Origin of the sequence: Hymenobacter sp. B81, assembly GCF_044628455.1 — a bacterium.
Lineage (GTDB): Bacteria > Bacteroidota > Bacteroidia > Cytophagales > Hymenobacteraceae > Solirubrum.
The window spans coordinates 1,162,481-1,219,028 of sequence record NZ_JBIYZW010000002.1 but is presented as its reverse complement, the minus strand read 5'-3'; the positions used below and the strand labels follow the sequence as shown (position 1 = coordinate 1,219,028).

Here is a 56,548-nt window from a genome sequence, read left to right as displayed (position 1 = left end):
AATGCTGATGCCGTCGTAGGTGCTGGTGCCGCGCCCGATTTCGTCCATCAGCACCAGGCTGCGGTCAGAGAGGTTGTTCAGAATGGAGGCCGTTTCGGTCATCTCCACCATAAAGGTGCTTTCACCCTTCGACAGATTATCAGAAGCGCCCACGCGGGTGAAGACTTTGTCGATGACGCCTACGTGCGCCGCCGCAGCGGGCACGTAGGAACCGATCTGGGCCAGCAGCACGATGAGGGCCGTCTGGCGCAGCAAAGCCGACTTACCAGCCATGTTGGGGCCGGTAATGACGATGATCTGCTGCTCGTCGCGGTCCAGGCAAATGTCGTTGGGAATGTACTGCTCGCCGGGCGGCAGCTGCCGCTCAATCACCGGGTGGCGGCCCTGCTTGATGTCCAGCGTGGCGGAGTCATCTACCGCGGGGCGCACGTAGCGGTGCTGGCGGGCGGTGGCGGCGAAAGAGCCCAGGCAGTCGAGCACGGCCACGGTGCGGGCGTTCTGCTGCACCTGCGCCAGGTACTCGTTGGCCGTCAGCACCAGCTCGTCGTAGAGGCGCTGCTCGATGACGAACAACCGCTCCTCGGCGTGCAGGATTTTCTCCTCGTACACCTTCAGCTCCTCGGTGATGTAGCGCTCGGCATTCACCAGCGTCTGCTTGCGAATCCACTCGGTGGGCACCTTGTCCTTGTGGGCGTTGGTGACTTCGAGGTAGTAGCCGAACACCTTGTTGTAGGCCACTTTCAGCGACGAAATACCGGTGTTGCGCTGCTCGCGCTGCTGCAGCTGCAAGAGGTAGTCCTTGCCCGAGTAGGCAATGGCGCGCAGCTCGTCCAGCTCTTTATCAACGCCGTCCATGATGACGTTGCCCTGGTTGGTGAGCACGCCGGCGTCGGGCTTGATCTTGGCCTGAATCTCGCGGCGCAGCCCGTCGCAGGGGTTGATCTGGTCGGCCAGCTTCTGCAGGGCGCGCACCCCGCTGGCTTGCAGCAGCTCGCGCACGGGGCCCAGGGCTTCGAGGGCGCGGCTGAGCTGCAGCAGCTCGCGCGGGTTCACGCGGCGCACGGCTACCTTGGAAATCAGGCGCTCCAGGTCGTTGATCTGCCGGAGCTGGTCGCGCAGGGCCTCCAGCAGTTCGGGCTGCTCGTGCAGGGCCTGCACGGTATCGAGCCGGCGCTGAATCTGGGCGACTTCTTTCAGCGGCAGCACCACCCACTTGCGTAGCAGGCGCGCGCCCATGGGCGTCAGCGTCTGGTCGAGCACGTCGATGAGCGGCACGCCGCCGGCGTGCTGGGCCTGCAGTAGCTCCAGGTTGCGCACTGTGAAGCGGTCCAGCCACACGTACTTGTCTTCCTCCAGGCGGCCGATGGCGCCGATGTGGTTTATGTCGTCGTGCTTGGTTTCGGCCAGGTAGTGCATGATGCAGCCCGCGGCCACAATGCCTTCGTTCAGCGCCTCGATGCCGAAGCCCTTGAGCGAGGTGGTTTTGAAGTGCCGGGTGAGCGACTCGTGGGCGTAGTCGAAGCCGAACACCCACTCATCCAGCGCGTAGGTGCAGAAATCGGGGCCGAAGTGGCTCTCGAAGTCGCGGCGGCTGGTTTTGCAGTGCAGCACCTCGGCGGGCGCGAAGTTCTGCAGCAGCTTGCCCAGGTAGCCCGCGTCGCCCTGGGCCACCAGAAACTCGCCGGTGCTGATGTCGAGGAAGGCAATGCCGGCCTGCTGCTTGCCGAAGTGCACGGCGGCCAGGTAGTTGTTCGCGCGGCGCTCCAGCACGTTGTCGTGCAAGCTCACGCCGGGGGTTACCAGCTCGGTAATGCCGCGCTTCACCAAGCCTTTGGCCTGCTTGGGGTCTTCGAGCTGGTCGCAGATGGCCACGCGCTGCCCGGCGCGCACCAGCTTGGGCAGGTAAGTGTCGAGCGAGTGGTGCGGGAAGCCTGCCAGGGCCACTTCCGAAGCCGTGCCCGCGCCGCGTTTGGTTTCCACGATGCCCAGAATGCGGGCGGCCGTGACGGCATCTTCGCCGAAGGTTTCGTAGAAGTCGCCCACCCGGAACAAGAGCAGGGCGCCGGGGTGCTGCTGCTTGAGCTGGTAGTACTGCTTCATCAGCGGCGTGTCGGCCACGGGGGCGGGGCCGAGGGTGCCGTGGGTGCGGATGGGTTTCTTCGGGGCGGTAGTCGTCTTCACCAGCGGGGAGCTTGCAGGAAACAGGAGCACGTAGCCGCCTAAGCGGGCGAAAAAGCCCCGGCGGCTCGGCTTTCGAATAGCTTGGGTTTAGCTTGCGCCTTTGTTGCAACAACGCCGGCCAACGGTATCGTTCGGCACCAGCTGCCCGCGCTCAGGGGCGGACCTCCATTATGCGGAAACTAACCATTCAGGAACTGAACCGGCACTCGGTCGAGGACTTCAAAAATACGGAGAAATTCCCCTTGTGCGTGGTGCTCGACAACGTGCGCAGCCTGCACAACGTGGGCGCGGCCTTTCGCACCTGCGACGCGTTTGCCGTGCAGAAGCTCTGGCTCGGCGGCATTACCGGGCGCCCGCCTCACCGCGAAATCACCAAAACGGCGCTGGGTTCGGATGAGTCGGTGCCCTGGGAGCACGCCCCCAGCGTGCCCGCGCTGGTGCAGCAGCTCAAGCAACAAGGCTGGCAGGTAGTGGCCGTGGAGCTGACCAACCAAAGCGTGCCGCTGCCCCAGTTTCAGCCCGCCCCCGACCGGCCCATGGCCCTGGTTTTTGGCAACGAGGTGTTCGGCGTCGACGACGCGGTGCTGGCCTTGTGCGACGCGGCCGTGGAAATTCCGCAGTTCGGCACCAAGCATTCCTTGAACGTGTCGGTAACGGTGGGCGTGGTGCTGTGGGACGTGCTAGGCAAGCTAGGCGTGCTGCCCGAGCCCCAGTAAGCAACTTACTACTAACCTACTACCGGCACCGCGCCCAACCCAAACGCTCGTTCGGAATTGCGGAGTGGCCTGTGTATCTTTAACGCCACGCAGTAAAATCGGCCCCGGCCGCAGCGCTTACTATTCCTCAACCATCGTACATGACGCACACTTTTACCCAGTACGGCCGCACGCTTACCCTCGCGGCGCTCCTGACCCTGCCCACGCTGGGCCTGGCCCAAACGGCTACCCCGTTGACCAAAGCTCTGGCCCACCTAGACGCCCAGCGGGCCAAGTCGGGCCTGAGCGCCACCGATTTGCTGAGCCCCGCCGTCACCTCGCAGTACACCGACGCCCACAACGGCGTCACCCACGTGTACCTGCGTCAGCGCGTGCTGGGCTTGGAGGTGTACGGGGCCGTAGCCGACGTTCACCTCGACCGCAACGGCCGCGTGGCCGCCGCCAATAACTCCTTCGTGAGCCACGCGGCTGCCGCGGCCCGCACGGCCTCACCCACGCTTAGCGCCGAGCAGGGCATTGCCGCCGCCGCCCGCGCCCTGAACGCCGCCCAGCCGGCGGGCCTGCAGCGCCTGGGCAGCGGCACGCCCGCCACCGGCCTGGAGTTCAACGACGGGGGCATTTCCTACACGCCTATCCGCGCCAAGCTCATGTACCTGCCCCAGCCCGACGGCAGCCTGGCGTTGGTGTGGGACGTGGAGCTGTCGCCCAAGGGCACTTCGCACTACTGGAGCGCCCGCGTGGATGCCCAGACCGGCGAGCTGCTCGACCGCCACGACTACACCGTGCACGAGCCGCACGTGTTTCCGCACACCGGGCAGCGCCTGGCGCAGGCCTTGGGCGCTACCACGGCCCTGGGCCAGCCGCCCACGCCGCAGCAGCGGCCCAACGTGCCGAACACCTACAACGTATTCCCGCTCACGATTGAAAGCCCCCTGCACGGTACCCAGGCGCTGGTAAGCAACCCGGCCAACGCCCTGGCCTCGCCCTTCGGCTGGCACGACACCGACGGCGTGGCCGGCCCCGAGTACACCACCACCCGCGGCAACAACGTGGTAGCCTACGAAGACCAGGCCGCTTCCAACAGCGCCGCGGCCGGCTTCAGTCCCAACGGCGGCGCTACCCTGGAGTTTACCGCGCCCTACGTGGCCACCGCCTCGCCGATTCAGAACCGCGACGCGGCCGTCACCAACCTGTTCTACTGGAACAACCTGATGCACGACGTGATGGAGCGTCACGGCTTCACCGAAGCGGCCCGGAACTTCCAGACCAAGAACTACAGCGGCACCGGCGCCGGCAACGACGAAGTGCAGGCCGAAGCCCTGGACGGCGGCGGCTTCGACAATGCTAACTTTGCCACCCCGGCCGACGGCAACAAGCCCCGCATGCAGATGTACCGCTGGCAGCAGCCCGGCGCCCGCCCCATCCGCCTGATTTCGCCCTCGACCACCACGTACAACGCCACCGACGTGCTGGGCAAGTTCGGCCCCGACCTGATGACCACCGGCCCCATCACCGATACCATGGTGGTGGCCAACGACGGCTCCAGCAACGGCGTCCGCGCCTGCGGCACCCTGGTCAATGCCGGCGACATCAGCGGCAACATCGTGCTCATCAAGCGCAACCGCAAGTGCTCCTACGCCTCGCAGGTGCTCAACGTGCAGGCCGCCGGCGCCCGCGCCGTCATCATTGCCGACTCGGTCGCCTCGGGCAGCCTGCCCCAGATCTTTACCTCGGTCAGCTCGGGCCAGATGGTGACCATCCCGATTCTGGGCGTCACCCAGGCTACCGGTGACCAGCTGCAGCAGCTGGCGCTGAGCAGCCCCGTAGTCATGACCCTGCAGCGCGACGCCCAGCGCGACGGCGACTTCGACAACGGCATCATCGCCCACGAGTACGGCCACGGCATCAGCAACCGCCTCACCGGCACCGGCTCGAACTGCCTGCGCAGCGCCGAGCAGATGGGGGAAGGCTGGAGCGACTTCTTCGGCCTGTGGATGACCACCAAGCGCCGCGACCAGGGCACCGACGTGCGCGCCATCGGCAACTACGCCTCGTTCCTGCCCACCACCGGCCCGGGCATCCGCTACCAGCCCTACTCCACCGACTTCAGCGTCAACAACTCGACCTACGCCATGGTGGGCAACGGCCCCTACACCGGGGCGCACGCCATCGGGGAAATCTGGGCCGCCACGCTCTGGGACCTGAACTGGGCGCTGATTGACCGCCACGGCTACAACTCGGACCTGTACGGCAGCACCGGCGGCAACAACATCTGCCTGAAGCTGGTGCTCGACGGCCTGAAGCTGCAGCGCTGCAACCCCGGCTTCATCGACGGCCGCGACGCCATTCTGCTGGCCGACTCGCTCAACAACGGAGCTGCCAACTCCGACCTGATCTGGAAGGCCTTCGCCCGCCGTGGCATGGGCTACGGCGCCGACCAGGGTTCGGTCAACAGCGTTACCGACCAAACCATCAGCTTCCAGCTGCCGGTTACGCTGAGCACCAAGACCCGTCTCTCGGCCGACGCGCTGGCCTTGTTCCCCAACCCGGCCCAGGACCGCGTAACCGTGCGCCTGGCTGCCGCCAGCAAGACGCCGGTGCAGGTAGAGCTGCTCAACAGCCTGGGCCAGGTGATGCTGCGCACCAGCGCCGCCGCCGCCGATCTGCAGCGCGACGGCGTGGAGCTGAGCACGGCCAACCTGCCCGCCGGCATCTACGTGGTACGCCTCACCGGCTCGACGGGCACGGCCAGTCAGAAGCTGGTAGTGCGCCACTAATTCCGGCTTTCTTCACCCTTGACTCGACAGCGTCCGGCCCCTGGTCGGGCGCTGTTGGTATTTACTGCGCGCCTGCTTCCATGTCGCTCGATTCTGCCACGGCCGCCCTGCTGGCCCTGCGCCCCACTGTAACAGCCGCTCCGCCCGCCGGGCCGGCCGATGCATTTCTGCACGGCACGCTGCGGCCGGTGCTCAAGCTGCTCAACCACCGCCTGCTGCTGCTCACGGCCGACTTCTGCCGCGACTACCGCCTGCCCTTAGCCAGCGCAGCCCCCGCCGACCGGCAGCGGCTGGTGCTGGAACTGCTGCAGCGCAACAGCCGTTGGCAGCAAACCGCGGTGGGCATGGTTACGGGCTTGCTGACCGACGCGGAGTACGACTACTTTCGGCAGCACCGCGCCGAAGCCAGCCGCCGCCTGCTGGAGCTGCTGCGCCAGCGCATTGTTAGCCAATTGCCCGAACTCGTTCGGCTGCTGCCCCCGCCCGACGCCGCGTGAAAACCCATTACCAAGTACTGGAGCTGCCCGAGCAGGCCTCGGCCGACGACATCCGTCGGGCCTACCTGCGCCTGGTGCGCCTCACCCACCCCGACCGCACGCCCGACCCGGCCGCTCACGCCCGCTACCTGCTCGTCAACGAAGCCTACGATACGCTGCGCGAGCCGGCCCGCCGCGCCCGCTACGACGCCCAGCTGCGGGCCGCGGCCGCGCCTCCCCCACCCGAGCGGCCGGTGCCGCCGTTTCCGGGCAATGCCTACCAAGTGCTGCGGGTACCCTACTCGGCCTCTGCCACGCACATCGAGCAGGCCTACCAGCGCCTGAGCCGGCAGCTGCGCCGCAACACCGTTGACCCGGCCCTGCGCCGCTACCTGGCCGAGGTGGAGCACGCCTATGCTACCCTGCGCAGTCCCCAGGCCCGGCAGCAGCACGACGCCCGGGTGCGCGGCCAACGCCCGGCGCGCCCGGCCCACCCCATGGCCGGATTGTACGCGCGCTATGCCCGGCCCGCCCGTATCGTTTGCTGGACGGCCTTGCTGTTTTTCGGGATTATTCTGGTGGACAAGTACTGGACTCAAAAGCTGCCGGACGAGCGGGTGCAGTCGGTATCGTTTCACTCCGGGCGCACTCGGCGCGGGGGGGAAAGCTATCATGTGGTGCAAACGCAACACACGATCTTCCGCAGCGAATACCCCTTTGAGGCAGGCGACCGGGTAGCCGTATGGCGGAGCACCATTTTTCACCAGGTACGCTCTTACCTACCCGGGGCGCAGCCGACCCGCCCGCCCTACCGGGTAGACTTATTTTATGGCGTGTTCTTCTTTTTCCCCCTGCTGATGGCCCTTGCAGCAACGATTGGAGTCTGGCCCACCGCGTCGCCCAAACGCAGGGTCGATAGCGCAGCGGCAGCGGTTCTGCTGTTACCCATCATCATTTACCTCATGAGGGCTATCTAAGCACAACGCCCGCTACTTTCAGGAGTAGCGGGCGTTGTGCTTAGATAGCTGAGCTTCTTTTTAGTCGAACTGCGAGTCGCGCAGCTGCACGGGCTTGGTTTGCTTGCGCAGGCGCATGTTCAGGATTTCGACCACCAGCGAGAAGAACATGGCGAAGTAGATGTAACCCTTCTGGATTTCCTGGTGGAAGGATTCCATCACCAGCATCACCCCGATCATGATCAGGAACGATAGCGCCAGCATCTTGATAGTGGGGTTGCGGTTGACGAAGTTGCTCACCACGCCGGCGAAGGCCAGCATCACGGCCATCGACAGAATTACGGCCAGAATCATGATCAGCACGTTGTCGACCAGCCCCACGGCGGTCAGGATGGAGTCGAAGCTGAACACGATGTCGATCAAGATGATCTGCATGATGATGCGCGACATGGTGCTGTACTGCGGCTGGCCGCTCTCGTGCTCTTCCTCGCCCTGCAGCTTGGTGTGAATCTCGGTGGTGCTCTTGGCAATCAGGAACAAGCCGCCGAAAAACAGGATGATGTCGCGGCCGGTCACGCCGAAATCGTGGTCGGCCCAGGGAATGTCGAGGGTAAAGAGCGGGTCTTTGAGCCCCACAATCCAGGAAATGCTCAGCAGCAGCCCGATGCGGAACAGCAGGGCCAGCATCAGCCCGATGGTGCGCCCCTGCTTTTGCTGCGCCGGCGGCAGGCGGTTGACGACAATGGAAATAAAGATGATGTTGTCGATGCCCAGCACGATTTCCATGAACGTGAGGGTCAGCAGGCTTATCCAGGTCTGCGGATCAGAGAAAACGGAGAGGTCGAACACGGCTTGGTGATGAGGTGACAGGTAACACGTAACAGGTTTAAGTGCAGAGGAACAGGCGCTTCGGGTTACCTGTCACCTCTTCACTGGCTACCTAGCTCTTCATATTCACGAACTGCAGGGGCTGGCCCAGGGTGGCGGCGTTGGCGCGCAACAGGGCAATGACGGCCTGCAGCTCGTCGATTTTTTTGGCCGTCACCCGCAGCTGGTCGCCCTGAATCTGGGCTTCCACCTTCAGCTTCGAGTCCTTGATCAGCTTCTGAATCTGGCGGCTCAAATCCTTCTCGATGCCGGCGCGCACCTTCAGGGTTTTCTTGATGAGCGCCCCCGAGGCTTTTTCCTCGGCCGAATAGTCGAGGCAGGTTGCGTCGAGGCCCTGCTTGATGACGCGGCCCATCAGAATATCCTCCATGGCCTTGATCTTCATGGAGTTTTCCGACGCCAGCTCAATGCTGTTGTCGGCTTTGTTCAGCTCGTAGCCGCCCTTGGTGTCGCGGAAGTCGTAGCGCGTCTGCAGCTCCTTCTTGGCCGTATTCACGGCGTTTTCCAGCGTTTGCGGGTCTACTTTGCTTACGATATCGAATGAGGCCATGCGTGGGGCAGTGAGGTGAAACCATGAGCAGCCCGTACCGGGGCCGCAACGGGCCGCCAAAGGTTGGCTAATTTGGCAAACTATCCAACGAAGCCGGCCCGCAAAAGGCTGCGGAGGCCGCCCGCTTTTCCGTCTTTTCCGCCGCTCATGCCCGTAGAAACCCCACTTGCCGCCGCCGATTGGGCGGCCTACTACCAGCTGCGCTACGCCGTGCTGCGCCAGCCCTGGCAGCAGCCCCCCGGCTCAGAGCGCGCCCCCGACGACGACGCGCCCACGACCACCCACGCCCTGTGGCGCGCCCCCGATGGCCGCGTGGGCGGCGTGGCCCGCCTCAGCCCCGGCGGCCCCGGGCAGGGCCAGGTGCGCTTCATGGCCGTGGCGCCGCCCTGGCAGGGCCACGGCGTGGGGCGGCAGCTGCTGGAGTTTCTGGAAGCCGAAGCGCGCCGGCAGGGCCTGCGCGAGCTGGTGCTGCACGCCCGCGCCGGGGCCGCGGGGTTCTACCAGCGGCTGGGCTACGCGGTGGTCGAGCCCTCGCACACGCTGTTCGGCGTTATTCCGCACGTTCTCATGCGCAAAGACCTGTAGCCGGGGCGGCCGGCAGTTGCGGAAAGAAACCTACCTTTTCGGCCCTTCTCAATTTCGTATGCCATGCCCGAACTGCCCGACGTAGCTTCGCTGATTGCCTTCTACAACCAGATCAACCACTACGGCCGCACCAACGGCATGGTGCTGCGGGTGCAGGCCCCCGGCCAGGTGAGCTATACCATGACGGTGCGCGACCAGCACCTCTCGTCGCCCGGCATCTGCCACGGCGGCGTGGTGGCCGGGCTGATGGACGCGGTGCTGGGCGCTGCGGCCCTCACCCAGGCCTTCGTGGAGCAGGAGCTGGTGTCGACGGTGGAATTCAAGCTGAACTTCCTGCAGCCGGTGCGCCTGCACGACGAGCTGCTGGCCACGGCCCGGGTGGAGCACCACGGCAAAAGCCTGGTGGTGGTCGATGGCACCATCGAGTGCCCGGCACGGGGCGTGACGGTGGCCCGCGGCCTGGGCACCTTCAACCGCTACCCGGCCAGCAAGCAGGAGTTTATTCAGGCTTTCACCGGCCAACTGGGGCTGGAGTCGGCTAGCTAGGGGTTCCAACGCAAAGCGGCCGGCCAGCAGCTCCGGGGTAAGGAGGCTGCCAGCCGGCCGCTTAAGGCCACCGGGCGAACTAATTTATACCTGTTCGGTTTCGGCCGATTCCGGCTCGGGCTCGTTGTCGTACTCTTCGCCTTCCGTCGGGGCTTCCACCTTGCGCACGTTGCGGGCGCAGTCTTCGTTGCGGTGGTTGCGGCCCACGGTGAACTCCACCCAGTCGCCTTCGTGCAGTTCGTTGAAGTCCTGTCCGTCGGCCATGTCGGCGTAGGAGAAGAACAGGTTGTTGGGCGGCATCACCACGAAGCCGTAGCCGTTCTTCAGGTTCTTGATGGTGCTCACGCCGATGGAGCCCTCGGGGCCGGCGGCGGTAGGCACGTAGGCCGGGCGCGGGGTAGCCACGTTGGGGTAGGTCGAGGGCTCGGGTGTGTTCACAAACAGCTCGTCGACCAGCGGCTCGTACTTGCTCACCGGGTTGTCGATGACCTCGTTCATGGCCACGGCGTAGTTTACCGTCTCGAGCAGCAGCTGCGAGGGGCGGGTTACGCGGTTTTCGCCTTTGAAGTCGGTGTACTTGAAGTCCCAGCTCAGCAGCATGGCGCGGGTGCCCACGGTGTTGAGCTTCTTGATCAGGGGCACGTAGTCCGAGTCGCCGGCGATGAGCACGACCACGTCCAGGTGCTTGGTGAGGGCCAGTTCCAGGGCTTCGAGGGCCAGCCACACGTCCACGCCCTTTTCCTGCAAACGACCGTCGCGGGTCTTCAGGGGCATGTAGTGGGTCTGAATCGACATGTTCATCAGGATGTCGTCCAGCAGGCGGTCGTGAAACAGACGGTCTTTTTCGCGGGCCTCCGTAGCCGAGAGGCGGCCGCGGAAGAAGTGAGGTTCGGTGATCTGGCACAGGCGCACGTCGGCGTCTTCATCCTCGGCCACCTGGTGGCGAATGAATTCGTGCAGACCTTCCAGGCTGATGCGAGCTTTACGCTCGTGCTGGAAGTAGTAGTAATCACTGATCTTCAGGAAATAATTGCCGTCGTAGAAGACGCCGATCCGGATCAGTGGGCTATTCATCGGGTTCATGCAACAGGGTGTGTGTAAGTGGTAAGAAAAGGGTGCGGCAAAGCAGCGTCGTAGCGCCGGTGGTGGCCAAAGGTACAAAGGGCATAGTGAATTTTACATACTTAAACAACTCAGAGAATCAAGGTTCAACGATAATTACACAACGGAATTATTCAATTCCAACGCAATCCAGAATTATTCCCAAAAACGCAACCAACCCGTCCAAGTCCCCCAGCTGCCAGTGCCGCAACATCGGCCACAAAGTAGTAATAAGGCACTTATAACTGCCGACGGGTTGCATGCGGTCGGGCGTACAATGTTACAAATACTTGCACATATAACTAGCACCGGCTCCCTTCGCGTTCCTGGTCCGGAACCGGCTTCGGCCAGTTGAGCTTGCAGCTCCACTCCTGCCGCGTTCCCAGCCGGGGTGCGGTTTGGCCGCGGCGGGCTGAGCCGGAACCTAACCCAGCAGCAGGGCCGCGCCGAAGCGCTGCCAGAGCAGCAAAGCCACCACCAGCCCGTAACCCACGCAGATGGCCACTTCCAGCAGGTTGCCCGAGCGCGAGCCGGTGCTGATGAGCGGCACCTTCACGGCTTTGTCGGACAGCGGCAGCAGGTAGCGGATGCCCGACTTGGTGAGCGTGTCGGCCAGCAGGTGCGAGAGGTAGCCCGCGCCGGCGTAGGCCGCCACGCCCTGCCAGCCCAGGTCTTTGTCGGCCAGGTAGCCGATGTAGGTCCACAGCGCCGCGGCCCAGATGGTGTGCGTCCAGCTGCGGTGGGCGGTAAACGGGGCCGTAGCCACGAAGGCGCCCAGCAAGCTCAGCCAGAGCATTTCCCAATATAGTCCGCCCAGCACCGCACCCGCGCCGGTGAAGAGCAGCGCCAGCTTGCGCGCCGACTGGTTTTGCATGGCCATGCCGATCAGAAACATCGACAGCGCCGCCGTGAGGGCTACGCGCTTGCTGGGCCCGGCCGCCAGGTTGAAGTGGGCGTACACGGCCAGCAGCACCGCCGCCGCCGCAAAGGCCCAGCGCACGTAGTTCTGCGCGAAACCCAGGCGCTTGCTCAGCCGCGAGCCGGGGTGGTCGAGGTCGGGCGCCAGGGACGAGAAGCCCGCCAGCGCAATGCCGGGCAACGAAAGCTTGAAGTCGGGCACCACGGCGGCTACGGCCGCGCCGGTGAGCAGGCCAATGGCCAGGTGAGAAGAACCGCGCACGGAATATTTAAGCTAAAAAACGCTCTAAGATACGCCGGCAGCGCCGGGCCGGCCGGCGGGGAAACTTTCGGCCCCCCGCCGGGGTATTGCCTGCAGTGCGCCCGACCGGAATTCTGTCCCGGCCGGGCTTCTACCTTTGCTGCCCCTCACAACTACCGCCCGTGCAAGCCTCCGAATTCCTGCGCCTCTATTCGCTCGATACCGATATCCAGACCCTGGCCCTGCGCCTGCAGGCCGCCCCGGGCGACGCGGGCCCGCGCCTGCACCTGCGCGGCCTGGTGGGCAGCCAGGACGCGGCCGTGGCCGCCGCCCTGCACCTCGACCGCCCCGACGAGCACCTCCTGTTCGTGCTTCACGACAAGGAAGAAGCCGCCTACTTCGCCTCCGACCTGCAGAACCTGGTGGGCGACCGGGAGGAGGTGCTCACCTTTCCCAGCTCCTACAAGCGCGCCTACTCCTTCGACGAAACCGAAAACGCCAACGTGCTCATGCGCGCCGAGGTGCTGAACCGGCTCAGCGGCAAGTCGGGCGAGAAGGGCAAGACGGCCGACGAGAAAACCCGGGCCAATGCCAAGAAAGACGGTGAGCCGGCGCCCAAGGGCACCCTCATCGTGACCTACCCCGAGGCGCTGAGCGAGAAAGTCATCAACCGCCAGAGCCTGGTGCAGAACACCTTCAGCTGCAAGGTGGGCGACCGGCTCGACGTGAACTTCCTGGGCGAGCTGCTGGCCGAGTACGACTTCGAGCGCACCGACTTCGTGTACGAGGCCGGCCAGTACGCCATTCGCGGCGGCATCGTCGACGTGTTCAGCTACGCCAACGAGCTGCCCTACCGCATCGAGCTGTTCGGCGACGAAATTGAGAGCATGCGCACCTTCCAGCCCGACTCGCAGCTGTCGGTGGAGAAAAAGCAGCAGATCAGCATCGTACCCAACGTGCAAACCAAGCTGCTGACCGAAAAGCGCGAGTCCTTCCTGGAGTTTGTGCCCGCCAACACGGCCGTGTGGGTGAAGGACGTGCGCCAGCTGCTCGACGTGGTGGGCGAGCAGTTCGACAAGGCCGAGCAAGGCTTTCAGGCCATGCTGCAGGAAGCCCACGGCCAGCAGATCAAGTCCCGGCCCGACGAGCTGTTTGAAACCACCAAGGCCCTGAAAAAGCACCTGGAGCGCTTTCCCGTGCTCGAGTTCGGCAAGCGTTTCTACTACAAGGAGGCCGAGCAGCTGCAATTCACGAGCAAGCCCCAGCCCTCGTTCAACAAAGACTTCTCGCGCCTGGTCAAGAACCTGCACGAAAACCAGAGCCGCGACCTGGTAAACATCATTGCCGCCGACTCGATGCGGCAGATCGACCGGCTGCGCACCATCTTCGACGAGCTCGACCACGACGTGCGCTTTCAGCACCTGGCCATCGGCCTGCGCGAGGGCTTCATCGACGAGCAGCGCAAAATCGTGGTGTACACCGACCACCAGCTGTTTGAGCGCTACTACCGCGCCCAGGAAAAGCGTAAATTCAGCAAGAAGAAGGCCCTCACCCTGAAGGAGCTGCGCACCCTGCAGCCCGGCGACTACGTGGTGCACCAGGACCACGGCATTGCCCGCTTCGCCGGCCTCACCCAGGTCGACGTCAACGGCCATTTGCAGGAAGCCATCCGCCTCGTGTACCGCGACGATGACGTGCTGACCGTGAGCATTCACGCCCTGCACAAGATTGCCAAGTACTCGGGGGCCGAGGGCACGCCGCCCACCATGAGCAAGCTGGGCTCCCCGGAGTGGGAAAACAAGAAGAAGGCGGTCAAGAAAAAGGTCAAGGACATTGCCGCCGACCTCATTCGCCTCTACGCCAAGCGCAAAACCGCCCCCGGTCACGCCTTCGCCCGGGACTCCTTCATGCAGGCCGAGCTGGAATCGAGCTTTATCTACGAGGACACGCCCGACCAGGCCAAGGCCACCGAGGACGTGAAAAACGACATGGAGCAGCCCCACCCCATGGACCGCCTCGTGTGCGGCGACGTGGGCTTCGGCAAGACGGAAGTGGCCATTCGGGCGGCCTTCAAGGCCGTGGCCGACGGCAAGCAGGTGGCCGTGCTGGTGCCCACCACCATCCTGGCCATGCAGCACTTCAAGACCTTCCGCGACCGACTGGGCGAGCTGCCCGTGACGGTGGACTACATCAACCGCTTCAAAACCACCAAGCAGGCCAAGGAAACCCTCACCAAGGTAGCCGAGGGCAAGACCGACATTCTCATCGGCACCCACCGGCTCACCAACAAGGACATCAAGTTCAAGAACCTGGGTTTGCTCATCATCGACGAGGAGCAGAAGTTCGGGGTGAAAACCAAGGACAAGCTCAAGGAGCTGAAGGTGAACGTGGACACGCTCACGCTCACGGCCACGCCCATTCCGCGCACCCTGCACTTCTCGCTCATGGGCGCCCGCGACCTGTCGGTGATTTCGACGCCGCCGCCCAACCGCCAGCCGGTGCAGACCGAGCTGGCCGTATTCGACGAGCACCTGGTGCGCGACGCCATTGCCCGCGAGCTGAAGCGCGGCGGGCAGGTGTTCTACGTGCACAACCGCGTGAAGGACCTCACCGAGCAGGCCGCCATGATTCAGCGCCTGGTGCCCGACGCGCGCATCACCTACATTCACGGGCAGCTGGAGGGCGACGTGCTCGAAAAGCGCATGATGCAGTTCGTGGAGCACGACTACGACGTGCTGGTGTCCACCAACCTCATCGAATCGGGCCTGGACATTCCCAATGCCAACACCATCATCATCAACCGCGCCCACATGCACGGCCTCAGCGACCTGCACCAGATGCGCGGGCGCGTGGGCCGCTCCAACAAGAAAGCCTACTGCTACCTGCTCACCCCGCCCGTAGCCGGCCTGCCCTCGGATGCCCGCAAGCGCCTGAGCACCCTGGAAGAGTTTTCCGACCTCGGCGCGGGCTTCAACGTGGCCATGCGCGACCTGGACATCCGCGGCGCCGGCAATTTGCTCGGCGGCGAGCAGTCGGGCTTCATCAACGACCTGGGCTACGAAACCTACCACCAGATCCTCGACGAAGCCGTGCAGGAGCTCAAGGAAACCGAGTTCCGCGACCTGTTCCTGGGCGACACCACCGGCCGCCTCAAGGACGCCGCCGACTTTGCCCGCCCCCGCGAGTGCAACGTCGAAACCGACCTGCAAATCCTCATTCCCGACTCCTACGTCTCGTCCGTCTCCGAGCGCCTGCAGCTCTACAGCAAGCTCGACCGCGCCCGGAAGCCCGAGGAGCTGCGCCGCCTCATCAGCAGCATGGTCGACCGCTTCGGCCCGCTGCCGGCCGAGGTCGAGCAGCTGGCCGACATCGTGCGCCTGCGCTGGCAGGCCTGCCGCGTGGGCTTCAGCAAAATCTCGCTCAAGAAAGATACCCTCAAGGGCTACCTCGACGCCGGCGAAGGCCACGAAGGCTACTTCCAGGGCGAGCAGTTCGGCCAGATCCTGAACTACGTGCAAACCCACCCCCGCTCGGCCCGCCTCAAGGAGCGCAAGGAGCAGCTCATCGTCACCATCGACGAAGTGCGCGGCGTGCAGCACGCCCGCCGCCTGCTCGCCGAGCTGGCCCTCGACGACGCCGACCCGGTACCCGCCAAAGCCAGCGTGACCGACGACGAGGGCGAGGGGTAGGTAGACAAGAACGTCATGCTGAGCGCAGTCGAAGCATCTTGCGTGCTGACGCCAGATAGTAGAGCTGTCACATAAGAAAGCGGCGTTTGCAGGTTGCAAACGCCACTTTTCTGCTCAATCGTCATATGACAGTCACATAAGCTTATCCTGATTGCAACCAGTTAACCAGCCGCTACCTTTGTGGTCCACTAACCCTATTTATGGAGCACATTATTCCCTTTCAAGCTTTTACGACAGCTCCCGAGTTGGCTTCTTTTCTGCTGGGTAACCGCTTGGTAAAAGTGCAGGCTGCCAAACCCGGTCTTTCCTCCCTACGAGTAGACTTGACCAATGAGCAAACGGTCAAGCCCCACCACGTTGTAACGCTGGCTTGTTTGCTGGAAGAATATAGGCTCGCTGGCATCCCGATTCACTTCGCAGGCAGCGGTTCGGTCGTTTATTCCTACCTGGAAAGCATCGGCTTCCTGAACCAATGGCCACAAACTCCCAGGCCGATTCCCAGCGCATTCAACGTCCCTGCCGATTCCACCTCGTTTGTATTCTGGAAGGTAGAGCCGGAAAGTATGGCCGCCTACGCTGAAAGTGCTTTCCGGCACTACAAAGCCAGCTTCTTCCAGGATAAGGACCTCGCGGTCCTCCCTACGTATCTGGCCGAAATCTTCAACAACGTTTTCGACCACGCTTTTGCCCAAGGCGCCACGGAGCGCATCGCCTACTGCATGGTGCAATACTACCCTTCCACTCGCCGACTATTCATTGCGGTAGCAGATTTTGGCATGGGTATTCCGAACTCCGTCAACCGCTATCTGGAGTCCCAGGGCCAGAATCAGCTAACACCCGTCGATGCGCTGCGGCAGGCGCTACAACTGCATTTCTCCGCCAAGTCACGCCCGCACAACCGGGGACGGGGGCTCGATACGCTCCGCACCGGATTGGCCGCGCTAGGTGGCACCCTCACCATTCAAACGTCCCAGGCCATCTACCACATCGACAGCGCCGGCAACCCGTACCCGAAGGCGCTGGCCGGCGAAAACTTCCCCGGAACAACGGTTGCTATCCGCCTGTTCTACGACAACCTCCCGCCCGAAGAAGCCGACGTGCTGGAAGATGAAGCGTCGCTTTTCTGAGTCAAAGTCCGTATACTGCTAAACCTACCAACCGACTTCCCGATGAATTCCACCGCCCTCCACGGCCCGGTATTGCATCTGTTCGATATCGTCCACGACACGCTGACCAATACCGAAGGCCTCAAGCTCTTCGTCGCGCTGCAGGACGCCCTGACCCGCCAAGACGGCCCGGTTTCGCTTTCCCTGTTGAACCTGACGGCCTTTTCCAGCTCCTTCCTGAACTCCTCCTTCGGCGCGCTGTACGAGCAGCACGGCCCCGGCGTAATGAAGCGCCTGCGCCTGATTAACTACAAGCCGGCCCAGCTCCAACAGCTGAAAGACTACCTGGCCGACGTAGCAAACCTGCACCGCACTGAATAATCAACGACACGCAAGCCCAAAACGAAACGGCCGCCTAAGTAAAGGGTGGCCGTTTCGTTTTGACAAGACCCAGTCCCCGACGTGCAACACGCCCGCGAGCTGATGAACGAGCTGGCCGGCCGTGGAATCCATGCCGCCGGTGGTGCCACGGCTGCCATGCCGAATGATAAGGACGGGTAAGCGGCGGTAGATTAGACGGACACAAGCGGACAGGGCAGACACGGTCGCTTTGTGAAGGGCACCCACCCAGAACGTCATGTCGCGCATCAAGCGAGGGGGGAACGAGGCATCCCGCGTGCTGACGCTTGAGAACAGCGCTATTCAGGAAGGGCTACCCTTTCGTCTGTCATCCTGAGGCGCAGCCGAAGGGTGACAGTTCCTACTCTCCTCCCTCACAACCAGCCCAGCTGACGTATGGCACCCCTCTCTTTGGGAGAGGGGCCGGGGGTGAGGTCCCCGCTTCCTCCTACCTTGCCGCCCCATCCGCCCCCGCATGAAACGACTCCTGCTCTGCCTGCTGCTGCTCAGCACCTCGCTCCACCTCCGGGCCCAATCGCCCAGCTCCGCCGCCCCCACCCCCAGCGCCCAGCTCCACGAATACTTCCAGGCCCTGGCCAACCTCCAGCAGTTCAACGGCAACGTGCTCGTCGCCAGCCAGGGCCAGGAGCTGCTGCGCGGCACCTACAACATCCCCGGCCAGAGCGACAGCCTGCGCGTGGGCCCCGACAGCCGCTTCATCATCGCCTCGGTGTCCAAGCTCTTCGTGCGCTACGGCGTGCTGCTGCTCGCCCAGCAGGGCCGCCTCAGCCTGCAAGACCCCGTCAGCAAGTTCATCCCCGACTTCCCCCGCGGCCGCGACATCACCGTCGCCCACCTGTTCCACCACCAGTCGGGCCTGCCCCGCGAGTTGACCAACCACAAGGACCTGGGGCAGGTCAGCCTCGCGCGCACCATCGAGCTGGCCCGGCACGAAACCCTGCTCTTCGAGCCCGGCGCCCGCACCCAGTACTCCAACGTGGGCTTCTTCCTGCTCCACCACATCGTCGACCGGGCCAGCCCCCGCGGCTACGCCCACTTCGTGCAGCACCAGATTCTGCGGCCCTTCGGCATGAAGCACACCGGCGAGTTCCGCGCCGCCCGCCGCGTGCCCCGCTTCGCCCACGGCTTCACCCCCGAGGCCAACCGCCGCATCCGCCCCGTCGACGCCCTGGCCATCAACCGCTTCGAAACCGGCAACTACTACGCCACCCTCGCCGACCTCGCCCGCTTCGCCGACGGCCTGTTCAGCGGCCGGGTGCTGGCCCCCGCGGCCGCCCAGCGCCTGCTCAATGCCGAGGGCGCCGTGGTGCAGGCCGGCGGCCGCCCCGGCTACCGCGCCTACTTCTACCTGCACCCCGCCCGTCGGCTCACCTTCCTGTTCGTGAGCAATTTCAGCGGCCTGCCCGTCGAAAAAATCATCCGCGACGTGCCCGCCATCGTCGCCGGCGAGCCGTACCAGGTGCCCGTGGCCGTCAACCGCCAGCCCGTCACCGTGCCCGACGCCCTGCTCCAGCGCTACGTGGGCCGCTTCCAGCTCCTGGCCGACCCCGCCCAGGTGTTCGAGGTGCGCGTCGACGGCGGCCAGCTGCTGCTGCTCGAAAAATCCGGCGAGCAAACCCGCTTCCGCCCCGACAGCGAAACCACCTTCTTCGACGACCCCCAGTCCGCCGAAGGCCTGCGCTTCGACCCCGACCCCGCCACCCAAACCTACCGCCTCGTCCTGCTCAGCGACGGCCTCACCCTGCCCACCCTGCGCCTGCCGTAGCTGTATCTCAGCAGTTCATCTCCCCATTTGCCGAAATATGGCGTGCATACACTTGCGCAAGCTACAGAATGAGTTACTCTAACACCCATGTCACCGATGAAAGATGTATCAGAGCTAGAGAAGTACTTTGGAACTCCTAATAAAAGGCCGGCAAGACAAAAGAAAGTTGCTCCATGAATCTAAATATGATGGAAGTAAGCAGAGAAATTCCTAACTAGCACTTTTCAGAAATACCACTTTAAGCTCGAAATTGACATGATTACTAACTTAACACTTGAAAACTTCAAGGGATTTGGAAAACTATCTGATTTGCAGATCAAGCCTATAACGATACTCTGTGGAACAAATAGCTGCGGGAAAAGCTCTATTCTACAAAGTTTATTGTTATTGAAGCAGACTGTAGAGAGCAAAAATCCTCATCAAAACGTCATCCTAAATGGGCGCTTCGTGCATTTAGGCAATTTTGATAATATAATACACAAAAAAGACATTGACAAACCCGTAAAAATATCATTCGCAATAAATATCAAAAAAGAAGAGATTAGAAAGGTTAATAGAGGACAAATGCCATTAACTTACACATTAAAACATTTATGCCCAGTAGGGAATTCTCGGGATAATGATTTCTATATTTCTATATCTTTCACACTTAAATCTGGGAAAAGCATAAGGAATACATCAACTATTAAATCAATTGATGTAGAATCGATGCAAATTAATGTATCTGCAAAGAACACCGATGGCGAAATAACTCAATCTTCAATTAAAATGACCAGGATAGAAGAAAACCAGTACACACTACTCTGGCAAAATATCCCAAGAAATTCTTATTCTTCCAGGTTAAAACAAGAAACGTCACATGGAGAATGCACAGCAAAGATTGCCTTTGCTAACCTTATCCCTGTGATGATTGACACAAATCGGCAAACCCCTGTTATTGAATTTGCATTTTACAGAATAAGAAATTTATTACAGGCAATTTTTTTTAACTACCAATACATCGGACCTCTTCGGGAGGAACCGTCAAGAAGATATATTTATGAAAATGAATACACCGAAGTAGGAATAAAAGGCGAGAATGCCGCATTTATTTATTTTGAAGAGCAAGACAAGCAGATAAGAAACCACTATTTTTTCGACCATAAAACAGAAAAATTCGCTATAAACGAAAAAGTATCATTAGGAAAAGCTGTCAGATCGTGGCTAGATTTAATGGGCATTAAAAGCTTCACCCCAGAAATCCAAGAGGGCATAATAGAGTTGAAGCTTAATTCTAGTTCATCTAGTAAAACCCAAGTTAACATCGCTGACGTTGGCTTTGGAGTTAGTCAGATATTCCCAATTATATTAGAAGGCATAAGGATGCCTAAAGGAGGGACGCTGCTTTTGGAACAGCCTGAGATTCATTTGCACCCGAAATTGCAAATGCAAATGGCAGACTATTTTATATCTCTTGCTTTATCAGGCAAGAGTGTAATTGCAGAAACACATAGTGACCATATAGTCAATAGGCTTGTCCGAAGGATAGTCGAGGACGAGGAATATTCTTTACTAAAACTCATCAAAATTTATTTTATAAAGCCTTCAAAAAGAGGGTCAACAGCTGAAGAAATTCAAATCGATGAAAGAAGAGGTGTTATTAATTGGCCAGAGGATTTCTTTGACCAAACAGCATCTGAACAGGAAAAAATAATCAGAGCGGGAATCAAAAAAATCAAAAAATCAAATTCACTTTGAGAGGTATATGAATACAATACTTGACCCAGACGCATTATATATAAGTAGTTCACAATGGGAATCAGAGGGTGATATAGCATTCGTAAACGATTTGAGCAGTCTTTTAACTTTTATAGACAGCAACAAATTCACAAAGATCATTTGGAACGATCAATTCCAGTTAAATTTATGGGATTCGCCTCAACTGCCCCCTTGGTCAATGACCAAATCGTATTTTAACAAGATAGTACCAATATTATATACATTAATAAATAATAACACAATTGAACACAACTTTATTTCCACTAATATTGAGCACACACTAGAGCCAGATTTAATTCACCATTATCCAGAATCCATATATACCTATTTTAAAGAAGCACTAAATAGCTTAAATGAATCCCAAAGCCGCTTCTTCTTATATCTAGGAAGAAACAACACCCATTTTCACACTAAACAAATAACAATTAATACAAGGCTCACGACCACAAATTTAAATTGTATAAATATTTGCAATATCACACAATGGTGTTATCAAGATCATGTGAAAGAACATTGTCGGAATGAACTTCGAAAGAAACGATGGAACCCATCTAAAAAACATTTCCCTAATATTGAACTATGCAATTCCATTGAACCATCAACTGATGATTACTTAAACGGAGTAAATAATCCATCTGAAAAAACAGCTCTAGTAATTGAGAGAGGATCAGTTGTCGCCGAATTAAACGGATATACGTACAACCATGCTCTTTCCCAAAAAAACTCAAATGCTTCTAAGATAAGAAAGATATACGAAGCAGGCTCTTCGACAAATCACACGTATTTATCTATAGATATTAAGACTGGTTCGTTTGAAATTTGTGATTATAATGGCAAGCACAAAGGGGAGTGGAATTTTAAGGGAGAGAAGATTGATAAGGCAGATAAAAGCGGTGGCCATGACATCGTGATATAAGGATCAGCAGCATCTGAGGGGAGTCTTACATAGCACCCCAACTACCCCTCAGCATGCTGTGCCACCTCCCCAAACCCCTAGCTTTACCCTATATCCTACCCCCACTTATCATGTCCCTCATCAACTGGCGCCTGTTAGCCCTGCACCTGCTGGCCGCATTCTTCCTCACCCTGGCCATCGACCAATTCATGCTGCTCCCCGCGGCCGACATGCTAGAGGTGGCCCTCCGCGTAGGCCCCAAGGCAGTCCTCCTGCCCGCCCATTGGCAAGACGAGTGGGGCCCGTTGATTACCTATCTGTGGTATGCAAATCATTTCCCGCCCCTCCTGGCCTGGCTTCTCGCCAGCCTGCTCTCCTGGCTCGTGGTGGCGCGCCTGGGCGAGCGGCGCGCCATTCCGGCGCTGGTGCTGGTGCTGCACCTGCTCATTACCCGGCTGGGTCTGTATGATTCGGACGCCGTTACCGCGCTGAACAAGCTCCCCCAGCACCTTGCAGCCCCGTTCTCCCTCGCCACCAAATTCTGGGTCGCCGGCCTGCTCTTCACCGCCGTCGCCCTGCTGCTGCTCGCCGCTCCCCTGCTGTTCCCCAAGCGCCAATCCGCTGCCCCCGCCGCGTAGCCGCCGCCCAATCTCCCCGTCCCGTCAGGCTCCCCCTCTCCCTATGGAGAGGGGGCCGGGGGGTGAGGTCCCGCCTGTTGCCACCCCAACCAAACGGCATGTCACCTCAACCAATCGCCTTGTCACCCCGACCAAAGCCCTTGTCACCCCTGCACGTACCCCTTGTCACCTCGACCAAACGCCATGTCACCCCGACCAAGGGGCATGTCACCCCTGCCAAACGTCATGTCACCCCGGTAAGTGGCCCATGTCACCCCCACCAAGCCCCTTGCCACTCACACCAAGCCCTATGCCACCCCTACCAAGGGCGTTGCCACCCCCGCTGAATTATTTTCTCACCCGCAAGTACCATCTATCCTTCATATTCCTATATTAACCTCAACCACTAACCCTTTTCAAACCCCATTCCTATGACCGATCGTCAACGGGCCCGGCTCAGCATGCTGCAAGCCACCCTCGCCGTGCTCCAGCAGCACGCCGCCCTCTATGCCACCAACCAGGCCCTCACCGCCGCCCGCACCCAGCTGGCCGACCTCGTGGCCGACCTCGCCCCCACCGCCCCCAACCAGCAGCAGGCCGGCAACCGCGCCCGCCCCGGCGCCGTCAAGCAAGCCACCAAGCAGCTCCTGGCCCAGCGCGCCGCCGAAGTCGCCGCCGCCCTGCTCGCCCACGCCGACGCCACCCAGGACATCAGCCTCCACACCGACGCCGACTACACCGAGCGCCAGCTCCGCCGCGCCCCCGACAACGACCTCGCCCGCATCGCCCACCACCTCCACACCCGCGCCACCGCCCTGCTCCCCGAGCTGCTGGCCCAGGGCGTCACCGCGCAGGAGCTCACCGAGCTCCAGGCCGCCCTCACCGCCTTCCAGCAGGAGCAGGCCACGCCCCGGGCCACCATCGCCGACGTCAAAGCCCACAACGCCGCCCTCGCCGCCGACCTGCGCGAAGCCTCCGCCCTGCTCCGCAACCGCCTCGACAAGTTCATGGTCCGCTACCAGCGCCCCGAGCCCCGCTTCCACACCGCCTACCTCTCCGCCCGCCAAACCATCAACACCGCCCAGCGCTACGAGCAGCCCGCCGACTCCGGCGGCCCCAAACCTGTCCCGGCCCCCGTCGCCTAAGTCCTTGCGTAGGAATGTAGACGTTAGTCATGCTGAGCGCAGCCGAAGCATCTCTACCGCTTCGTTGAGTCGTAAGGTAAGATGCTTCGCGAGGCGGACGCCAGATGAAGCATGACGCTCTACCCCTCTCGCCCACTTGTAATGCTCCCGCTTACCCCGTTTCAGCGCCCGGCTCCCCTGCGGAAGCCGGGCGCTTGTGCATGTACCCCGCCCCGTTTTTTCGCCCTCCCCGCTCCCCAAAGCCCACCTCTCACCACCTTCATCAATATACATACTAAAATATTTTGCCTTACCGATACAACTACTAATTTTGTTAGCACAAGCCGGCCGCTTGCCCATCCTTTTTTCCACCTCCAAACCCCCTCACCTACTATGAACCAGCCCACCATCGCCCCCTACCTCACCTTCGACGGCAACTGCCGCGAGGCCATGCAGTACTACCAGCAGTGCCTCGGCGGCGAGCTGCAGCTCATGCCCTTCGACGAAGCCCCCGAGGCCGACCAGTTGCCCGTGGCCGTGCAAGCCGGCATCATGCACGCCTGCCTCACCAAAGGCCCCCTCACCCTCATGGCCTCCGACGCCAACGGCCAGCCCGTCACCCCGGGCAGCACCATCACCCTGTCGCTGAACTGCACCAGCGCCGAGGAAATCAGCACCTGGTTTGCCCGCCTCGCCGAGGGCGGCCAGGTCACCATGCCCCTCGAAGAAACCTTCTGGGGCGCCACCTTCGGCATGCTCACCGACCGCTTCGGCATGCCCTGGATGCTCAACTTCGACCACCCCCCCGCCCAGCAGTAGCCGCCGGCCTACCGCCGCCCGGCGGCCCATGCTGAGCAGAGTAAAACAGCAGTAGTAAAACGTCATGCTGAGCAGGCACTAGAACAGTCCTGCCGAGCTGAGCAGAACGACCGTAATAAAACGCCATGCTGAGCCTGTCAAAGCATCTCTACCGCTTCGTCTGATACTATATCAACGAAGCGGTAGAGATGCTTCGACTTCGCTCAGCATGACGCTCTAATAGCCCTCACCGCTCGCCGGGCAGGCTGAGCGGCTAGTGCCCCCCCCGGCTGCTAGCCGCCCAGCCGGTACCCGTTTCCTGGGCCGCCCCCCGCTGCCCCGTCGCCGACAAGATCAGCGCTACGGTTTCGGCAGGCTGGTCCCACTGCGGAAAGTGGCCGCAGCGGTCAAACCAGTACAGCGCCGCGTCGGGAAAGGCCGCCACGGCGCGGCGGGCCTGCCGGGGAAAGCACACCCGGTCCTGCCGCCCCCAGCCAATCACCAGCGGGTGGCGAATGCTGCCGCGCGGCGCCCCCTCCTGCTGCTGGCCGTAGGCCAGGTGCCAGAGCAGCTCGTCGAAGTTGGCGGTACGAGCGTAAGTGCGCATCTCGTCGAGGGCCGCGTGGGCCGGCACCCGCCAGGGGCGCACCGAGTACTGCGGCAGCAGCAAGGTGCGGCCCAGCGCGCTGCCGGTGAGGGCGGGCATCAGGGGTTGCAGCGCCCGAATGAGGCGCACCGCGCCGGCGCCGCTGTAGTAGAAAAAAGGCTTTTCCCAGCCGGCCCAGAACCCGCCGGGGTCCAGGGCCACCACGGCCCCCAGCACCCCGCGCCGGGCCAGCTCCAGCGCCAGCCGCGCCCCCATCGACGAGCCCACGCAGTCGACGCCCACCAGCTGCTGGGCGTGCAGCCACGCGGTCAGCGCGTCGGCCAGGGTGTAAATGGAGTTTTCGCCCGCCAGCGGCGGCGTTTGCCCGTGGCCGGGCAGGTCCACGGCAATAACCTCGCGGTGGGCCGCCAACGCGGGCAGAATGGTTTGCCAGCCGCGCCAGCTGCTGCCGATGCCGTGGATAAGCAGCAGCGGCCGGCCGCTGCCGCGTCGGATGTGGTGAAGGTGCATAAGGGAAGCTGCAGAAAGGTGAAGCAGGGCCGGGCGCGGGCCCAGGTACCCCGGCAGGCGGCAACAGCCGCCGCCGGAATACTACGTGCTCCGCGCCCCAATCGCCAGGCCCACGCTTCGGTACTTCGCCACCAGGCTCTCCTGCAAGCCCTGGCGGCAGCCCCAAGCCTCAGCTGCGCAGCCGCAGAAACTCCCGCAGCGCGGCCTTGAACTGCTCTACTTCCTCCCGCGTGTTGTAGGGCGCCAGCCCGATGCGCACCCAGCCGCCCTGCGCGCCCACGCCCAGCTTGTCGGCCAGGGTGGTGGCGTAGAAGTGGCCGTCGGCAATGCACATGCGGTGGTGCTGGGCAAACCAGGCTGCCACCTCCCGCGAATTCTGGCCCGCAATGGTAAAGGCCAGCGTGGGCGTTTTGCGCGTGCCGGCGGGGGCCCGGTACAGGCGCACGCCGGGCAGCTCCCGCAGGAAATCCTCCAGGTCCTGGGCCAGCTCCTGCTCGTGGGCGTCGATGGCCAGCAGGGCGCTGCGCAGCCGCTCGCGCCGGGTGCCGCCCTGGCCCAGGCGCTGCAGAAACTCCACCGCCCCAATCAGCCCGGCAATGCCCTCGTGGTTTTGGGTGCCGGTTTCCAGCTTGTGGGGAAACTCGGCGGGCGCGGGCGCCAGCTTGTACACCGCCAGCTGCTCAAACAGCGCGGCCGCCACCACCGCAATGCCCAGGTGCGGCCCAAAAAACTTGTAGGCCGAGCACAGCAGCACGTCGCAGCCCAGCCGGGCGAAGTCCAGCGGCAGGTGCGGCACCGCGTGCACCGCATCCACCACCGTGAGGGCCCCCACCTCCCGCGCCCGCCGCATCACCTGCTCCACCGGCGTCACCGTGCCCGTCACGTTCGACGACAGCCCCACCGCCACCAGCCGGGTCCGCGGGGTAATCAGCTCATCCAGCCCGTCCAGCTCCAGCGTGTAGGTATCGGGGCTCACGGGAATAAAGCGCACGGTGGCGCCGCGGTCCTGGGCCAGGGTCAGCCAGGGGTCCACGTTGGCGCGGTGGTCCAGCTCGGTCACCACCACCTCGTCGCCCGGCCCCACGAAGCCGGCCAGCCCGCGGGCAATGGCAAAGGCCAGCGACGTCATGTTCTGCCCGAAGGCCACTTCGGCGGGCGCGCAGCCCAGCAGGTCGGCTACCGCCTGCCGGCCCTCGTCGAGCAGGGCATCGGTGCCCACGCTGGTAGGAAAGGTGCCGTGCAGGTTGGCCATGCCGCCGGTGATGTAGGCCGTAAGCCCGTCGAGGGCCTCGCGGGCCATCTGGGTGCCGCCGGGCCCGTCGAAGTACACGTAGGGTTGGCGGTCGGCCGTGGCCTGCAGGGCCGGAAAGTGGGCGCGGATGGCGGCGGGCGAAAGGGCAGTCATGCGGGAAGCGGAAACGGGCGGCCGGCCCAGTTGCCGGCTGCCGAATGAAGCCTCCAAGTAACGCAGGAGTGGGCATACCCGCTTCGGTTGCAGGCGGCGCCTGCGGCCGAAGCGGGTATGCCCGGCGCCGCCCGGGCCCAACCTCGACCTTATCCTTTTCGGGCCGCCATCCGTTGCCGGTAGCCGGGCGCCGCTGGTGCGCAGCCCGGCTACCGTCCACCTTCCTTACCGTTACCCAGCCATGTACCAACCCATTCCGCGCCGCCATCACGTGGTGGCCGACTACACCTTCGTTCCCGCCGCGGCCCTGGCGCCCACCGCCTTCAACTTCACCGACGAGAAAACCGCCACCACCCTCAGCTACGTGCTCGGCGGCGCGGGCCTGGCCAACAGCCTGCTCACCCGTGCCGAGTGGGGCGTGTTGCGCGTCATGCCCTACAAAGCCCACCTCGCCCTCGACGCCGTTACCAGCGTCACGGCCCTGGCGGCGCCCTGGGTTTTCGGCTTTGCCCGCCACCAGCGCGCCCGCAACGCCTTCCTGGTCATGGGTTTGTTCGGCCTGGTCGCCACCCTGCTTTCCCGCCCCGAAGAAATGCCCCGGCGCTAGGCGCTGCTAGCAAAGCAGTCCGAGGCTATTCAAGTCGTTAGGACGTATTTCAATCCGTCATGCTGAGCTTGTCGAAGCATCTCTCCCGCTTCTCTGTTCGGGAGAGATGCTTCGACAAGCTCAGCATGACGTTCTTTTTATGTGCTGCCGACCCAGCCTGGTTCGGCCTGCCGGGCAAAACAGCCCGCTCTGCGGAGCACGGCCTCTCACCCGGTATCATGCCGCAATAGCCTACGCCAGCGCAAAGTCTTCTTCCACCAGGCTGCGGTTGATGGCGGCGCCGGCCTTGCTGCCGCTGGCCGCCGCCGCCGTCAGCTGCCGCATCATGGTGGTGGCGTCGCCGGCGGCGTATACCCCCGGCACCGTGGTCAGCCCCAGCTCATCGACCTGGATGTAGCCCGCCTCGGTGTGCGCGCACCCCAGCTGGGCCGCCAGGTCGGAGTGCTGCCGGAAGGGCACCCGTGCAAACAGCGCCGTGAGCGGCAGCTCCCGCCCGTCGGCCAGCACCACGGCCTGCAGTTGCCCCTGCTGGTGGCGCAGCGCCGTGAGCGGCTGCTCCTCCACGCCGATGCCGCGGGCCGCCAGCGCGGCGGCCTGCCCGGCCGTGAAGGTGGCGGGGCCGTTGGTGAGCAGGCGCAGGTCGGGGCTCCACTGGTGCAGCAGCCGCCCAAACTCAAAGCCCGCGTCGCCGTTGGCCAGCACGCCCAGCGGCTGGCCGTGCACCTCGTAGCCGTGGCAGTACGGGCAGTGCAGCACCGAAATGCCCCAGCACTCGGCAAAGCCCGGCAGCGGCGGCAGCTCGTCCATCACTCCGGTGGCCAGCAGCAGCCGGCGGGCCTGCACCCGCTGCCCGGTGCGGGTGGTCAGGGCGAAGCCGGCGGCCGTGGGCTCGGCGCGCTCTACCGTGTCGTACCAGAGCGCGACGGTGGGGTAAGCCAGCAGCTGCTCGCGGGCCAGCTCCGTCATGCGGGCCGGGGTCTCGCCGTCGCGGGTCAGAAAGCCGTGCGAGTGCGGCGTCTGGCGGTTGCAGGGCCGACCGCCGTCGACGACCAGCACCCGGCGCAGCGCGCGGGCCAGCATCAGGGCCGCGCCCAGGCCGGCGTAGCTGCCGCCCACTATCACCGCGTCGTAAGTCGTTTCCAGGGTATCTTGCATAGTTGGGAAGAGAAAGAGGCGCCAACCGGATTCCGCCGGCCGCTGTTCTTCCCCAAAGTACGCGCCGACCGCGCCGCTGCCGGCGCGCCCCGGGTATACCCACTAGCCAAAAGTAAAGCTCGTCACGATGATGGAACAGCAGGAAATCCGCCCGTTTTGGGATGCGCTGGAAGTGCTCTGCGGCCGCTGGAAAATGCCCATTCTGCACTGCCTCTGCGGCCAGCCCCTGCGCTTTTCCGAGCTCGAAGCCCACCTGGGCTGCATCACGCCCAAGGCTTTGTCGGCGCAGCTGCGCCACCTCGAGCTCAACGGCCTGGTAATGCGCGAGGTGCTGGCCTCGCGCCCCGTCGCCACCCGCTACGGCCTCACCGACTACGGCCGCACGGTGGTGCCGCTGCTGCAGGACGTAAAGCGTTGGGGCGAAAACCACCGCCGCCAGCTCATGCGCCCCGACGAAGGCTAAGGTTGCCGCACAGGGGACGCTAGCGGACCTCCTGAACCTCAGCACCGCTGCCCATCAGCAGCCGGGCCGTGGGGTGCGCCGGTCAGGTCAGGCGATACCGCCGCTTTGCGGCGCAGGCCTTGGCGCGGTAGCCGGCCGGGCACCCCGGGCGGGCGGCGTAGCCGGCTCCCCTCACATCAATATGTGAAACAGGCTGACCCTCAGCCCGGGTACCTTTGCGCATCGCGCTACCAAGCCCACCGCCGCCCTATGAAAACCCTGCTCCCGCTGCTGCTCAGTGCGGCCCTGCTGCCCGCCCTGGCCTCGGCCCAATCCCGCGCCGACTACCAGGTGCACTACGCCCCGCGCCTCAGCCAGGAAGGGCTGCGCGTGCAGGTGAGCGTGCGCCTGCCCCGCGCCGCCGACTCCACCTCGTTTCACTACGCCAGTCACGTATGGGGCGAAGACAACCTGCAGCGCTGCCTCACGGGTCTGGCCGGCGAAAACCCGCAGTACCGCTTCCGTCTGGTGCCCGACAGCAGCCGCGTGGTAGTGTATCACCCGCACGGTAAGTCGGTGCGCTTTTCCTACCGCGTGAAGCAGGATCAGCCCCGCTACAACGAGCAAGTGTTCAACCGCCCCTACGTGGCCGACACCTACTTCCACGTGCTGGGCGAAAGCCTGTTCATGGTGCCCGAATCGGCGCTGCGGGGCCCGGAGCCCGACCCCGAGTTTGCCGCCGACATTCGCTGGGTGGGCTTCCCGGCGGGCTACACCCTGCACAACACCCTGAGCCCAGGCGCCACCGAGCAGCGCTTCCGCGGCAAGGTCTGGACGCAGTTCTACCGCTCGCTTTACGTGGGCGGCGACTACCGCATTCACCGCCTGCCCTGCCGCAACAACGTGGTGCACGTGGCCCTGCGCGGCCAGTGGCAGGTATATGACGAGCCCAAGCTGCTGAGTTTGCTGCAGAACGCCATCGTGGCCCAGCGCGACTTCTGGCGCGACCATAAAGCTGACTACTTCAGCGTGGTGATGAGCCCCACCGTGACCAGCACCGACACCGGCTCGCACGTGGTGAGCATGAAGGGCGCGGGCCTGCACCAAGGCTTCGTGCTGCAGTCGACCAACAACCCCTACAACAACTGGGACATGCTGCGCTACATGTTCAACCACGAAATGATGCATCCCTGGATGGGCGGGCAGATTGCCACCGCCCACGAGGAGCTCAACTACTGGTTTACCGAGGGCTTCACCGACTACTACGCCCTGAAAAACCGCCTGCGCAGCGGCGACCTGACGTTTGACCAGTGGCTCAAGGCCTTCAACTCCGACGTCATCCGCCGCCTCTACAACAACCCCCAGCGCAACCAGCCCAACTACCTCATCAAGGACAACTACTGGCAGAACCCGAGCTTCGCCAAGCTGCCCTACCGCCGCGGCGCCCTGTTCGCCTTCTGGCTCGACAACCGCATTCTGCGCAAATCCAACTACACCCGCAGCCTCGACGATTTGATGCGCGAGCTGCTGCAGGCCTGCCGCCAGCCCGGCCAGCAGTTCACCGACGAGCGGTTCCTGGCCCTGGCCCAGCGCTACCTCAACGAGGACATCAGCTACGCCTTCCAGAAGTACGTGCTCCACGGCGTCGACCTGCCGCTCGACCCGGCCGGGCTCATGGAGGGCCTCACGGTGGACACCAGCGGCCCCGCGCCCGTGGTCAAAGCCACCGCCCCGGCCGAGGTGCTACAGGCTCGTTACCTCACCAGCCCACCCGCTGCCAAGCCGGTAGCGGCGCAGTAGCTCCTCTTCACCCGGCCGCCCTATTTCAGCACCTGCGCGTCGTACACGATCTGCCCGCCCACGATGGTGAGTACGCTGCTGGTACCCGGCAGCTGGGGCGGGGGCACGGCAAAGATGTCCTGCGACAGCACCGCCACGTCGGCCAGCATGCCGGGCGCCAGGGTGCCTTTTTGCTTCTCGGCAAACTCGGCGAAGGCCGAGCCGCGGGTGTAGGCCTGCACCGCCTGCTCGCGGCTGATGGCCTCGGCGGGGTTGCTGGGCGTGAGCGTGGCCAGCATCACGTTCAGAAACGGATTCAGCGGGCCGTCGGAGCCCAAAGCCAGCGGCACGCCCGCCGTCAGCAGCGACCTGAGCGGCTGCATGCCCGTGCCCCAGCGCTGCTGAAACACGACCGGCTCGGTGAAGTGGGCCGGGTTCTGCACCACCACCACGCCCAGCGCCCGCGCCCGCGGCAGCAGGTCGCCCACCACCCCGTCGCCGTGCTCGATGCGCACCCGGCGGGCGGGCCAGTCTACTTTCGGGCGGTAGCTTTCCAAAGCCTGCAGCACCGCCGCGGCCGACTGGTCGCCGGCGCAGTGCAGCAGCAGTTGCTGGTTGGCTTGCTGGGCTTCCTGCACCATACGGGCAATTTCGGGCGGGCCGAAGTTCAGCTTGCCCTGCCAGCCCGGGCGGTCGGCGTAGGAGCGGCGCAGGGCCGCGCCGCGCTCGTGGGGCGTGCCGTCGAGCACCCACTTCACGCCGCTCACGGTGAGGGTAGGCTGCTGCGGGCGCAGGCCGGCCAGCTCCCGCAGCTCACTTTGGTCGCGGCCCCGGGGCGAAGTCGTGGGAAAGGGAATGGCCCGCACCCGGATGGGCAGCCGGGCCTGCTCGAGCAGGCGCACGAACCGCCCGATGGGCAAGGCCGAAAACAGCTGCACCGAGGTAATGCCCAGGCGGCTGGCTTCTTCGCCCAGCTGCCGCAGCTCCCGCACGGCGGCCTCGTCGGTCACCTGCGCGGCCAGGGCGCGGTAGGTTTTCCACTGCGCGTACTCCCAGTAGCGCCCGTTGACGCGCCGCGAGCCAGCCTCTCGCTCGTAGTGGCCGCCCAGCGGGTCAGGCTCTTCCTCGGCAATGCCCAGCTTCGGCAGCGCCGCCGAGTTGGCCACGTAGCCGTGGCCGTAGTAGGCGCTCAGCAGCACCGGATGGCGGGGCGCCAGCTCGTCTAGGGCGGCGCGGGTCACCCGCTCGTCGAGCACCACCTGCGCGCCCACCGAGCCGAAAATCCAGGTGCCGGCCGGCACCTGGGCCGCGGCCTGGCGAATGGCCTGCGCGGTTTCGTCCCAGTTGGGCTCCATGCCCGTAAAGCGCAGCTGCTCGCCCGCGGGCAGGGGGCTGAAGTGGTTGTGGGCGTCGTTGAAGCCCGGCGTCACCACGCGGCCCTGCAGGTCGAGGCGGCGGGTGGCGGGGCCGGTCAGCCTGCTGATGTCGGCGCTGCTGCCCACGGCCACTATTCTTTCGCCCCGAATGGCCAGGGCTTCGGCGGTGGGCCGGGCGGGGTCGGCCGTAAAGACCCGGCCGCCCGTCAGAATCAAATCGGCCGTGGCCTGGCCGTAGCTCGGGGTGGCGGCCAGCCCCAGGGCCAGCCCGATAAATGGGAGAATTCGCATGAGACTCGGCTGGAATAAGGCGTTGAGGTTGTGAAGCGGGGTAGCGTACTTAAGGTAGCTTTTCCGCCGAATTTCCCAAGCCCACCCTTTCCCTAATTCCTTCAGCCTCAATTCGCCATGTTTAAAGCCCTGCAATCCGACTCCCTGACTCTGCACCTGATTGAAGAGGAAAACCTGGCCCAGATATACGCCCTGTTTCAGGGCTTCCCCGACTCGCAGGAAATGCTCGAAGAGCTGTTCCGCAGCTACCTGCCCCGCTACGAGCGCGGCCGGCGCAGCAACTTCGGCTTTTATTCCCTGCTCGACGGCGAGCTGGCTGGCCTCACGCTGCTGACCGTGGACAGCTGGGAGGAGCGCGCCGGCTCCACCGGCGCCGATGTGTTCCGGCACATGCGGGGCCGGGGCGCCACGCCGCGCAGCAAGCCCCACTTGTTTTACCTGGCCTTCGAGCTGCTGGGCCTCAACCGCGTGGCCACCGGCTGCCGGGTATCGAACCTGTCCTCCAAGCGCTCCATCGAGAAAACCGCGGGCTTTCAGTTCGAGGGCGTGATGCGCGAGTCAGGCGTAGACGACCAGGGCGAGTTTGAGGACGAGCTGCTCTACGCCATTCTGCGCCGCGACTGGGAACAGCTCTACGACAAGTCGCTCATCCGGGTGATTGAGTAAGCGCTACGCGGAAGTGTCGGCTCAGGCGGCCGTGGCCCGCTCGCGGTTGTACTTGTCGCGGTACTGCCGGGGCGAGAGGCCGGTGATGCGCTTGAAGGCCACCCGAAACGCCTTGGGGTCGGTGTAGCCCACCTGGTACATCACCTCGTTCACGTTCTCACGCGAGGTTTCCAGGCTGTTCTTGGCCGCCTCAATCTTGACGCGCTGAATGTATTCCACCACCGAGTTGGCGGTGGCCTTCTTGAAGCGCCGCTCCAGGTTACGGCGGCCCAGGGCCAGCATGTCGGCCAGCTGATCCACCGTCAGCTTTTCCTGGTAGTTGTCTTCGATATAGGTCTGGGCCCGCTTGATGGGCTCGTCGCCGTGCTCCTTGAGGCCGTTGAAGATGACGAAAGCCGACTGGCTGACCCGCTCGATGTCGATCTGAAACACCTTGGCGCAGGTCACGGCCACGTCGCGGCCGGCGTACTTCTCAATCAGGTACAGCACCAGGTTCAGGTAGGAAAAGGCGCCGCCGCTGGAGTAGATGCCGTGCTCGTCGGTAATGAGGCGGTCTTCCACCAGCTGCACATCCGGAAACCGGGCCCGGAAGTAGTGCGCCGCGGCCCAGTGCGTGGTGCACTGCCGCCCCTTGAGCAAGCCGGTGGCGGCCAGCAGGAACGCCCCCACGCACAAGCTGGCCACTTCGGCCCCGCCGCGGTACCGGGCCACAATCCAGGGCAAAAAGTCGCGGTTGGCTTCCAGGGCCTGCTCCAGGTCGCCGTCGACGGCCGGAATCACCACCAGGTCGGTGCGGGGCACGTCGGCCAGCAGCAGCTCGGTGTGCACCTGGTAGAGCCCGCCGCACACCGGCGTATCGGCGCTGAGGCCCACCAGCTGAATCTGAAACAGCGGCGGCCGGCCCAGGCGCTGCAGCAGCGCGTTGACCTCGGCAAACACCAGCCGCGGCCCTTCGATGCTGCCCAGGATAGCGCCGCGGGGCACCAGAATGGAAATGTGTTTTGTGGCTTGCGTCATAGCTAAAGGTACCCCCGCCGGGTGTCGCAACCAACCCTTTATTGGTCGCATTTCCCCTAGGCACTGCGGCAATTTGCTAATATTTTTGGCATGAAGTCAAGCATGTCAAACTCTTTAGTCAAACCCCGACCATGAAACCCCAAACCACCGCCATCCTCTACTGGTCGCTCACCCTGCTCTTCGCCGCCGTCATGCTGCTGTCGGGCCTGAGCAACCTGCTGCAAACCCCGGAAAGCGAGGAGCTCATGCGCCAGCTGGGCTACCCCGTGCACGTACTGCGCGTCATCGGCCTGGGCAAAACCCTGGGCGCCCTGGCCTTGCTGCAACACCGCTTTCGCACCCTGAAAGAGTGGGCCTACGCTGGCTTCACCTTCGATTTGCTGGGCGCCTCCGCCGCCTGGGCCGCCACCACTGCCGACCCGCTGGCCACGCTGGCGCCCCTGCTTTTTCTGGTCCCGATGTTCGGTTCCTACGCCCTGTGGAAGCGGCGCCTGCGCCCGCAGCTGCTTCCTCCGGTCACGGCCGCCCCGAGCCTGCCGGCCGCGGCGCTGGCCGCCTGAGCCCGGAGCAGCCGGTTATTGGGCTGCTCGGCGTAGCTCCACCTACCCGCGCCAAAGTAGAAAAAGTCAACGGCCGGCGAGCTGCCCGAGAAGGCAGGCCACCGGCCGTTGCGCGTTGTCGTCCGGCTGGTGCCGCCGGCTAGTTGTTGTACTGCGACAGAAAGGCGAAGGCGCCCAGGGTGTAGCTGGCAGCCGAGCTGAAGTGGTTACCGCCCGCAATGGGCCGCAGCTGCACCTGGCTGGCACCGCGCGCCCGCATGGCCTGGTAGGCGTTTTCCGAGTTGAAGTAGGGCACGTAGTCGTCGGCGGTGCCGTGAAACAACGCCAGCGGCGCCTTGGGCTTCCAGTCGTAGATGTCGTTGTCGCGGAACGCGGCGGCCAGGGCGGCGTCGGTGTTGTTGAGCACTCCCTGGCGGAAAGGTCCGGCAAACAGCTCCTGCGGCAGTTGCGGCACGGGGCTGAAGGGGTTGGCGGCCAACTGCCCGGCCCAGGGCTGGTTGTAGTAGAACGTGGGTGGCCGGTTCACCCCGTACACGCGGTTGTAGGTGTCGAGCACCCACACGTAGGAACTCAGGAAGTTGAGCGGCTGGGTGGAGCGCAGAATGTACTGCGCGAAGGCCGACTTGTGGTAGGCGCCGGCGCCCGGCGCGCTGGCCGCCACGGTAAACTCATTGGCGTGCTGCTCCTCCAGCAGCTTGTGCAGGGCCAAAGTCGCAAAACCGCCCTCGGAGTAGCCCAGCAAAAAGGTTTTTTGGTTGAGCTCCTGCTGCTGTTTGGCGCAGAACTCACGCGCCGCCCGCAGCATGTCGCGCGAGGCCGAGGCCAGGGAAGGGGCGTGCTCATAAGGGTGCGGCAGAGCTTTGGAGGCGCCGTAGCCGATGTAGTCGGGCGCGGCCACCACGTAGCCCGTCGAGGCCAGCACCGACACGGCCGACCACACTTCACTGCTGCTGCGGTAGTAGGACGGGGCCCGGTCTTCGTCTTGGGGATGAATGGTGCCGTGCTGGTAGCTCAGCAGCGGCAGCGTTTCGGTGGTTACGGGCACCAGCAGCGCGCCCGAGGCCGAAATCTGCTGCCCGTCGGTGTTGCGGGTGCTGTAGGTGAGCCGGTACACGCGGATGGAGTGCTTTACCAGCGCCCCGGCCAGGGGAATGCCGCTGACCCGGCCGGCCAGCACCGCGGGGCTGTACTCGCCAATGAGCGTGCTGCTTTGCAGATAGGTTTCGGCGGGCGCGGCCACCACCGGGGCGGCGGGTGCTACGGCCTCTTTGCCGCAGCCACTCACGGCCGCTGCGCTCAGGCCCAGCCACAGCAAAACACTCAGGGGCAAAAGACGCGCATTCAGGAAGCGAAATATCACGGAGACGTACCAGTAAAAGGGTTTGGGCCTATAACACCGGGCCGGCGAAAAGATTTCGTTTCCGTACTCGGCGCTCAGCGCCGGGCCGTTGCCTGGGGCAGTGCGCCTGGCCAGGCCGAACAAGGGGCCCAGGCCTCAGCCACCGATCAGTTAGAAGCCAGCCTTTCCGCCCGACCGCCGGAGCAGACCGTGACCAAGCCCGCCCACTCTTGCCTGCTTGCCAGCTTGAGGCTGCTTTGACCCGTTCAATAAAAATCTTTGAATATTAAATTAAACTTACAATTATTTTAACTATGTTTATTTCAAACCTCATGTCATCATCGTTATGTACCAGACCACTCCACCACTTACTGCGGCCGCCAACTCGCAGGTTGTTTCCTGGTTGAACCGCCCGCCGCAACCGGGTGCCGCCAGCACCGTACCCGCGGCGGCTCGGGAACAGCTGCTGAGCTTTTTGTCGCTGAGCGCGCACTTCACGCCCGAAGACATTGCCGACCTGCGCGAATTGCTCACGCACTTTCCGCCCCAGGCCGTATACCAGGCCGTGCAGCAAGCCTGTCAGGAACACCTGCAGCGCCAGGCCTACGGCCAAAGCCGCCAGGTCACCGAACAGCAGCTCAACAAGGTGCTGCTGGCCCCGCTGTTGCACCTGCACATGAGCCAGTCCACCCGCCGTCCTACCGCTGCCGTGGCCGCCTGATTTCTGAACTGCCCTGCATGGCAGCGCCCCACCCGACTCCGGATGGGGCGCTGCCGTTTTCGGCCTGCCCGATTAATCGTTATTCTTACCGGGCGAAAAACGGGTTCCGCCCTTCCCAGATCCACCGTATGAAATCATCTTTCCTCTTCCTGTGCGCGGCCGCGCTGCTGCTCGGCGGCTGTAACCAGTCGGGCCCCGCTAGCGAGCAGCCCGCCGCTACCCCCGGCAGCCCCGCTACCGAAGCGCCGGCCCCGGCCGACTCGGCCGCTGCGGCGCCCGCCCCCACAACCGAATCGGCCGCTCCCACGGCGGCCGAAGCCGTAACGCTGTCGTTTCGCTTCAAGCCCATTACTGGTGCCGAAGCCGACCCCATGCTGCCCAAAACTCAGGTATTTCTGGTGATGAAGGGTCGCGAAACCAAGGAAATCGACCTGGGCCGCGTCACCGGCAAGCCCGACGTGGTGGACGCCGCCAAGGCCAAGCGCGCCGGCTTTCCCGGCGGCTTCGTGGTGGCATTCCGCAGCTACGAGCCCAACTCGGGCAGCGGCGACGACCTGGCCGTGATGCAGGCTGAGGGTGGGCGCCTGCGCGTGCTGCAGCGCCGCGTCGACGAAACCGCCGACCAGCCCGGCACCTTCCAGACTTCCCGCGAGATTCCACTGCCGGCCGGCACCCGCCTGCAGGCGGGTAAGTAGCCAAGCTGCCGCTGACCAATAGCACAAAGGCCGCTCCATTGCTGGAGCGGCCTTTGGCTTTACGGTAGTCTTTGGCAAAACCTAGCAGACGCTGCCGTCGAGGCCGCAGGCGGCGCCGTCGGTGCCCAGCGTCACCAGCGGGTTGCGCTCGGCCCACACCTTTTCCAGCACTTCCAAGAACAGCTCGGTGGGTTGGGCGCCCGACACGGCGTACTTGTCGTCGAACACGAAGTAGGGCACGCCGCGCACCCCTATCTGCCGGGCCTGGTACTCGTCGTGGCGTACTTCCTGGGCGAAGGCGTCGGTTTCGAGGGTACGGGCTACTTCGGCCTCGGGTAGGCCCAGCTCGGTGCCGATGGCGGTGAGCGTGGCCGCGTCGTCCACGTTGCGGCCTTCTTCGAGGTAGGCCCGGAACAACCGTTCCTTGGCGGCATCCTGCCGGCCGTGCTGCGCGGCCAGGTGCACCAGGCGGTGGGCCCGGAAAGTGTTGGCCGGCACGGCGCGGTCGAAGTCGAAGCGCAGACCCAGCTCGGCGGCCGACTGGGTCATGTTGGCGCTCATCTCCCGCGCCCACTCCACCGGCCGGCCGTATTTGGTGGCCAGCAGCTGGTAGAGGCTGGCGCCGGGCTGGGTGCGGGCTTGGGGGTCGAGCTCGAAGCTGCGCCACACGATTTCCACGTCGGGGCGGTGGGCGAACTGCTGGAGGGCATTTTCAAAGCGGCGCTTGCCGATAAAGCAAAACGGGCAAACGATATCGGACCAGATTTCTACTTTCATGTCGGGGTGAAATTAGCTTGCTTAACCCGCTTGCCGGCCGGATGGTTTAGCCTCTGCAGCCCGTGGCCAAGGGCGCCGGAGCGGCAGTTGCCCGGCTTTGCGTTCCTTTACGGCCGGTATCATAAGCCCATGCCCAACCCCTCGCCCGCTTCCCACACTTCTGCCCCGGCCGACCAGTGGCCGGAATTCACGTTTCGCGCGCGGCTCGAGCCCCACGGCCCGGCCTTCATGCCCATGCCCATTCTCATCGTGCCCGAGGACGTGGTGGAGGCCCTGGGCGGCAAGGGCGTGAAGCGCGTGCTGGGCACCCTCAACGGCCACTACGTGCGGCGCGGCCTGCTGCCGCTGCGCACCGGCGAGCGGTACCTGATGGTGAGCAAGGCCCTGCGCCAGCAGGCGGGCCTGCAGCTGGGCGAAGAAGTAACCGTGGTGCTGCGCGCCGACCCCGACCCCAACCACGTCGACCTGCCCGACGAGCTGGCTGAGGGCCTGGCCGAGTGGCCCGAAGCCGCCGAGGCCTTTGCCCGCCTCACGCCCGGACGCCAGCGCAACCTGGCCCACTACATCGACAGCGCCAAGCGCCCCGACACCCGGGCCCAGCGCGTGGTGGGCATGCTGCACCAGCTGGCCACCGGCGGCAACCCCTTCCGCCCGCCCACGCTGCCGCTGTAGCGCGGTTTTTGCGGGCGGCAGCTTGCAAGTCGGGCAGGCAGCGCCGCGACGCCGGCCGGGAGTTTAGCGTATCAAGTCCTTTCTTGTGCCCCGCTGATGCCTGCCGGCTGCCATGTCCGACGAACCCGTTGCTTCCGCTGAGTTGCGCCCCCTTACGGTGCTGGCCGTGCGCCCCGAGACGCCCGACGCCACCACCTTCGTGCTGGCGCCCGCCGACGGCCAGCCCCTGCCCTACCGCGCCGGCCAGTATCTGACGCTGGTGCACCGCCGACCCGGCCGGGGCGCCGAGGTGCGCCGCTCCTACTCCATCAGTTCGAGCCCTGCCCTCGAAGAGCCGCTGTCGATTACCGTCAAGCGTGTGCCCAACGGGCTGTTCTCGCGCCGGCTCGTCGACCAGGTGCAGGCCGGCGACCAGCTGCTGACCAGCGGGGTGGGCGGCCTGTTTACCCTGCCCGACGAGTTGAGCACCGGCCGCCAGCTGCTGCTGCTGGGCGCCGGCAGCGGCATTACGCCTTTATTTTCCCTGCTCAAAACCGCGCTGCACCAGCACCCCACGCTGCCGGTGCTGCTGCTCTACAGCAACCGCCGGCCCGAAGACGCCATCTTCCGCCCCACCCTACTGGAGCTGGCCCGGCAGTTTCCGGCGCGGCTGCGCATCGAGTGGCTGTTCAGCACCAACCCCTACCTAAGCCGCGCCCACCTGCACAAGGAGCTGCTGAAAGACCTGGTGCGCCAGCACGCGGCGGCGCCGCCGGAAGCCACGCTGGCTTACCTCTGCGGCCCGCTCAACTACATGCGCATGGGTGTCTACGGCCTCCGCGAGCTGGGCGTACCGGCCGACAACCTGCGCCGGGAGCTATTTAACACCGAAGCCGCGCCCGTGCCCGCATCGGTTCCGCCCGACACCCGGGCGCACGGCGTTACCCTGCGGCGCGGGGGCCGGCAATACCACTTTACGGCCCAATACCCGCAAACCATTCTGCAGGCGGCCCGGCAACAGGGAATAGCGCTGCCCTTCAGCTGCGAGGCTGGCCGCTGCGGCAACTGCGTGGCCCGCTGCACCCAAGGGCAGGTGTGGATGAGCGTCAACGAGGTGCTGACCGCCCGCGACCTGGCCCGCGGCCTGGTGCTGACCTGCACCGGCTACCCCGTGGAGGGCGACGTGAAGCTGGCAGTCGGCAGCTGACTAGGCGACAACCACCTCGACCAGGGCAAGGCGGCGCATCCGAATCAAAACCGAGCTTCGTATGTTCTGGGTATGATGATGAAACGCCTGTTTTTCCTGCTGCTGGCTGCCGTGGGCGCTGCCAGCTGCGACGCCGGAGCCAGCAACCCCGTAGCCGCGGCCCTGACCCAGACCGATGGCCGCGACCACCGCTTCGCCGAACTGCCCAAGCCCCTGCCGGGCGAAGCCGTGGCCACTTTCGCCAGCGGCTGCTACTGGTGCACCGAGCACGTATTCGAAAGCTTGAAAGGTGTGCGCACCGTGGTGTCGGGCCATTCGGGCGGCACGGCCGTGAGTCCCACTTACGAGCAGGTGTACCGCGGCGGCACCGGTCACGCCGAGGCGGTGCAGGTGTACTACGACCCCAAGGTTATCAGCTTTCCCACCCTGCTGCGGGTGTTTTTCGTGCAGCACGACCCTACCACCCTCAACCGTCAGGGTCCCGATGCCGGCGACGAGTACCGCTCTATTGCCTTCTACCGCACGCCCCAGGAAAAGCAGCAGATCGAAGCGGAAATCAAGCGGGTGACGGCTGCCAAGCGCTACGCCAATGCCATCGTGACGCAGGTGGTACCGTTCAAGGTGTTTTACCCAGCCGAGCGCTACCACCAGGACTACTTCAAGAACAATCCCAACGACCCCTACGTGCGCAACGTGTCGACCCCGCGCTTCAACAAGTTCGCCAAGGAGTTTCCGCAGCTGCTCAAGCCCGGCGCGTAAACAACCGCAACGCCCCGCCTGGCTGCTCAGGCGGGGCGTTGCGGTTGGCAGGCAATTGATCCGAAACCGGCCAGCTTAAATGCCGATGTCGAGCACCAGCGGGTCGATCTGCCAGCGGCGGCGGTAGGTATCGTACACGGCGCGCACGCCGGTTTCCAGGGGCGTGCGCAGGCGCAGCACGTTGAACACCACCGAGCCGCTTACCCCCACGCTGCGGTAGTGGTAGCGCCCGCGGAAGCGGCCTTCGAGGTTGCGGCCCTGGGCCACGTCGGCAAAGCCCGCGGCCTTGAAGCGCTGCACGTACAGCCAGCGGCCCAGTGCCCAGTGGGTGTCGGCCAGGGGCAGCTGGTAATCGAGGCTGGCGGCCTGCAGGCGGTCGAAGCTCACGTAGCCCGAGCCGCGCGGGAAAAACACTGCCGGACCGAACTGGTACTGCCGCTGCTGCTGCCACTGGTAACCGCCGCGCAGCCGGATGCTGTGGTGCTTGCCCAGGCCGGGCAGGTAGAGGTTGCCGAAGACCGCGTACTGGGTGGCATCGAGGCCGCGGCCGAAAGGCGTGGTGCGCCCGGTCAGCAGCAGGCTCTGGCCCGCCCGGGGGCCCACGTCGCGCACGCTCTGCTTGAGCTGCCGGGCGTAGCTGATCGTAGCCTGCACCGCGTTCAGCGGCTGATTAGGCCCTACTTCGTCGAGAAAGCGCACCGGCAGGTCGTAGCCATGTACCTGCTCGTGCAGAAAGTAGGCGCCCAGCGTGAGGGCCTGCAGGTATTTGGAGCGGGTGAGGGTGAGCGGCAGGCGCAGCCCGGTGCTCAGGCGCGTGGTGCGCCACTGGTCGCGCAGCACCCGTCCCTGGTACAGTACCCCGGCGTCGCGCGCGCCGTGGGTCAGGTCCACGTCGACCACCGGGTACAGGCCCTGGTAGCTCAGGCCGGTGAACACGCCGAAGGTGCGCTCGGCCTGGTCGTAGCTCAGGCCCGCAATGGCCTGGGTGGTGTTGAGCAAGTCCTGGGAGCGGACGCCCACGCTCAGCCCATTGCCCGCCGGGCTCTGAATCAGGCCCCAGCTAAAGGCATTGAAGGCGTGGGCCAGCGGCGAGTACCGCCGTACCGGCAGCGCGGCGGCGGCCGAATCGGCCGCCGGCAGCACTTCGCCGATCTGGGCGGCACCGGGGTCGTGGCGGCTGAGGGCTTCGGCGTAGGGCTGGGGCGCATCGGCCCCGGGCAGCGCGGTAGGCGTCCACGAGGCCGGATCCAGCGGCATTTCCACAATGCGCGGGCCCTGGGCGCGCTCGTCGTGGAAAGCCAAGTGCCGGCCGTCGGGCGCCACGGCGGCGTGGTAGGCCCCCAGGCTGCGGCTGGTTACCTGAAACGTGCGCCCCGTGCCGATATGCACCGCGTGCACGTTGTCGATGCCCGACTGCGGCGAGTTGTAGAGCACGTAGTCGCCCCAGGCTTGGGGGTTGGTCAGGTTCACGTTGGCCACGGGCAGCAGGGCGCGGGCCACGCCGGTGGCCGGGTCGATGAGTTCAATGGTTTTGCCCTGGCGCCGCAGCGTCACCGCCACCACCTGCCGGCCGTCGGGCGTCCAGCGGGGCTGCAGGTAGAAGTCGTTTTGCGGGTTGGGCAGGGTTTGCAGCACGGCGCCGCTGCGCGCGTCGAGCAGCACCAGAGCGTGGCGGTAGGCTTCGTCGGTGGTAGTGGCCACCAGCCGGGTGCCGTCGGGCGAGAGGGCGGCGGCGGTGTAGCGGCTGCGGGTAGTCAGGCGCGTGAACTGGCCACTGCTCAAATCAAGCACGCGCAGCTCCGAAAACACGCGCTGCCGCCAGCGTGGGTCGTAGCGAAACTCGGGCCACACGGCCTTGCCCGCTGCCACCGACAGCATCTCGGGGAAGTTCACCAGGCCCGGCACGAATACCCGGCGCTCGGCGCGGCCGTGGCGGCTCAGCAACACGAACTGCGCGATGTCGCCCAGCCCGGATTTCACGGTCAGCACGGTGCTGTCGGTCACGTACTGCGGGTACTGGTAGCGGGTAAACACGCGGGTGCCGGCCTGCCCGCCCAGTTCACGGGCTTCGGTCAGGCGCAGCTCTTGTTGCTGGCGGCGCCAGGTCGAGTCCAGCTCAGCCATGCTGCGGGCGTGCAGCTCCTCCACCCGCAGGCCGGTGGCGTGGCGGATGCCGGCCGAAAACGAGAAGGGGTAGAACGGAAACTTGTAGTAGTGGTCGAGGGCCCGGTCCCAGACCTCGGGGCCGTAGTGCGCTTTCAGGTACGACGAGAGGAAGTAGCCCAGCTCGTACCAGTCGGGCACCTGGTCGCGGAACGAGCCGCCCACGGCCTTCTGGTAATGGTAGCGGCGGCCGGCCAGCAGGTTGGCGCGCATACCCAGCCCAAACGCGGGCATGCGCCCCCGGCCGCTGCGCGTCAGCGCGGTTTCGGCGCCCACGGCGTCGCCCTCGAAAAACCAGGGCGGAATACCCACCGAAGCAATACCCAGGGCGCCGTCGCCGAACAAGGGGTAGAGCACGCGGCCCACGCCCTGCCGGGCCTTGCTGAACTGCGCCACGTGCCGAAACTCGTGCACCACCAGTTGGTCGAGCCAGTCCACCGTGCCCAGCGACATCTGCTGGGGGGGCGTGGTGAAAAACTCGCTGTGCCAGGGCAGAAACGTCACGAAGGCGTTGCCCACGGTGGTCTGGTTCTGCAGCACCACCGGCACGCGGCGGGCGGCCACGCCCAGCGAGGCGCCGCCCGGCCCGTAGGCCTGCTCCAGCCGCCGGGCCGTGCGCTGGGCGGGGGCTTCGAAGCCGGCGGGAAAGATGACGCGGAAGTGCGGGGTGCGCAGCTGCCGCCAGCGCAGCGCGGGCGGGTTTTGGTCGAGGACGGGGAGCGTCTGCGCGGCGGCGGCCGGGGCCAGCAGGGCGGCAGCGCCCAGCAGGGCGAGAAAACGGGGCATAGCAGGTAAAGCTGCCTTGCCGCCGCCGCATTTGCAACCACCGCCCGCAAAAGCCCCCTTGCCCGCGGCCCGGGTCAATAACTATTTTCCGGCGGGCAGAGTAAAGAAGTCCGCCACACCTTTCCCCGCCGCTACCGATGAAAACCCTGTACCTGATGCGCCACGCCAAATCGAGCTGGAGCTTCAACGACCTCTCCGACCAGGAGCGCCCCCTCAACGACCGCGGCCGCAGCGACGCGCCCCACATGGGGCAGGCCCTGGCCGCCCGCGGCATCCGGCCGCACCTGCTGGTGAGCAGCCCGGCCGTGCGGGCCATGAGCACCGCCGCCCTGGTGGCCCGCGAGCTGCAGTACCCGCCCGACCAGATTCAGGTCATCGACGGCATCTACCACGCCGACGTGGATCAGCTGGTGGACATCATCCGCGAGCTGCCTGACGAGGCCGAAACGGTGCTGCTGGTGGGCCACAACAACACCATCAGCGACACGGCCAGCGCCCTTTCGCCCACGGCCCTGAACGAGATGGGCACCGCCGCCGTGGTGTGCCTGCACTTCCACGCTGACCGCTGGGCCGACGTGCACCGCACCAACGCCGAGTTCTACTTCCACGACTCGCCCAAAAAGTGAGAGGGTGAAGTGGTGAGGGGACGAATTTGTGAAACAGTGAGTGCCGTGCTGCTTGCGCAAGCGGCGCGGTGCCGGCCTCTCGCACATCAACTCACCACCTCCCCCTTCACCATCGCCCTAGTTCACCCTTCACCCCACCCGCCCTATGCCGCACTCCACCCCCGCTCCTGCGCTGCCTGAGCTGCTGAACCGCGAAAAAAGCTGGCTGACCTTTAACGCCCGCGTACTGCAGGAAGCCCAGACGCCCACGGTGCCCCTGCTGGAGCGGCTGCGGTTCCTGGCCATCTTCTCCAGCAACCTCGACGAGTACTTCAAGGTGCGCGTGGCCACGCTGCGCCGCCTGCGCAACCTCAAGAAGAAAACCCGCGCCAAGCTCGGCGACGACCCCGCCCGCGAACTGGAGCTGGTGCTGGCCGAGGTGAAGCGCCAGCAGGAAGCCTTCGGCGAAACCTTCCGCGAGCAGCTGCTGCCCGAGCTGCGCCGCCGCGGCATTCACCTCATTGCCGACCGCGACCTGAGCGCCGGCCAGCGCGAGTGGGTGCAGCAGTACTTCCGCGAGCGGGTGCAGGATCTGCTCTCCCCCGTCGTGCTCGACGACAACCTGCACCACCTGTTCCTAAAAGACCAGGCCGTGTACCTGACGGTGCTACTGAGCGAGCCGGTGCCGGGCCATAAGAAGCTCGACGACGAACGGGTGCTGGTGCTGGAGCTGCCCACCAAGCGCCACGGCGGCCGCTTCGTGGAGCTGCCGGCCGAGGGCCCCGAGCACCGCGTGATGTTTCTTGACGACGTGATTCGCTGCTGCGCCCACGAGCTGTTTCCCAAGTACCAGCGTGTGCAGGTACACAGCGTGAAGATGTCGCGCGACGCCGAACTGGACATCCAGGAGGAAGTGTCGGGCAACCTGCTGGCCAAGATCAAGAGCAGCCTGCAGAAGCGCGAAACCGGCTACCCCGCCCGCCTGCTCTTCGACCCGGCCATGCCCAAGCCCGTGCTGCGGGCCCTGATGCAGAAAACCGGCATCGGGCAGGACGAGCTGGTGGAGGGCAGCCGCTACCACAACTTCCGCGACTTTTTCGGCTTCCCAGGCTTCGGCCTCAAGGAGCTGGAGTACGACCCGCGCCCGGCCCTGCCCCACCCCTCGCTGCCCCGCGGCAAAGACGAGAGCCTGCTCGACGCCATTGCCGAGCGTGACCACCTCGTGCACTTTCCCTACCAGTCGTTCGACTACGTCACGCGCCTGATCAAGCAGGCGGGTAAGGACCCGGCCGTCACCGACATCCGCATCACGCTCTACCGCGTGGGCAGCAAGAGCGAGGTGGCCAAGGCCCTGCTCAAGGCCGTCAAACACGGCAAGCAGGTGACGGTGGTGGTGGAGCTCAAGGCGCGATTCGACGAGGAATCCAACATTCAGTGGGCCGAAAAGCTGGAGCGGGCCGGTGCCACCGTCATCTACGGGGTGCCCGAGCTGAAAGTGCACGCCAAGCTGCTGCTGGTCACCCGCCGCGAGGGCCCCGATGAGCTGCCCCGCCACTACGCCTACCTGAGCACCGGCAACTTCAACGAGTCGACCTCGGCCGTGTACGCCGACCACGGCCTGTTCACCGCCGACGAGCGGCTGACCGGCGAAGTGGCGCGCGTGTTCCGCTTTTTCCTCGACGGCAAGACGCCCGCGCCCTTCGAGCACCTGCTGGTGGCCCCCTTCGCCCTGCGCCAGCAGCTCACGGCCCTGGTCGACGCCGAAATCGACCACGCCCTGGCGGGCCGCGAGGCCTACCTCATTCTCAAGCTGAACGCGCTGCAGGACGACGGCATGATTCGCAAGCTCTACGAGGCCAGCCGGGCCGGCGTGCGCGTGGAGCTGCTCATCCGCGGCATTTCCTGCCTGGTGCCGGGCGTGCCGGGCCAGAGCGAAACCATCAGCCAGCGCGGCATCGTCGACCGCTACCTGGAGCACGCGCGGGTGTACGTGTTCGGCAACGGCGGCGAGGAAAAAGTGTACGTGGCCTCGGCCGACTGGATGAGCCGCAACCTCGACCGCCGCGTGGAGGTGGCTTTTCCCATCTACGACCCCGACGTGCGGGCCGAGGTGCGCCACCTGGTAGACCTGCAGCGCCAGGACAACGTGAAGTCGCGCGACTGGCAGAACAACCTGCTCACCGGCCCCCAGGACGCCCCCGCGGTGCAGGCCCAGAACGCCACCTACGAATACCTGAAAAAGCGCAGCAAGACCCGCCGGGCCTGACCCCGCGGCGGGGCCTGCCGCCCGGGTTGCTGGCCGGGCAAAAAACGACCTATCGTTTCACCGGAAACGATAGGTCGTTTTGCCTGAAACGACGGGTTGAGCTACTTGAGTCGACAAGCCGCTGGCTCCGCGGTACCGGGCAGCTTACTGCCTGGAAAACGCCTTCACGATGGCCGGGGTGATGAACACTTCCAGGCTGCCGTAGGGCGCGCCGGCCAGCTTGGAGTCGATGATTTTCTCGCGGTCGGCGTTGGTGCGGTCGAAGGCGTCGAAGGCGTGGTTGTAGCGGTAACCGGCTTCGGCCCCCAGCCAGAGAAAATCGAAGATGGGCCGCTCCCACCGGGCGCGGAACTTCACCTCGGTTTCGCGCAGCTCCAGGGTGCGCAGGGCCACGGTGCCCGGCTCGGGCTGCCCGCTGGCGCCGGTGCGCTGCAGGGGCTTGCGCAGCTTGATGATGTAGTTGAAGCCGTCGACGCTGTAGCCCACGTAAAACAGCGAGGTAGGCGAGGCGTTGTAGCGCAGCGTCACGCGGGCCGGAAAGATGGCCTCGATGCCCCAGCGCGGGTTGAAGGTGCGGTTGTAGAGTACGGCCGGGTAAATGCTCTGCCGGCCGAAGGTGTAGCCCAGCTGCAGGCCCACGCCCCAGGAAAACTGCGGGCTGCGCTTCCAGCCGTAGAGAAACTCCGAGGAAAAGCGCAGGTAGTCCTTCAGCCCCAGCGCCGACGACTGGTAGTCGCCGCTCAGCTCGCCCTTGGCCCGGAAGATGTACCAGTTCACCTCGTTCACGGGCCGGATGACGGCCAGCTGCGCGCCCAGGGTTTTGAGCCCCTTGTTTTCGATGTTGTCGTAGAGCTCGTAGTCGGAGGGCGGGTTGCGGAACTGGAACTCCTCCCGCTCGTAGTTGATGCCCATGATGAGCTTCAGGTGCGGGTTGTTGAGCAGCGGAATGTAGCCCTTGATGACGAGGCGGGCGTTTTTGTCGGCCTCGGTGGCGTAGTCGCGCAAACCCACTACCTGGGCATTGGAGTTGACGCCGAAGCGCGGCATGCGCTGGTACTGCACCACCAGGCCCTTGCTGGGCCCCATGCCGATAACGGAGGGGGTAGCAAACTCCTGCTCGTCGACGACAGCCGTGGTGTCGGCGGGCGCGGCGGGCGCCGGGTACACCTGCCCGGGCGGAGTCACCTGGGCCCAGGCGGCCGCGACGGGCAGCAGCCCGGCCGCGAGGCCCCCGCAGAAACGAAGAAAGAAGCGCGAACAAGTCATGGAACCGGCGGCAAGTGCGGAAAGCGGAAACGACGTTCCGGGGCTTAGCCTGTAACGTCGTTTCCGGGAAAATGGCTGCTGAAAGCGGACCCGCGGAGCGGGCCTAGAACAGAAAGTCGAAGCCCACGTTGACCAGCCGCTCTTCGCCCGCCGTGTAGGTAGCGGTGATGACGGCCTGCTTGAGCACGTCGATCCAGATACCGCCGCCCACGCCGCTGTGGTAGGCCTTCAGGCCCGAGCGCGTGTCCTGGGAGCTGTACACCCGACCGGCGTCGGCCAGCCCCAGGATGCCGAACTTGCCCGGCACCAGGTAAGCGTTGAAGGTGAAGAGCTGAATGCGGGCCTCGGCGTTGGCGTAGGTCATGCTGCGACCGGCAAAGCGGGTGCGGCGGTAGCCGCGCAGGTTGGTGGTACCGCCCAGGGTGTTGGCCTGGTAGAAGCGGTAGTCGCCCAGGTTGCGCGCCGCCCCAACGCGCCCGGCCCAGGTGAGCTGGAAGGGAAAGTTGGGCGAGAGGTAGAAGCGCACCTCCGAGGCCAGGCGGCCGTAGCTGAGCTTCTCGCCGTTGAGCTGGCGGTTGTACTCCACGGAGTTGGCCCAGCGCAAGCCGATGCGCGGGTTTTTGGGCGAGGAGCTGGCGTCCAGGTTCAGGTACATGCGCCCGCCCAGGTAGCGGTTCATCTGGAAGTCCGACTCCCGGATGCCCAGCGCGGCGCCGGCAATGCCGTTGCCCGAGGCATCGAGGCCGGCGGCCAGCTGCTGGCCTATTTCGTCGCGGTCGACCTTGAACTGGTCGTACTGCGGGCCGAAGCCGAACTTGAGGAAGCTGAACACGTCGGTTTCGAGCGTGGGCGAGAAGTTGAAGCGCGAGAAGCGCACCCGGTAGTCGCGGGTGATGAGGCGGTTGTTGGTGCCGCCGCGCTCATCGGTCTGGGCTTCGTTGCGGGTGTCGTTGCCCTTGCCGAAGTAGTTGTAGAGCAGCTGCGGGCCGTAGAGCTGGGAGGCAATGCGCAGGTCGTACTTGCCCAGCACGTCGGTAAATACGCCGGTGTAGCGCACGTTGTAGGCCTTGTACACCGGGGCGTAGTTGGCCACCAGGGTCTGCTCGGTGGCGAAGGGCGCCCGCCGGAAGCCGAAGGTGCGGTAGGTGCCGCCCCCGCCGATGAAGATGCGGTCATCCACGTTGAAACCGAAGTACACCGCCGGCCCGAAGTAGGGCAGCTTGTAGTCCTTGCGGTCGGTGCGGGCGGGGTAGTCGTACTGGCTCACCTCGGTGCCGGGCTCCAGGCGCAGGCGCGTTTCCTGGCCGGGCCGGATGACGTTGCCCGTGTCGGCGTCGTACACCTGCAGGGAGTGGGGCCGCAGCAGCGCGCCGCCCACCCGCGACTCATCGATGATGGTGTCGCGGTCGATGCCGCCGATGATGCGCACCCGGATGCCGCGGGGCACGTTGCCGGTAACCTTGTAGCTGTCGTTGCCGGCCAGGCCGTAGAGGCGGATTTCCTTGGTCACGGCACCGTCGTAGGTCTGGTCCCAGAGGGTTTTGCTGGTCTTGCCTTCCTTGTTGACTTTCCTCACCAGCACCCGGGTTTTGTTGTCGGGCAGGCGCTCGATAAAGAAGCGCTCCTGCTTTTCGCTGCCCTTCACTTCCACCTTTTCGGCCAGCAGGTCGTGGTAGTCGGCGGCCAGTTGGGGCAGCAGGTCGCGGCGGCTCTTGAGCTTGGCGGCGATTTCGGGGCCGTGCAGCTGGTAGATGTTGTCGGGCCAGCGGCGCAGCGCCTGGTCAATGACCTCGTCGGTGAGGCGGGTTTTAAGGTCCTCGGCGGTTTTCACCCAGTCTTCGCGGCTCACCTCGCCCAGAAACACCCGGTCGTTGGCCAGGGCCGTCAGGTTGAGGCCTTTCCAGTCGGCGTAGTCGGCCCCGAAGTCCTGGAAGTTGCGGATGGCCCACTTGCGCCGCGCCAGCCAGGGAAAAAACCCGTCGCCCTTGAAGAAGGCCACGTCGCGGTCTTCGGGCACGGCCGTAAACGTCCGGTCGCCCTCCTCATCCTTGCTTTCGGCCCAGCGCCACTGGTCCTCGTGCCGGTCCCAGTCGCCGATCCACATGTCGAACAGGCGGGTGCGGGCAAAGGTCTTGGCCTTGATCTTGTTGTCGTTGTCCTGGCGCAGGCGCTCCAGCACCTTGTCGGTGCCCACCAGATTCTTGGCGTAGCCCAGCGAGGCCACGTTGCTCTGGTCGTCTTTGGCGTCTTCCTCAATCATGGCCGGCGTGTCCTGGAAGCGGGCCAGGTACTGGCCCAGCAGCGGGTCGCGCGGAATGAAGCGGCGCTCGGGGTTGGTGTGCAGAATGCCGGCCGCGTCGCCCAGGGGCGGCAGCACGAAGGCCGCGTAGGGGTGCTGGGCCGAAATCTGGTCCTGCAGAATGTCCTTGGCCGCGGTTTCGCGCAGGGCCTCGGGCAGCACCGCCGAGGGGTCTTTGTCGAGGCCGCGCAAAGTGAAGTTGCGGCCCTCGGGGTTGCGCACCTTCAGCGAGGCCGTCTGCTTGCCCCCGCCGATTTTGTAGGGCTCCAGCCCGCCCTTCTCGGTAGCCATGTCGAGCACCGGGAAGGTCACGGGCGCGGCCCACTCGGCGCGGTAATGGTCGCCGAACAGGCTGCGGAAGAACTTGCCGCGCTCGGCGTAGCGTGGGTTGATGGCCCGCGTCACGGTGGAGTCGCGGAAGTCGGGGCGGCCGGCAATGGGCACGCCCAGGGTGGGCGCGGCGGCGGCGTCGCCGGCCACGGCGGCCTTGGCGTAGAGCGGCTGGCGGTACACCAGGCGGCCAGTTTCGCCCTTGTCGTTGGGAATCCAGTACTCCACCCAGGCCTCGCCGTTCTGGTAGTAGTTGACGCGGGCGAAGCCTTTCTCCTTGTCGGAAAACAGGGCCTCGCCGTCGCGGCCGGTGCGCACGTGCTGGGTTTTGCAGCCCGAGCCCGAGATGATGTGGTGCAGGTCGCCCACCTTCTGGTACTGCAGGTTGTGCTCGTGGCCGGCGGCGTAGATGGTGTTGGGGTACTTGGCAAAAATGTCCATCAGCCCCTTCTTGTACTGCTGGTAGAGGGGGTGGGGAATGTCCTGGCTGATGCCGCCGTACTTGCGGGCAAAGGGGTACACCGAGCCGATGATGGGAAACGGCACGAAGGCGTACTTGTAGACGATGCTGAGCGGGAAGATGTGGTCGGCCAGGGTGAAGTAGCCGCCGTGAATGCCGTCGGAGAAGATCGGGTGGTGCGCGATGACGACCACGTTCTTATTGCGGTGCTTGGCCATCAAATCCTCCAGCTGCACAAAGAAGTCGGTTTCACTGGCCACGCCGCAGCCGTTGTTGGCGCCATAGGGCCGCTCGGCGGTTTGCAGAAACCACTGCGAGTTGATGGCCAGCACGGCCAGATCGTCCTGCACCAGGATTTCGTAGGGGCCGGGGCAGCCGTTGGGCGGCACGTAGAAGGCGCCGGTGCGGTGGAAGCTGGCCGAGTCACGGGCCATGTAGTCCTCAATGAACACCTGGGCGCGGGTTACCTGCTCCAGGGAGCCTTTCTGGCCCTGCTTCCAGTCGTGGTTGCCCGGAATCATGTACTTCTCGCCGCGGTAGCCGCGCAGCACCTCAATCTGCTGCACCAGCCGCTCCTCCGATACTTTGCGGTCGTGCGCATCGACGGGCGGCAGGCCGTACTCGTAAATGTTGTCGCCGAGGTAAACGGTGGTGCTGCGCTCCTGCATGCCCATGATCTGGCGGCGCAGAAAGTTCAGCGACGGTTCGCCGCCGTCGGCGGCCGGGGCGGGCTTGCCCACGTCGCCGATCAGAAACACGGTGTAGCGCAGCTGGGAGCTGTCGGGCGGGGTATTTTTTTCCCAGTCTTTGGCCAGGCCCCGGTAGTTAGGGCGCTCGGGGCGGGGCGTCTGACTGGTGCTGCTCTGGGCAGCAGTGGGCAGGCTACCCAGCAGGCCACCCGCCAGCAGGCCCAGCGACAGGCAGCGGGTGAGCGAACGGCAGGAACGAAAAAAGAAGGAGGAGCGGAGAACGTGCGCCATGAGAACTGCCCTGAGCGGGCAGAGTTAGGAAGGATTGCGGAACTACTTCCGCCAGATACGAGCCCGACGGGCCGGGCGTTGGCTGAGCGGGCTTACGCGCCGCCGGGCGGCGTGGTTCGCCCGGGCATAACCCCGCTGCCGCGCTTGCGTTGAAAAGCCCAACGGGAGCCCCGCACTGCCGCGGCGGCGGCCCCACCCCACCTCTCTCTCAATGGAACCCACCACTACCAGCCCCAAGCCGGCCAAGTCCGAAATCGTCAAGCAAGCCAAGGCTCACATCGAGGCGCTGTTTGAGCAGCGCCTGCCCAAACAGCTCGTTTACCACAGCTTCAAGCACACCAGTGGCGTGGTGAAGGAAGCCGCCGCGCTGGCCGAGGCCGCTGGCCTGAGTGCGGCCGACCAGGAGGCGCTGCTGCTGGCGGCCTGGTTTCACGACGCGGGCTTTACCGAGCGCACCGAGGGCCACGAGTTTCGCTCGGCCGAGCTGGCCGAGGAGTGGCTGCGCGAGCGGCAGTACGCCCCCGAGCGCATCGGGCTGGTCAAGCAGCTCATTGCCGCCACCCACCACGACAGCCAGCGCGAAACCGAGCTGGAAAAGCTTATCGTGGACGCCGACATGAGCAACCTGGGCCGGGAAGAGTTTTTTGCCAACGCCGAGCTGCTGCGCGCCGAGTGGGAAGCTACCGGCGGGCGCGTGTTCAGCAACGTGGAGTGGGCCGAGTACCAGCTGGAGTTTCTGCTCACCCACACCTTTGCCACCGAGGTGGCCCAGCAGCGCTACCAGGAGCAGCTGCGCGAAAACGTGGAGCAGCAGCGCAAGCTGCTCAAGAAGCTGGAGAAAAAGCAGAAGAAGCGCGACGAGGAAAAGGACGGCACCTTCGCCGAGGGCAAACGCGGCGTCGAAACCATGTTCCGGGCCACCTACAGCCAGCACATTCAGCTCTCGGGCATGGCCGACCAGAAGGCCAACATGATGATCAGCCTGAACGCGGTGCTGCTCTCGGTCATCATCACCTACCTGGGCGCCAAAACCTCCACGCTGGGGCCGGCCTTCACCAAGAACCCAGTGCTGGCCATTCCCATGGGTTTGCTGGTGGCTACCTCGCTGGGGTCGGTGGTGACGGCCATTCTCTCGGCCCAGCCGGACGTGACCAGCTTTCAGTGGCTACGCCGCTCCCCGCAGATTGCCACCAACCGCCGGGTAAACCTGCTGTTTTTCGGCAACTTCACCAAGCTCAGCCTCGACCACTTTCAGGACGGCATGACGGAGCTGATGCGCAACAAAGACCTGCTCTACAACAACATGGTCACCGACATCTACTACCTGGGCGAAGTCCTCTCGCGCAAGTACCGGCTGCTGCGCATCAGCTACACCATCTTCATGGTGGGCCTGATCCTGACCGCCATTTCCTTCGCCATCGTGCTGCTCTACAAGGCATAGCGCGGCGACCTTATTCAGCCGCCCGACGCGGGCAAAACGCCGCGCGCCGGGAAGTAAGCAGTCGGCTCCGGTACCCGCCGGTAGCCCGCCGCAGTAGTGCACACAGTTCTCCACATTTCCACAATTCCCTTCCCGCGCCTTGCTGGCTCCACCGCCCCGGGCTTTAGTGCCGGGCCCCGACGAAGGCGTCGAGCCGGCGCAGGGAGCGGGCCAGCCAGCGGTGGGTGCGGCGCAGCTGCCCGCGGCGCACCACGCGGCGGGTGCTGGCCACGTGCCCGTAGCGGAACTCCAGGCTCACCAGGCAGTGCCGGGCGTCGACCGCCTCCACGTAGAAGAACAGCAGCGCGTTGGGAAACAGGCGGAAGTGCGACACCTTTTCCACGTACTCGATGTGGTCGGCGGCCACGATGTGCTGCACGGCCTGCAGGTCGATCTGCCCGCGGTAGAGGTCGAGCTTGTAGCTGGTGCCGGGGCGGGCGGCCTTGGTCACATCGTAGTGTACGGCCGTCACGCCTTCCATCCACTGGGGGCGCAGGCGGAAATTGCTGATGATGCGCAGGGCGTGCGCGGCCGGCACGGCCAGCGTGCGGCGCACCTTCAGGGCGCAGCGCCGCGCCAGGCCGTCGTCGTTCACGGCTTCGGTGGAAGTTTCGTCCAGCAGCAGGCGCAGGGGCGTGAGGTAGGCGTAGCGGTAGCGGATTTCGCCCAGGTAGTCGTACACCGCGGCGCTGTCCTGCAGGCGCGTCCACGAAAAGCAGCGGGCAATTTCGGCGGCCGGCTGGGTAGCCAGGTAGTCTTCGGTGAGCAGCACGTACTCCGAGCCGCTGACGTTGTTTTTGAGCAGGCGGTGGGCCACAATCACGTCGCGGCCCAGCAGGCGGATAAACTCGCGGATCTGGGCCACGCTCACCCGGCCGTAGTGCACCACGATTTTCAGCGTGAGCCCGGTTTCGAGCAGGGCCGCGCTCAGCTCCGAGTCGCTGTCGCGCGCTACCAGGTGCACGTAGTTCTGGAAGTCGAGAAAGATGCGCCGGCACTGCTGCACCAGCTCGCGCACCGGCGGCGGCGGCCCCACCTGGTAAAACAGCACGGCGTCGCCCTGGATTTCGGCCACCCGCAGCCCGATGATGTTGGCCTCGACCAGGATTTCGAGCAGGTCGGCAATGAGGTGGGGCGCCTGCGGGTGCCCGGCCTCTTCGATGAAGCGGGTGAAGCCGCTGATGTCGGGAATAAACAGCAGCGCGGGCTGCGTGTCGTCGGGCGCGGTCGGCGCGTCGGGCGCGGCCAGCCGCAGGCCGGTGGCCCGACGGGAAGCGCGCAAGTCATCGAGCAGACCCATGCAGAAGGTTGAGGTGAAGGCAAGCGACAACCGCCGCGGCTGCCTGCCGGCTATACGCGCCCGGCGCCCCGGCGGGTTTGAATCCGGGCTGGTTTAACATTACCTTTAAGCCCTGATTTTCGGGCTGCGTAGTTCAACGGATAGAATAGGCGTTTCCTAAACGCTTGATATGGGTTCGATTCCCGTCGCGGCTACCACAAACCGCGTTTCCGCGCCCGGAAGCGCGGTTTTATCGTTTTCAGGGAATCCCTCTCACCAGGTAACCGCACGCGAATATGGCAACAACCGGAATCCTGACCGATTTACGCCTTTGGGTAGCCGTGCTGATCGTGGGCGGCATGGTGTACAGCGTGCGGGCCGGCAAGCTCACCCTGCCGGCGGCGCTGACCGGCGGCCTGCTGGGCGGGCTGCTGTACCTGGGTGGCGGAGTTACGGCGGTGGCGCTGCTGGCTTTGTTTTTCGGGCTCGGCTCCGCGGCCTCGGCCTGGGGGCTGGCCGAAAAGCAGCGGCTGGGGCTGGCCGAAGAAAACAAGGGCCGCCGCCGCACCGGGCAGGTGCTGGCCAACGCCGGCGTGGCGGGCCTGGCCGGTCTGGGCAGCTGGTGCTGGCCGCCCTACGCCCCGGTTTTTCAGCTGGTCATTGCCGGCAGCCTGGCCGCCGCCACGGCCGATACGCTGTCCTCGGAGCTGGGCAACCTCTACGGTCGGCGCTACTACAACATCCTGACGCTGCGGCCCGACCGGCGGGGCGAAAACGGCGTGGTCAGCGTAGCGGGCACCGGCCTGGGCGTGGCGGGCAGCCTGCTGGTGGCCCTGGTAGCGGCCCTGGGCTTCGACTGGGGCGCCGAAGCGGCGTGGCTGGTGCTGGCCGCCACCGCGGGTAACCTCACCGACTCACTGCTGGGCGCCACCCTGGAGCGACGCCGGATGCTGTCCAACAACGCGGTGAACGGCCTCACCACGCTGGTGGGCGGGCTAGTGGCCGCCGCGTGGCGGTGGATACCGTAATCCGGCATGGGTCACTGCCAGCTATAAATTGCTTATCAGCCGGATATTACAATCTTACCCCGGGGCCCGGCGCCACCGGCCAATGGCGCCGCTGGATTAAACCTGCCCGCTACGCCCCTTGACCCGGTTTTAAGTACGCCAGAACGAGCCTATGCTGATTTCCACGCCGCTCGCGCAGGTGCTTCAGGAGCTGGCCATTGACCCAGTCACCGGGCTTTCCGAGCCGGAGGCCGCGGCCCGGCTCACCCGGCACGGGCCCAGCCAAAGAAAACCATTCTTCAGCTGCTGCTGGCCCAGCTGAAGGACACGCTGATTGACGTGCTGCCAGCTGCTGTACGCCCTCACCTTCCGCAGCCCCACCAAGTCCATCTTCCAGCTTGGGTTGCTCACCAACCAGTACCTGGCCGGCGCCGTGGTGCTGGGGCTACTGCTGCAGCTGCTGGCCCTGAGCGTACCCTTCCTGCAGCAAGCCTTCAGGCTGCAGCCGCTGGATGCCCGCGGCTGGCTGGCAGCCATGGGTCATGGGGCTGGTGCCGCTGCTGGTAAACGAGGCTCTGAAAGCCCTCAAGCGGTGGCAGGCGGCCCCCGCCCGCTACGGCACCACGGTTGTGAACAGGTACACGGCGAAGATAACCAGCAGCACCACCCCGTGCAGCACGTGGGTGCGCCCCGTGGAAAGCGACAACATGACGGTGATGAGCGACAACACCAGCAGCACCGTCGATTTTATGTCGATGCCCAGCGTAATGGTGAGGCCGGAGAAGTAAGCCACGATGGCCACGGCCGGAATGGTGAGGCCGATGCTGGCCAGGGCCGAGCCCAGGGCCAGGTTGAGGCTGGTTTGCAGGCGGTTGTTGCGGGCGGCCTGCCAGGCAGCCAGCCCCTCCGGCATCAGCACCACGGCCGCAATAATCACTCCCACCAACGACTTGGGG

At 64.5% G+C, this 56,548-nt stretch carries 48 protein-coding genes, 1 tRNA gene and 1 pseudogene (2 of these 50 cut by a window edge); 32 read left to right on the top strand and 18 right to left on the bottom strand.

From position 1 onward, the window contains the following. Positions 1-2,181, bottom strand: the 5' portion of a protein-coding gene (mutS, locus tag ACE191_RS16410) for a DNA mismatch repair protein MutS (RefSeq protein WP_400193324.1). Its footprint begins 564 nt before the window's first position; 2,181 of the gene's 2,745 nt are visible here — the first part of the coding sequence; its start codon is at positions 2,179-2,181; the stop codon falls past the left edge of the window. 170 nt (positions 2,182-2,351) lie between these two features. Here mutS and ACE191_RS16405 point away from each other — a divergent pair, with 170 nt between their 5' ends. The 4 genes from ACE191_RS16405 to ACE191_RS16390 all read left to right on the top strand — a co-directional run bounded on the left by ACE191_RS16405 (position 2,352) and on the right by ACE191_RS16390 (position 7,127). After that, the gene (locus ACE191_RS16405; RefSeq protein WP_400193323.1) at positions 2,352-2,897 is read left to right on the top strand and encodes an RNA methyltransferase; all 546 of its coding nucleotides are present in this window, start codon (positions 2,352-2,354) and stop codon (positions 2,895-2,897) included. A 140-nt stretch (positions 2,898-3,037) separates the two neighbouring features. After that, positions 3,038-5,674 (top strand): M36 family metallopeptidase, encoded by a 2,637-nt coding sequence (locus tag ACE191_RS16400; protein WP_400193322.1) that lies wholly within the window; start codon positions 3,038-3,040, stop codon positions 5,672-5,674. An 80-nt stretch (positions 5,675-5,754) separates the two neighbouring features. Further along, positions 5,755-6,171, top strand: a complete 417-nt coding sequence (locus tag ACE191_RS16395) for a hypothetical protein (protein WP_400193321.1) — start codon at positions 5,755-5,757, stop codon at positions 6,169-6,171. After that, complete coding sequence (locus ACE191_RS16390; protein ID WP_400193320.1) at positions 6,168-7,127, top strand: DnaJ domain-containing protein; 960 nt, start codon at positions 6,168-6,170, stop codon at positions 7,125-7,127. The genes ACE191_RS16395 and ACE191_RS16390 overlap by 4 nt, the downstream gene beginning before the upstream one ends. A gap of 60 nt (positions 7,128-7,187) precedes the next feature. On the opposite strand, the gene ACE191_RS16385 is transcribed toward ACE191_RS16390, so the two are convergent. Further along, complete coding sequence (locus ACE191_RS16385; protein WP_400193319.1) at positions 7,188-7,955, bottom strand: TerC family protein; 768 nt, start codon at positions 7,953-7,955, stop codon at positions 7,188-7,190. A 91-nt stretch (positions 7,956-8,046) separates the two neighbouring features. After that, positions 8,047-8,544 (bottom strand): YajQ family cyclic di-GMP-binding protein, encoded by a 498-nt coding sequence (locus tag ACE191_RS16380; RefSeq protein ID WP_400193318.1) that lies wholly within the window; start codon positions 8,542-8,544, stop codon positions 8,047-8,049. A 147-nt stretch (positions 8,545-8,691) separates the two neighbouring features. On the opposite strand from ACE191_RS16380, the gene ACE191_RS16375 reads away from it, so the two are divergent. After that, complete coding sequence (locus tag ACE191_RS16375; protein ID WP_400193317.1) at positions 8,692-9,129, top strand: GNAT family N-acetyltransferase; 438 nt, start codon at positions 8,692-8,694, stop codon at positions 9,127-9,129. Between the two features lie 63 nt (positions 9,130-9,192). Further along, positions 9,193-9,675, top strand: coding sequence for a PaaI family thioesterase (locus tag ACE191_RS16370; protein ID WP_400193316.1), 483 nt, complete (start codon positions 9,193-9,195; stop codon positions 9,673-9,675). An 84-nt stretch (positions 9,676-9,759) separates the two neighbouring features. Here ACE191_RS16370 and ACE191_RS16365 read toward each other — a convergent pair whose 3' ends face one another. Both ACE191_RS16365 and ACE191_RS16360 read right to left on the bottom strand, forming a co-directional pair. Further along, on the bottom strand, positions 9,760-10,749 hold the full coding sequence (locus ACE191_RS16365) for an NYN domain-containing protein (RefSeq protein ID WP_400193315.1): 990 nt from the start codon (positions 10,747-10,749) through the stop codon (positions 9,760-9,762). Positions 10,750-11,200: 451 nt separating this feature from the next. Continuing rightward, entirely contained in the window at positions 11,201-11,956 is a 756-nt protein-coding gene (locus ACE191_RS16360; protein ID WP_400193314.1) for a metal-dependent hydrolase, read from the bottom strand. Between the two features lie 161 nt (positions 11,957-12,117). Between ACE191_RS16360 and mfd the strand changes: the two genes are divergently transcribed. From mfd to ACE191_RS16315, 9 genes are all read left to right on the top strand, one after another. Further along, on the top strand, positions 12,118-15,624 hold the full coding sequence (gene mfd, locus ACE191_RS16355) for a transcription-repair coupling factor (RefSeq protein ID WP_400193313.1): 3,507 nt from the start codon (positions 12,118-12,120) through the stop codon (positions 15,622-15,624). Positions 15,625-15,824: 200 nt separating this feature from the next. Further along, a complete protein-coding gene (locus tag ACE191_RS16350) occupies positions 15,825-16,751 on the top strand; it encodes a hypothetical protein (protein ID WP_400193312.1) in 927 nt (308 codons plus the stop codon). 42 nt (positions 16,752-16,793) lie between these two features. Next, entirely contained in the window at positions 16,794-17,111 is a 318-nt protein-coding gene (locus ACE191_RS16345; protein ID WP_400193311.1) for an STAS-like domain-containing protein, read from the top strand. A 493-nt stretch (positions 17,112-17,604) separates the two neighbouring features. Next, complete coding sequence (locus tag ACE191_RS16340) at positions 17,605-18,915, top strand: serine hydrolase domain-containing protein (protein WP_400193310.1); 1,311 nt, start codon at positions 17,605-17,607, stop codon at positions 18,913-18,915. 255 nt (positions 18,916-19,170) lie between these two features. After that, positions 19,171-20,652 carry a DUF3696 domain-containing protein gene (locus tag ACE191_RS16335; RefSeq protein WP_400193309.1) on the top strand — a complete coding sequence of 494 codons (1,482 nt, stop codon included), beginning with the start codon at positions 19,171-19,173 and terminating at the stop codon, positions 20,650-20,652. A gap of 7 nt (positions 20,653-20,659) precedes the next feature. Then, positions 20,660-21,589, top strand: coding sequence for a hypothetical protein (locus ACE191_RS16330; RefSeq protein WP_400193308.1), 930 nt, complete (start codon positions 20,660-20,662; stop codon positions 21,587-21,589). A gap of 110 nt (positions 21,590-21,699) precedes the next feature. Further along, positions 21,700-22,206: a hypothetical protein gene (locus ACE191_RS16325; RefSeq protein ID WP_400193307.1), complete on the top strand. Its 507-nt coding sequence runs from the start codon at positions 21,700-21,702 to the stop codon at positions 22,204-22,206. 410 nt (positions 22,207-22,616) lie between these two features. Beyond that, positions 22,617-23,330, top strand: coding sequence for a hypothetical protein (locus ACE191_RS16320; protein WP_400193306.1), 714 nt, complete (start codon positions 22,617-22,619; stop codon positions 23,328-23,330). Positions 23,331-23,702: 372 nt separating this feature from the next. Then, positions 23,703-24,128 carry a VOC family protein gene (locus tag ACE191_RS16315; RefSeq protein ID WP_400193305.1) on the top strand — a complete coding sequence of 142 codons (426 nt, stop codon included), beginning with the start codon at positions 23,703-23,705 and terminating at the stop codon, positions 24,126-24,128. A gap of 253 nt (positions 24,129-24,381) precedes the next feature. Here ACE191_RS16315 and ACE191_RS16310 read toward each other — a convergent pair whose 3' ends face one another. Next, positions 24,382-25,224 (bottom strand): alpha/beta fold hydrolase, encoded by an 843-nt coding sequence (locus ACE191_RS16310; RefSeq protein ID WP_400193304.1) that lies wholly within the window; start codon positions 25,222-25,224, stop codon positions 24,382-24,384. A gap of 169 nt (positions 25,225-25,393) precedes the next feature. After that, positions 25,394-26,629 carry a cysteine desulfurase-like protein gene (locus ACE191_RS16305; RefSeq protein WP_400193303.1) on the bottom strand — a complete coding sequence of 412 codons (1,236 nt, stop codon included), beginning with the start codon at positions 26,627-26,629 and terminating at the stop codon, positions 25,394-25,396. A 241-nt stretch (positions 26,630-26,870) separates the two neighbouring features. On the opposite strand from ACE191_RS16305, the gene ACE191_RS16300 reads away from it, so the two are divergent. Continuing rightward, a complete protein-coding gene (locus ACE191_RS16300; RefSeq protein WP_400193302.1) occupies positions 26,871-27,236 on the top strand; it encodes a hypothetical protein in 366 nt (121 codons plus the stop codon). Positions 27,237-27,467: 231 nt separating this feature from the next. Here the strand turns inward: ACE191_RS16300 and ACE191_RS16295 are convergent, their stop codons facing one another. After that, complete coding sequence (locus ACE191_RS16295) at positions 27,468-28,391, bottom strand: NAD(P)/FAD-dependent oxidoreductase (protein WP_400193301.1); 924 nt, start codon at positions 28,389-28,391, stop codon at positions 27,468-27,470. A gap of 127 nt (positions 28,392-28,518) precedes the next feature. Between ACE191_RS16295 and ACE191_RS16290 the strand changes: the two genes are divergently transcribed. Next, complete coding sequence (locus ACE191_RS16290) at positions 28,519-28,854, top strand: winged helix-turn-helix transcriptional regulator (RefSeq protein WP_400193300.1); 336 nt, start codon at positions 28,519-28,521, stop codon at positions 28,852-28,854. Between the two features lie 249 nt (positions 28,855-29,103). Next, entirely contained in the window at positions 29,104-30,633 is a 1,530-nt protein-coding gene (locus tag ACE191_RS16285) for a hypothetical protein (RefSeq protein WP_400193299.1), read from the top strand. Positions 30,634-30,653: 20 nt separating this feature from the next. Here ACE191_RS16285 and ACE191_RS16280 read toward each other — a convergent pair whose 3' ends face one another. Next, positions 30,654-32,279: an amidohydrolase gene (locus ACE191_RS16280; protein ID WP_400193298.1), complete on the bottom strand. Its 1,626-nt coding sequence runs from the start codon at positions 32,277-32,279 to the stop codon at positions 30,654-30,656. Between the two features lie 117 nt (positions 32,280-32,396). Between ACE191_RS16280 and ACE191_RS16275 the strand changes: the two genes are divergently transcribed. Beyond that, positions 32,397-32,945 carry a GNAT family N-acetyltransferase gene (locus ACE191_RS16275; RefSeq protein ID WP_400193297.1) on the top strand — a complete coding sequence of 183 codons (549 nt, stop codon included), beginning with the start codon at positions 32,397-32,399 and terminating at the stop codon, positions 32,943-32,945. A gap of 21 nt (positions 32,946-32,966) precedes the next feature. Here ACE191_RS16275 and ACE191_RS16270 read toward each other — a convergent pair whose 3' ends face one another. Beyond that, positions 32,967-33,962, bottom strand: a complete 996-nt coding sequence (locus ACE191_RS16270; protein WP_400193296.1) for a GlxA family transcriptional regulator — start codon at positions 33,960-33,962, stop codon at positions 32,967-32,969. Between the two features lie 131 nt (positions 33,963-34,093). On the opposite strand from ACE191_RS16270, the gene ACE191_RS16265 reads away from it, so the two are divergent. Then, entirely contained in the window at positions 34,094-34,522 is a 429-nt protein-coding gene (locus ACE191_RS16265; protein WP_400193295.1) for a DoxX family protein, read from the top strand. 139 nt (positions 34,523-34,661) lie between these two features. Here ACE191_RS16265 and ACE191_RS16260 read toward each other — a convergent pair whose 3' ends face one another. Then, the gene (locus ACE191_RS16260; RefSeq protein ID WP_400193294.1) at positions 34,662-35,882 is read right to left on the bottom strand and encodes an alpha/beta hydrolase family protein; all 1,221 of its coding nucleotides are present in this window, start codon (positions 35,880-35,882) and stop codon (positions 34,662-34,664) included. Positions 35,883-36,207: 325 nt separating this feature from the next. Between ACE191_RS16260 and ACE191_RS16255 the strand changes: the two genes are divergently transcribed. Next, positions 36,208-36,582, top strand: coding sequence for a hypothetical protein (locus ACE191_RS16255; RefSeq protein ID WP_400193293.1), 375 nt, complete (start codon positions 36,208-36,210; stop codon positions 36,580-36,582). Positions 36,583-36,710: 128 nt separating this feature from the next. Continuing rightward, a complete protein-coding gene (locus ACE191_RS16250) occupies positions 36,711-37,277 on the top strand; it encodes a hypothetical protein (protein WP_400193292.1) in 567 nt (188 codons plus the stop codon). An 81-nt stretch (positions 37,278-37,358) separates the two neighbouring features. Here the strand turns inward: ACE191_RS16250 and ACE191_RS16245 are convergent, their stop codons facing one another. Further along, the gene (locus tag ACE191_RS16245; RefSeq protein ID WP_400193291.1) at positions 37,359-38,054 is read right to left on the bottom strand and encodes a DsbA family oxidoreductase; all 696 of its coding nucleotides are present in this window, start codon (positions 38,052-38,054) and stop codon (positions 37,359-37,361) included. Positions 38,055-38,183: 129 nt separating this feature from the next. Here ACE191_RS16245 and ACE191_RS16240 point away from each other — a divergent pair, with 129 nt between their 5' ends. The 3 genes from ACE191_RS16240 to msrA all read left to right on the top strand — a co-directional run bounded on the left by ACE191_RS16240 (position 38,184) and on the right by msrA (position 40,671). Continuing rightward, positions 38,184-38,726 carry a YdeI/OmpD-associated family protein gene (locus ACE191_RS16240; RefSeq protein ID WP_400193290.1) on the top strand — a complete coding sequence of 181 codons (543 nt, stop codon included), beginning with the start codon at positions 38,184-38,186 and terminating at the stop codon, positions 38,724-38,726. A gap of 112 nt (positions 38,727-38,838) precedes the next feature. Continuing rightward, positions 38,839-39,912, top strand: coding sequence for a 2Fe-2S iron-sulfur cluster-binding protein (locus tag ACE191_RS16235; protein ID WP_400193289.1), 1,074 nt, complete (start codon positions 38,839-38,841; stop codon positions 39,910-39,912). 75 nt (positions 39,913-39,987) lie between these two features. After that, positions 39,988-40,671, top strand: coding sequence for a peptide-methionine (S)-S-oxide reductase MsrA (gene msrA / locus ACE191_RS16230; RefSeq protein ID WP_400193288.1), 684 nt, complete (start codon positions 39,988-39,990; stop codon positions 40,669-40,671). Positions 40,672-40,746: 75 nt separating this feature from the next. Here msrA and ACE191_RS16225 read toward each other — a convergent pair whose 3' ends face one another. Further along, a complete protein-coding gene (locus ACE191_RS16225) occupies positions 40,747-43,620 on the bottom strand; it encodes a hypothetical protein (RefSeq protein WP_400193287.1) in 2,874 nt (957 codons plus the stop codon). Between the two features lie 137 nt (positions 43,621-43,757). On the opposite strand from ACE191_RS16225, the gene ACE191_RS16220 reads away from it, so the two are divergent. After that, positions 43,758-44,246 (top strand): SixA phosphatase family protein, encoded by a 489-nt coding sequence (locus ACE191_RS16220; RefSeq protein WP_400193286.1) that lies wholly within the window; start codon positions 43,758-43,760, stop codon positions 44,244-44,246. A gap of 145 nt (positions 44,247-44,391) precedes the next feature. Beyond that, the gene (gene ppk1 / locus ACE191_RS16215; RefSeq protein ID WP_400193285.1) at positions 44,392-46,491 is read left to right on the top strand and encodes a polyphosphate kinase 1; all 2,100 of its coding nucleotides are present in this window, start codon (positions 44,392-44,394) and stop codon (positions 46,489-46,491) included. 144 nt (positions 46,492-46,635) lie between these two features. On the opposite strand, the gene ACE191_RS16210 is transcribed toward ppk1, so the two are convergent. Both ACE191_RS16210 and ACE191_RS16205 read right to left on the bottom strand, forming a co-directional pair. After that, positions 46,636-47,757 carry a hypothetical protein gene (locus ACE191_RS16210; protein ID WP_400193284.1) on the bottom strand — a complete coding sequence of 374 codons (1,122 nt, stop codon included), beginning with the start codon at positions 47,755-47,757 and terminating at the stop codon, positions 46,636-46,638. Between the two features lie 103 nt (positions 47,758-47,860). Next, the gene (locus ACE191_RS16205) at positions 47,861-51,826 is read right to left on the bottom strand and encodes a hypothetical protein (RefSeq protein WP_400193283.1); all 3,966 of its coding nucleotides are present in this window, start codon (positions 51,824-51,826) and stop codon (positions 47,861-47,863) included. A 211-nt stretch (positions 51,827-52,037) separates the two neighbouring features. Here ACE191_RS16205 and ACE191_RS16200 point away from each other — a divergent pair, with 211 nt between their 5' ends. Continuing rightward, entirely contained in the window at positions 52,038-53,267 is a 1,230-nt protein-coding gene (locus ACE191_RS16200) for a Pycsar system effector family protein (RefSeq protein ID WP_400193282.1), read from the top strand. 163 nt (positions 53,268-53,430) lie between these two features. Here ACE191_RS16200 and ACE191_RS16195 read toward each other — a convergent pair whose 3' ends face one another. Further along, on the bottom strand, positions 53,431-54,606 hold the full coding sequence (locus ACE191_RS16195; RefSeq protein ID WP_400193281.1) for a DUF2652 domain-containing protein: 1,176 nt from the start codon (positions 54,604-54,606) through the stop codon (positions 53,431-53,433). 122 nt (positions 54,607-54,728) lie between these two features. Between ACE191_RS16195 and ACE191_RS16190 the strand changes: the two genes are divergently transcribed. From ACE191_RS16190 to ACE191_RS16175, 4 genes and pseudogenes are all read left to right on the top strand, one after another. After that, positions 54,729-54,803: transfer RNA gene (locus ACE191_RS16190), tRNA-Arg, on the top strand. 78 nt (positions 54,804-54,881) lie between these two features. Further along, the gene (locus ACE191_RS16185) at positions 54,882-55,613 is read left to right on the top strand and encodes a DUF92 domain-containing protein (RefSeq protein ID WP_400193280.1); all 732 of its coding nucleotides are present in this window, start codon (positions 54,882-54,884) and stop codon (positions 55,611-55,613) included. Between the two features lie 151 nt (positions 55,614-55,764). Then, on the top strand, positions 55,765-55,914 hold the full coding sequence (locus tag ACE191_RS16180) for a cation-transporting P-type ATPase (RefSeq protein ID WP_400193279.1): 150 nt from the start codon (positions 55,765-55,767) through the stop codon (positions 55,912-55,914). Positions 55,915-55,926: 12 nt separating this feature from the next. Then, positions 55,927-56,082 (top strand): annotated as a pseudogene (locus tag ACE191_RS16175) (cation transporting ATPase C-terminal domain-containing protein); the annotation flags it as partial. On the opposite strand, the gene ACE191_RS16170 reads toward ACE191_RS16175, so the two are convergent. Both ACE191_RS16170 and ACE191_RS16165 read right to left on the bottom strand, forming a co-directional pair. After that, entirely contained in the window at positions 56,038-56,181 is a 144-nt protein-coding gene (locus ACE191_RS16170) for a hypothetical protein (RefSeq protein ID WP_400193278.1), read from the bottom strand. The pseudogene ACE191_RS16175 and the gene ACE191_RS16170 overlap by 45 nt on opposite strands. Before the next feature lie 24 nt (positions 56,182-56,205). Next, positions 56,206-56,548: the 3' portion of a calcium:proton antiporter gene (locus tag ACE191_RS16165; RefSeq protein WP_400193277.1), read on the bottom strand. It continues 734 nt past the right edge of the window; the window shows 343 of its 1,077 coding nt (coding positions 735-1,077); its start codon lies beyond the right edge, outside the window — the gene reads right to left on this strand; its stop codon occupies positions 56,206-56,208.

Excerpts from the sequence above, each read along its gene's own strand:
- ACE191_RS16200 (WP_400193282.1), top strand. The coding sequence starts at position 52,038 with ATGGAACCCACCACTACCAGCCCCAAGCCGGCCAAGTCCGAAATCGTC.
- ACE191_RS16250 (WP_400193292.1), top strand. The coding sequence starts at position 36,711 with ATGAAATCATCTTTCCTCTTCCTGTGCGCGGCCGCGCTGCTGCTCGGC.
- ACE191_RS16270 (WP_400193296.1), bottom strand. The coding sequence starts at position 33,962 with ATGACGCAAGCCACAAAACACATTTCCATTCTGGTGCCCCGCGGCGCT.
- ACE191_RS16290 (WP_400193300.1), top strand. The coding sequence starts at position 28,519 with ATGATGGAACAGCAGGAAATCCGCCCGTTTTGGGATGCGCTGGAAGTG.
- ACE191_RS16240 (WP_400193290.1), top strand. The coding sequence starts at position 38,184 with ATGCCCAACCCCTCGCCCGCTTCCCACACTTCTGCCCCGGCCGACCAG.
- ACE191_RS16320 (WP_400193306.1), top strand. The coding sequence starts at position 22,617 with ATGACCGATCGTCAACGGGCCCGGCTCAGCATGCTGCAAGCCACCCTC.
- ACE191_RS16205 (WP_400193283.1), bottom strand. The coding sequence starts at position 51,826 with ATGGCGCACGTTCTCCGCTCCTCCTTCTTTTTTCGTTCCTGCCGTTCG.
- ACE191_RS16285 (WP_400193299.1), top strand. The coding sequence starts at position 29,104 with ATGAAAACCCTGCTCCCGCTGCTGCTCAGTGCGGCCCTGCTGCCCGCC.
- ACE191_RS16220 (WP_400193286.1), top strand. The coding sequence starts at position 43,758 with ATGAAAACCCTGTACCTGATGCGCCACGCCAAATCGAGCTGGAGCTTC.
- ACE191_RS16305 (WP_400193303.1), bottom strand. The coding sequence starts at position 26,629 with ATGACTGCCCTTTCGCCCGCCGCCATCCGCGCCCACTTTCCGGCCCTG.
- ACE191_RS16195 (WP_400193281.1), bottom strand. The coding sequence starts at position 54,606 with ATGGGTCTGCTCGATGACTTGCGCGCTTCCCGTCGGGCCACCGGCCTG.
- ACE191_RS16310 (WP_400193304.1), bottom strand. The coding sequence starts at position 25,224 with ATGCACCTTCACCACATCCGACGCGGCAGCGGCCGGCCGCTGCTGCTT.
- ACE191_RS16400 (WP_400193322.1), top strand. The coding sequence starts at position 3,038 with ATGACGCACACTTTTACCCAGTACGGCCGCACGCTTACCCTCGCGGCG.
- ACE191_RS16245 (WP_400193291.1), bottom strand. The coding sequence starts at position 38,054 with ATGAAAGTAGAAATCTGGTCCGATATCGTTTGCCCGTTTTGCTTTATC.
- ACE191_RS16235 (WP_400193289.1), top strand. The coding sequence starts at position 38,839 with ATGTCCGACGAACCCGTTGCTTCCGCTGAGTTGCGCCCCCTTACGGTG.
- ACE191_RS16185 (WP_400193280.1), top strand. The coding sequence starts at position 54,882 with ATGGCAACAACCGGAATCCTGACCGATTTACGCCTTTGGGTAGCCGTG.
- ACE191_RS16315 (WP_400193305.1), top strand. The coding sequence starts at position 23,703 with ATGAACCAGCCCACCATCGCCCCCTACCTCACCTTCGACGGCAACTGC.
- ACE191_RS16330 (WP_400193308.1), top strand. The coding sequence starts at position 20,660 with ATGAATACAATACTTGACCCAGACGCATTATATATAAGTAGTTCACAA.
- ACE191_RS16265 (WP_400193295.1), top strand. The coding sequence starts at position 34,094 with ATGAAACCCCAAACCACCGCCATCCTCTACTGGTCGCTCACCCTGCTC.
- ACE191_RS16210 (WP_400193284.1), bottom strand. The coding sequence starts at position 47,757 with ATGACTTGTTCGCGCTTCTTTCTTCGTTTCTGCGGGGGCCTCGCGGCC.
- ACE191_RS16225 (WP_400193287.1), bottom strand. The coding sequence starts at position 43,620 with ATGCCCCGTTTTCTCGCCCTGCTGGGCGCTGCCGCCCTGCTGGCCCCG.
- ACE191_RS16325 (WP_400193307.1), top strand. The coding sequence starts at position 21,700 with ATGTCCCTCATCAACTGGCGCCTGTTAGCCCTGCACCTGCTGGCCGCA.
- ACE191_RS16255 (WP_400193293.1), top strand. The coding sequence starts at position 36,208 with ATGTACCAGACCACTCCACCACTTACTGCGGCCGCCAACTCGCAGGTT.
- ACE191_RS16340 (WP_400193310.1), top strand. The coding sequence starts at position 17,605 with ATGAAACGACTCCTGCTCTGCCTGCTGCTGCTCAGCACCTCGCTCCAC.
- ACE191_RS16370 (WP_400193316.1), top strand. The coding sequence starts at position 9,193 with ATGCCCGAACTGCCCGACGTAGCTTCGCTGATTGCCTTCTACAACCAG.
- ACE191_RS16345 (WP_400193311.1), top strand. The coding sequence starts at position 16,794 with ATGAATTCCACCGCCCTCCACGGCCCGGTATTGCATCTGTTCGATATC.
- ACE191_RS16380 (WP_400193318.1), bottom strand. The coding sequence starts at position 8,544 with ATGGCCTCATTCGATATCGTAAGCAAAGTAGACCCGCAAACGCTGGAA.
- ACE191_RS16395 (WP_400193321.1), top strand. The coding sequence starts at position 5,755 with ATGTCGCTCGATTCTGCCACGGCCGCCCTGCTGGCCCTGCGCCCCACT.
- ACE191_RS16335 (WP_400193309.1), top strand. The coding sequence starts at position 19,171 with ATGATTACTAACTTAACACTTGAAAACTTCAAGGGATTTGGAAAACTA.
- ACE191_RS16365 (WP_400193315.1), bottom strand. The coding sequence starts at position 10,749 with ATGAATAGCCCACTGATCCGGATCGGCGTCTTCTACGACGGCAATTAT.
- ACE191_RS16180 (WP_400193279.1), top strand. The coding sequence starts at position 55,765 with ATGCTGATTTCCACGCCGCTCGCGCAGGTGCTTCAGGAGCTGGCCATT.
- ACE191_RS16350 (WP_400193312.1), top strand. The coding sequence starts at position 15,825 with ATGGAGCACATTATTCCCTTTCAAGCTTTTACGACAGCTCCCGAGTTG.
- ACE191_RS16295 (WP_400193301.1), bottom strand. The coding sequence starts at position 28,391 with ATGCAAGATACCCTGGAAACGACTTACGACGCGGTGATAGTGGGCGGC.
- ACE191_RS16375 (WP_400193317.1), top strand. The coding sequence starts at position 8,692 with ATGCCCGTAGAAACCCCACTTGCCGCCGCCGATTGGGCGGCCTACTAC.
- ACE191_RS16405 (WP_400193323.1), top strand. The coding sequence starts at position 2,352 with ATGCGGAAACTAACCATTCAGGAACTGAACCGGCACTCGGTCGAGGAC.
- ACE191_RS16275 (WP_400193297.1), top strand. The coding sequence starts at position 32,397 with ATGTTTAAAGCCCTGCAATCCGACTCCCTGACTCTGCACCTGATTGAA.
- msrA (WP_400193288.1), top strand. The coding sequence starts at position 39,988 with ATGATGAAACGCCTGTTTTTCCTGCTGCTGGCTGCCGTGGGCGCTGCC.
- ACE191_RS16280 (WP_400193298.1), bottom strand. The coding sequence starts at position 32,279 with ATGCGAATTCTCCCATTTATCGGGCTGGCCCTGGGGCTGGCCGCCACC.
- ACE191_RS16300 (WP_400193302.1), top strand. The coding sequence starts at position 26,871 with ATGTACCAACCCATTCCGCGCCGCCATCACGTGGTGGCCGACTACACC.
- ppk1 (WP_400193285.1), top strand. The coding sequence starts at position 44,392 with ATGCCGCACTCCACCCCCGCTCCTGCGCTGCCTGAGCTGCTGAACCGC.